Below are 57,671 nucleotides of genomic sequence, written 5' to 3'. Positions count from 1 at the left end.
GTCGCGATCCAAACTATAACTTTGCCAATAATATCATTGAGAGTATGGGTGAAATTCCCGAAATAACGAAACAAGGGCTAGAATCGCTACCGATAGTTGCTAGACTTCGAGAATACATAAGTCTTGATGAAAGATACATTCCGAATACTAGCGAGCCAATAATTCCAGACTTAGAAACTACTCTGGTTAGAAACTGGAAACCTACTTTTATTTACAAAGGAAAACATCTTCCGTACAATCGCATTGGGTATAATAATACTGGCGAGCGAGCTATTGAAATTCCAATTGCTTTGATTTTTTTGGCAACTTTAGAAAAGAAAGATAATATTCTGGAAGTTGGCAATACCCTCTCTCACTATGAAAACTCATTAAGCGAATATATTGGCATTAGACCAAGGCGCATAGTCGATAAATTTGAAGTTGCTCTAGGTGTAGACAATGTAGATTTTATGGAGATTCCCTCTGAGGAAAAGTACGATGTTATAGTTTCAATTTCTACTATCGAACACATAGGACAAGGAATTGAACCGTCTTCACAAGCCTATGGCGAGCAGATTCAAATTCGCGACAGGGAAGCGCCCCTGAAAGCGATTGCCAAAATTTATGACTTGTTGTCAGTAGGAGGCAAAGCATTAATCACGGTTCCTTTTGGAAAGCTCCTTGATTGTGGATGGTTCATTCAATTTAATCAAGAGTATTTAGATATATTGGTAACTAAATATCAAATTCCTGAAAAAGCTATTTCTCACAGTTTTATGAGAATTTTAGATATGGATATGGCAACTAGCAATCCAAGGGAAATCTGGGTAGAGGAAAAAGCAGAAAGTTTAGTAAATATTGAATATAACTATCCTTATCCTTGTGCAAATGCCATAGCTATAATAGAACTTACTAAGCTGGAAGAACAGTTTTATATTAACCCAGATATTATGGCAACTCCGATAAATTACTACCAACCTGTTGACACTCAGAGAATTAATTATGCAGAATTGCGGGAAGATAGGTTTGTACTGGTGTTATCAAAACTGAGAAACATTAACTTAATAGTTTTTCCTGATAGTAATCAGGAAGAGTTGCTATATTCGGAACTTGATAAAATTGCTAGAATTGTTTTAAAACATCCAGATAAAAGTCTGATAAATTTAATAATATGTAGCACTATTTATGAAGAAGAAGCAAATTACATTCTAGCTGATGTGACTATGAATATTTTGATGCAGGAAAACTTAGATGTTAGCAAAAATCCCGAATTTTCGATAATTGAAATGCCAAGTAAATTGCAATGGGAAGCTTTGCGACCTCGAATCCTAGCTCGCATCTGTTTGGAGAATGAAAATCAAAGAGCGATCGCAGATTATTGTGGATCAGCAAATCTTCCTACATTTACGCTAGACAGTTTTAATTTCAGAAAAGCTGTTGAGTCAGATGCAGGTAGGTGGGAGTTTAAGTAGTAAGTTTCCTAATACATTTGGTGACAGAGTTTTAGCGTTGCAGTAATTTAATTAACGGAGAAGAGTAATTATGATATGCAAGATTTGTCAATCAGAGTCGCCCAAGTTTGCTAGTGCGAGAATCTTAGAAAAATATGATGTTGATTATTTTCAATGTGCAAATTGCGGTTTTGTTCAAACTGAAGATCCCTTCTGGTTAGAAGAAGCCTATTCTGAACCAATAGCTAATAGCGACGTAGGTTTAGTATACAGAAATACACATTTGTCAAACGTAACTGAAAATTTAATTTACAATCTTTTTAATCACAATGCTAAGTTCGTAGATTATGGAGCAGGATATGGTTTGTTTGTACGGACAATGAGAGACAAGGGGTTCAATTTTTATTGGCATGATAAGTATTGTGAGAATATTTTTGCTAAGGGGTTTTTAGCAGAAAAACCAGAAAATAAAGTTTATGAGGTAGTTACTGCTTTTGAAGTCTTTGAACATTTGGTAAATCCTTTAACAGAAATTGAAAGAATATTAGATTTTTCTAGAAATATTTTGTTTAGCACTGAACTACTGCCAGACACCAACCCAAAACCTAATGAATGGTGGTATTATGCCCTTCAAGAAGGACAGCACATCTCTCTCTATACAACTAAAGCTCTATCTATAATCGCTGAAAAATTTAAGCTTAACCTCTACTCTAATGGTTCGTCATTGCATCTGCTAACACAAAAGCAGATATCGCCACTTATATTTGAAAGAGTGCTGCGTTATCCAACTCAAGATATCAAGAAAGAATCATTACTGGAACGAGATTATTTAAAAGCAATTGGTAAGCTAGATGATAGCGATAATATTTACATCAGGAGTGATGAAGGAGGTGAGACACTCAGCAATATATCTGTTATAAAAGAATTGAAAATAGTCATTGATGGTGTATTTTTTCAACTATATAAAACGGGAATAGCCCGTGTCTGGCGATCGTTGCTGCAAGAATGGGCAGAGGATAGTTTTTCTAAGTATATTGTTGTTTTAGATAGAGCTGGAACCGCCCCAAAAATTCCTGGCATCAAATATCGTACCATCTCGCCCTATGACTACGACACCACTGATGCAGACCGCGAAATGCTCCAGCAACTGTGCGACGAAGAGGGAGCTGATTTGTTTATCTCTACTTACTACACAACTCCTTTTTCAACGCCTTCTGTGTTTATGGCCTATGATATGATTCCAGAAGTTTTGGGCGCCAACTTTGATGAACCTATGTGGCAAGAAAAACATCGTGGAATTCAGCACGCATCTGCCTACATTTCAATTTCCCAAAATACAGCTTTTGATTTAGTCAAGTTCTTTCCGCAAATTCCTTCTAATTTGGTAACGGTAGCTCATTGCGGAGTTGCTAATAATTTCTCCCCCGCTAGTCTAGAGGAAGTTAATTGTTTTAAAACCAAGTACGGTATATCTAAACCTTACTTTCTTTTGGTCGGTGCAGGAAGCGGCTATAAAAATGCAAATTTGTTCTTCCAAGCTTTTGCTAAACTTTACAGCCGACAAGGCTTTGAAATTGTCTGTACGGGTAGCGGCATATTATTAAGCCCAGAATTTAGAGCTTTTACATGGGGTAGTACAGTGCATATGCTGCAACTCAGTGATGAAGAGTTGAGACTAGCTTATTCAGGTGCGATCGCACTGGTTTATCCGTCGAAGTATGAAGGTTTTGGGATGCCCGTGTTAGAAGCGATCGCCAGTGCCTGCCCTGTCATTACTTGCCCTAATTCCTCTATTCCTGAAGTTGCAGGAGCCGCAGCTTTATACGTGAATGATGATGATGTTGATGGGCTAGCAGATGCACTTTGCGAGGTGCAAAAACCAAAAGTTCGCGACTCGTTGATTTCTGCGGGGCTGGAACAAGCGAAAAATTTTTCATGGTCAAAGATGGCGAAAACAGTTAGTTCAGCCTTGATTGAAGCTACTCTATTTCATTTAAATTTGAAAGATATTAATTTAATTATTTTTCCCGATTGGTCGAAATTAGAAGAGTTTTTGGGTTTAGAGTTGGTAGAAGTGGTTAGGGCGATCGCAACTCACCCAGACAAAAGTAAAATGACTTTACTGGTAGACACCACCAACATTTCTGACGGAGATGCAGATTTAGCTTTATCTAGTATTGCCATGAATCTGCTTATGGCAGAAGATTTAGATGTTTCCGATGGACCAGAAATTGTACCGATCGGACATTTGAACGATATTCAGTGGCAAGCGCTCGTGCCTTTCCTTCATGCTATAATTGTCTTGGAGAATGAGAATAAAGAGGCGATCGCTCAAATTGCAGTACCAAATATTCCATCATTTCAACTCAACAGTTTTTGCAACAAAAATCTTGTTCCATTAGAATCAGGAGGATGGGAGCTAAAATAGTGTAACTTTTTCTTCCATCGCAAAGAGAGGCGAACCCTCGCCAAGTAAATAATCTAAAATTAAGGATGAAATTTGTATGGACGTTCAAAAATTTATCAACCATCTTCCTAATTATTATAATAACTGGAATCTCCCATCTGTACAGCCGAAATCTCTGCGCTTTAGGGAGATCCTTGAACAAGTAGAGGGAATGACAACCCCCAATATTATGCAATTGCTCAACTTTGCAGTAGACTGCATGGAACCAGAGGAAGTCTATTGTGAGATTGGTTGCTTGCGGGGTGCTAGTTTAATCGGTGCTCTCCTTAATCATCCAGATTGTATGGCTTATGCCATAGATAATTTCTCTGAATTTGACGATTCAGGTCAAAACTTAGAAAGATTGACCAATAGTTTATCTGAATTTAATCTAGAGGAGCAAGTATTTTTTTGTAATCAAGACTTTGAGGAGTTTTTTGGGGAACTGCAAAAGATAGGACTGGATGAAAAAATTGGTGTTTATTTTTATGATGCTAGTTATGACTACCGTTCTCAAATATTAGGGTTACTTTTAGTAAAGCCTTTTCTGGCAGACAAAGCCCTAATTGTTTTAGGTAATGCTAACTCAGACCAAGTTCAGCAGGCTATCTTAGATTTTACATTAACTAATCCTCAATATCAACTTGTCCTTAATTTGCAAACATCAAAATTCTTTGAGGAGACGTTTTGGAATGGCATCTCTATTTTCAGTTGGGACAAAGATAGAATTCATAATGATCCAGATTTTAAATATAGTTCCAATACTCAATCTGTCATTGAAACTCTGAGAAAAACTCAGTTAGAGCAGCATAAAGAATCAGTCAGTGGTCTATTCACAGAAGCCGCATTATTAACTCATGGTCATAGATATGGGGAGGCGGAGAAAAAGTATAAATTAATATTGCTTTATGAAAGCAATAATGCTGCTGCTTGGATGAATTTGGGAATTATTTATTATCAGACTGAAAGATATCAAGCAGCAATTGATACCCTTGCCAAATCTTTGGAACTTGATCCCTCAAAATCTATGGTTTCTTATAGCTTGGGCTTAGCTTTAGAAAAAGCCTCTCATTATCAGCAAGCAATTGAGGCTTATCGACAGACGATTGATCTTAATCCCAAACATATTGACGCTTATAATAATCTTGGCAATATTTTGCTTAAAATAGGACAAATTCAAGAATCAGAGAATATCTATCGTCAAGCAATTCAAGAAAATTCAGATGATTTTGGCAGCTATCAAAATTTAGGCAACTTGCTTATGATTAATAGCAATTGGGATGAAGCGATTGAGTTTTATCTAAAAGCTTTGACTCTCAAGCCTCGCGATCCTGACATTCTTAATAATTTAGGATTAGCGTATGAAGCTAAAGGAGAAAAAGCCTTATCCTTGAGTTATTTTGGTTATTCTTGCTATCGACAAGGTAATTATGAAGAAACTGTACAATATTTTCAAGCTTTATTAGAGACTAATCAATATATAGAACCCAATAATTATCTTTTTCTGGCAAGTGCTTTAAATCAAATAAACCGGGTAAAAGAAAGTCTGAATATTATTCAAAAAGGCATTAGGCATTATCCTAATGAGACAGCATTTTACCGCCTAAGGATTAATATTTTGAATGAAAATGGTTATATTCAAGAAGCAATTGCAAGTGCACAAGAAGCATCAATTTGTAACCCAGATGACTTCTCTATTTACATTATAAACCAATTGATATTGCCATCATTTTATGAAAATTATGAACAAATAGTATTTTCACGTCAGCAATTCATTCAAGGACTGCAAAATGTCATCAATAGAATTAAGCTAGACAGTGCAGAAGATAGAAAAAGTGCCTTAGTCGCTACGAGCAGCCATGTAAATTTTTACCTATCTTATCAAGGTAAAAATGACCGAGAATTACAAGAAAAGTACGGCAAGTTTATTCATAAAATTATGGCATCTAACTATCCTGCATGGGTAAATCCTGTACAGATGCCGCGGATTGCAAACAATGGCAAAATTCGGATTGGCTATATTTCTGATGCAATTGGTAATACCAGTGCAGCTAAATGGATGTTAGGGTGGCTAAAAGATTGCGACAGAGACAAATTTGAAATTTTCTGTTACCATACAGCTTCCTACGTAGGTAAAGATTCTACCACTCAACAAATTAGGTTATCAAGTGATGTTTTTTATTACATACCTGACAACTTAGAAGCGACTTGTCAGCAAATATTTAAAGACCAATTGCATATCCTAGTATTTTTAGCCATTGGGCTGTGGGCCCCTACAACCCAATTGGCATCCCTGCGTTTGGCTCCAATTCAATGTACTGCCTGGGGGCATCCTGTGACCTCTGGACTACCAACCATTGATTACTTCTTATCGGGTGACTTGCTTGAACCAGACAATGCCCAAGAACACTATACTGAACAGTTAGTTCGGCTACCCAATTTGGGAATTTCCTATCCTAAACCCTTGATTCCAGAAGTAACTAAAACTCGTTCTGATTTTCGCCTTCGGAATAATGCTGTTATCTATCTATCTTGTCAATTAAGTGTGAAATATTTACCGCAGTACGATTATATTTTTGTCGAAATAGTTCGCCGAGTTCCTGAAGCTCAGCTTGTATTTGTATTTAGATCGAAGATATCTAATGAGGCCTCTAAAACTCTCGAAACAAAATTTCGCCAGCGGTTACAGAAAGCTTTTGCTGAAGTTAATTTGAATAGCGAGGATTACTGTGTATTTTTGCCCAGCCAAAACTGGGAAAGTTATACCAGTCTCCTGTTAAATTCAGATGTTTTTCTGGATACCTTAAGTTTTTCTGGGGGTCATACCACTTTTGATGCTGTTGCCTGTAATTTACCTATTGTGACTTCTCCGGGTGAATTCATGCGAGGTCGTCAGTCCTATGGAATCCTGAAAATGTTGGAGGTGACAGATACTATTGCCCAAAATGAAGCTGACTATATTGAAATTGCGGTTAAGTTGGGATTAGACCCGCAATGGCGACGGAATATTTCGCAGCAGATGAGTGAGCGTCACACTAATCTTTATGAAGACAAAACCTGTGTTAATGCTCTTGAGCAATTCTATAAACAAGTTGTGCAAGAAAGGTTAAAGCAACAAGAAACAGTAACCTCGGCATTGCCAAAAGCTCTATTCCAAAATAGCTCACTTAAGAAGATACTTCATGTTGGCTGTGGGCCTTATTATCCAAATAGTTTACCTGAAACCTTTCCTACCAATGAATGGCAAGAGGTGCGACTGGATATTGACCCGGCTGTTAGGCCGGATATCATTGGCTCAATTATAGATATGAGTGCTGTACCTAGCGAGTCAGTTGATGCCCTCTATTCATCCCACAATGTGGAGCACGTTTATTATCATCAAGTACCGCTTGTTTTAGCAGAATTTCACCGCGTTTTAAAGCCAGAAGGCTTTGCCATGATTCTTGTGCCAGATATCGAGATAGTAGCTGAGGCAGTAGCTAAGGGCAACTTAGAAGAATCTCCTTTGTATATTTCTCCTGCTGGCCCGATTGCTGCGATTGATATTTTTTATGGTCTTAGGAAAGCAATTTCTACTGGCAATTACTACATGGCTCACCATACAGCATTCACAGCCCAGAGCCTTGAGGGAAAAATGCAGCAAGCTGGTTTCCGCAATTTAGAGGTGCGGCGAGAAAACTTTAATATTATCGCCATAGGATATAAGTTGTAGCACCATTCTCAGGAGCAGTATCCAATAACACATAGGCAATTCCTAAATTTAAACTTCTATCTACTTCTTACAGTAAAGGAAAATTTTAGTATTTTTATTTAAGTTTCGATTAAAATTCCCAAATTCATACTCCTCAAACTTATTCCTTAGAAACCAAGATGAGTTACGTAAAAATATATCCTTTTGGTATGGGAAAAGCACAACGCATTGGACATCATTTTTATTTTGAACGCGCTCCAGATTTTGATGCTCATAAAAGCTTTCAACTTTTTGAAAGAAGAAATTATTTTTGTTCACATAGCTGTGAAAACATAAATTATTTCTATTTGATACATAATTAAGATATTTCTTGATTGACAAACTCCATTCATAGGAAAGATGAGGGTTTGAAACAATTAAAATTCGATCGTTTACCTTAGTCCTGGCTTCTATTGTTCGCAGTAAAGCATTGGTAGATTTCCCTTCCTTAGCAAAAGTATGAGCAGCATCCCAAGCTACAGTAAAGTTAAAACTTAAAGCAATCATAATTAATAATAAAATTAACTTAGCTGCAACTTGATAATTTTTATTCAGATAATTGTAGAGACTTATTATTAAAAAAGAATAACCTAAAATTCCGGGCAATATGTATCGTTGAACAATTCCCGACTTAGCATAAAGCAATACTTGAGGTACTGCAACTAAGCAAAGTAAAATAATATGAAAATATAAAACGTTTAAAATCTGAGGTAAGGATTGAGAATAAGGGGGTTTAATCATTAACCTAATTCCTATGAAGCAGGCTAATATTATCCACCAATAACCAGCCTGGCTTAAATTTTGAGTAGCACTGATGGTTCTGGAAATACTAAATCCCTCCACACCAGCATATCCAATCTCAGGATTTAGCCCAATATAAAATTTTACTAATAAAAGCTCAACGGTAAAAAATAAGCCTAAAATAAATATAGATAAACTATTTTTCTTAAGAGATTCATGCCATGCCAAAGTTTTGAGATGATAAGACAGCCATACTTTTATCAAAGCTATAGCTGGAATCACAAGGATAAAACTTTCTTTGGACAAAGACATTATTAAAACTAAAAAAACAAATAAAATTTCATATAAACTTTTATATTTACTAGATATCTCACTCATTGCGGCAAATACTAAAGCCGCCGCTAGCAAGAATGTACCTATTGTTTCTGCAGGCCCAAGTTGCCACCATATTGCTGATTGTGCCCCTAACGTTGTTAAAAATGAAAATAGTAGTGCCTCACTTATGGAAAATCTTATCATTTGACCAAATATAAATAGAAAAAAAGTAGTCAAAACCCCTAACATTCCCGTATAAAATGACCACCACCCAAAGTTAACTCCTAGTAATCTTGTTGCCAGAATTCTATGAACATAATAAAAAGGTCGGAACCTTCCAGTTAGCAAATCATTGTGAATCCATTGACTACTTACTTGAAAAATACCCAGTTTTTGAACAGTTAAATTATAGTTAATATGAGTAATTTCATGGTCATCAGTAAAGTGGTATCCCGAAAACAACGAACCACTTGCGCTCAAAATGAAAAACCAAAATATTAATATAAACAGGAATACACTTAGATAACTATATTTTCGGAAAAAGCTAATAGAATCAGATATTTTCACGCTCAATTACCTTGCTCAACTAACTCTTCTCCAGATATATCTGCCACATTTGCTCATAAGCATTCTCCATCTCACGGGCAAACTGCTTGCCATTCCAAAGAGGAGAAGTTAGCCTAGACTGGCGCAGTTTCCAGCTAACTTGTTGTCGCAAAACCGCATCTTTACCCAGCCTAACCCCCCAGTCCACATATTGATCGTCACTCCAAGCAATCCCCTCCATTACTCCCACATTCATCATCATTGTGTAACTATTTCGTGCAGAAAATTGTTCACCTACTCGCGTCACAAGAGGGATACACATCCAGAGAGTTTCGAGAGTAGTTGTAGCACCGTTATAAGGATAAGTATCCAGCACAACATCAGCAATTCCTAAATTAGCTCGGTGAATCGCTTCTGTAGGATCTTGCGGCAAAAATCGCAATCTATCGATCTTCACACTCTCTTCTTCCGCTAACTGATTAAAGAAACTTTTAAGCGATTCTTCCCCAGCCCCACCCTTAATTAAGAAGTAACTATTAGGAACTTCAGCCACAATTTTCATCTGTAGTCGCGCCGTATCTGGATGCCTTTTGTAGCCTACTTGAGAACTCATATATACAACAGCATCACTGGGAATACTCAAATCCTCGCGTCGCAGAGTGGGTACATCCATCTCAAAACCATCCACACCTATATAAGTATGGGGTAAGCGCCAAATTTTTTCGCTGTAATAGTCCTGGGCCGACTCGGGTAAAACATAAGGATCGGCAATGAAGTAATCAATAGCAGGTAATCCTGAAGCATCCCAACCTAGCCAAGTAACTTGAATAGGTGCAGGTTTAAGTCCCAACACCTCGCAATTCAAATCTAAGGTTGTACTATCTAAATCAATTAAAATATCAACCTCATCTTGAGATATTTGATCTGCCATTTCAAAGGGATAGAAACTGCCTTGAAAAGCCCGATCGGCCTGCTGACTATACCAGTCTTCTAACGAGTCATATATCGGCTTTTTTCTATAAGCCATAAAATAGGCATTGATTTGAAAACGATCGCGATCGTGATACTGAAACAACCATCGCGCTAACCAGCCCACAGAGTGCATTCCGAAGCAATGAGATAGATAGCCTATTTTCAACTTTTTGGATGCAACACCGCTGCTTTTATTAACTAAATGGCGCTTTCGGTAGCGCTCTACCTGTTCCTTACCATAAACTTCAATATTAGCTTGGCATAGCGCTGCAACTTGATTTTGAATTTGTCTATTATTTCTGGCCTGATCCTGCAAGTAGGGAAAAAAGAAGGTGCTAGTAAACAGACTGACAACGGTGTAGGAACTCAAGGATCTGGGCTGTTGAGCTATCAGCATTTCTAGCTGGGATTTATGCTGCTCAATCAGCAAACATACCTCTTCCCAATAGCCAACAGCCCCCATTAACCCGCGCAAAACTTTATGATTAGCACAAACTTTATCGTATAGTTCCTCGGCCAAAGAGTAGCACAACTTTGCTACTTCTATACCTTGAGCATATTGTCGAGCGTTTTGGTAAAAACTAGCCAAATGATGCAAAAAACTCAACCGATGACTAGGTTCCAGACTTTCAGGATCTAAACGACGACAGATTTCAAGAAAACGAGCTGCTAAAGGTGGCGACGAGTTAGCAATATTTATAGACGTTATGACTATCAAATGAACAAAGACTTCCAACTCGCGGATATGAGCTACAGAGGCCGATGCAAATGCTAGGGATGATGGGTGAAAAGGAGCATAATCTAAAACACTCTTCAACACTTGCATCAATAGGTCCAAATCTAATGGTATTAATAGCTGCCGCTCTAACAGTTCTATCACGCCTAAAGCACTTAATTCATCTCCCCTATAATTCTCAAGCAGGATAGACAAACCAATCAAATGCAACAGGTTATTAATGTCATCTGGCGTAATTTCCCTAATGTGTTGGCGGATTGTCCAAGCCATTGCATAGTTTTCGAGAGTTACTTGCCGATCCGCTTCTTTTTGCAGCACCAGCAACAATTCGGCTGTCCAAATTTCAACCTGTTCTGGCTCCCCCTCCGCCATGCCTAGTAGCCAAGTCGTCTGAGCTTCTGCCTCTTGCCCCTGCAACAGCAACATCAATCCCAAATGCCAGTAATGAGACTTGATGTCCGGCTCCGCTTCAATTGCCTGCTCATACAAATTCTGTGCTTGAGGGTAATTGCCTCCTAGCAGGAATTTCTCAGCTTGTTGTTGCCAATCGATAGGCTTAGTCAATGGATATTTAGGCGTCATAATTACTATAATTCATCCCACAGTTTAAATCTGTGGGATGAACTCGTGGGCAAATGTGAAATTTTCAACCGAGAAAGGCAAAAGACACTTTTCTGATACCTTGTTTACTTGCTTACTGGGTCGCTATCAGTAGCATTACACACTAGGTTATTAGCAGCCACGCTCACAGCAGCAAGAGCAGTTGTTTGAGTAACTTTAGTTACGCACAATACTGCCACAGTGCTTGTTTCACTCGTAGTAGCATTTTGAGTCAAACCTACAGTTCCCGTATAAGCTCTCAGTGCTTTGACGATAGGTATGGCTTGATGACCCATTTCGTTAGCATTGCTCTGAGTTCCGCTGATTTCGTATTTGAAGTTAGTAGTTTGAGTTTTGATGCCAATTCCTAAACCATCAACAGTAGTTGCAAAGCCTCCTGCTTCCCCGAATTTAGCTTGCTGAGCGCGGTTCATAGAACCCGTGTACTGCTTAGCTTCTGATTCCTTAGCTTTATTAGCTTGGTTCAAGAAGGAAGGCAAAGCAATAGCAGACAAAATACCGATAATGATGATAACAACCAACAGTTCAATTAGCGTGAAACCCTTATCCTGTCTTTTTTTGTTGAGGTGTTGCAGGAATCTGGCTTTAAATTCAGTCTTCATGGTTTGTTTCTCCTAGAGGCGTGTGATGCTTGATTTCTAACTCGTACACTTAACTTACCCACTTTCCCAGGCTTTCATATCAACATCGGTATTTTTTTTTTACAAATCAAGCCGCTCGCTCCAAAAGCACATACAGAAAGGCTTCCAGCCTAGTCAAGAGTTCCTTGACTTGCTCAAAGGCCCTCGCCTCACTTACAGACTCTAGGGTGACGGGATGCAGGGGTGTGACTTTCAGCCACCGAGCCACTAGAGACCGCATAGGCTGCGCTCCCTCCCAAAGTGGTAGCAGACAAGCAGCCATGTTACTCTCTATCACGACAGGCCTTAGAGTGGGCAAAGACACATAACGACTAATGTCAAAAGGTTTGTGAGTCGTGATGCAGTTGAGTAGGTCTTCTTTAGACTGGGGATTTTTCAACTGAGGGTGAAGATGTACCTTAGCCTCCTGCCAGTCAGAGAGAGTCCATTCAGGAACTGGCAAAAATTGCTGCTCCTGGTTGGGATGACCGCACCAAAAGTCAATCAAACGATGAATGGGATGTAATAATTCAAACAAGTGCAGTCGATCTTCCACAGAAATTTCTGGCAAGCTCATTTCCATAAACGCGGGTAAGTTATTTGCATCTTTGAATAAATCAGTCACTTCCCAATGCCGCCAATTCACCATGCTAATTAATTCCAAATTAGTGGCTCTCAAGGTGGCAAAAGCTTCGGGAATGGTATAGCCTTTATCACCTTGTAATAAATAATTCATCAGCACCCATTCTTCATTCTGGTAGTATTCCGGTTTCCCAGTTCTTGCTTTCAATATTACTGTATCATCCAAGGCATTCATGATTTCTCCCAGTAATTGAATCTCAAATTCTTCAGGGTTACCGTCCATTAAACCCATCATTTTGAAAACGGTCTGAGCTTGATACATCAACGCTCTCTGTCGTGAACTGTGGAGGTTAGTACGGATAATTCCACGAGGCTTCAAAACAGACTTCATCGCTTGCAAACCCCCCACCGGGTCAGGCATGAGATAAAGAACTTCATCATTATTTATATAGTCAAATTCGATGTTTAAACTAGATACTTGTTCTATTGGCAGTGCGTAAAACTCTACATTTTCAAAACCATAGTATTGTAAGCGCTGCCGAGCTACTTTAACCGATTCTTCTGAAAGATCGATGCCAACTATTTTAGCTCCTGGATTAGCTTCTGCTAAAACTAATGACTTGTATCCACTCCCGCAGCCGGCATCCAAAATAACTTTACCTTCAGTATTTAAAACTCTTTGATTCCTTAAATAGTAAGCTGTTCCAATATTGTGAAAAAATAAAGCTTGATAGTCATTTTTCGGAGATTGTTCTAGTGGTCTTCTCGGATAGCAAACGGTATCGAATTGCTGGCGAATTTTCTCTCTTGTATCTAATTCTTGATTTTCCCTTATAGAGTTATCTCGCTTCTTAATTGAGGGTAGTAGATATTTATTTTCCAGTTCTGTAGCAACTTCTGCCATCTCCTCGGACAAGGGATACATATGATTGTACTGAAGGATTTGCTTCCCGATCAAGCCCAAACGCTGATGAAAATTTGGGGGATTAGATGGGTCAAGCAGTGGAGTTTTGTATGGCTCAACGTCACTTCGCTGAAATTCAAAAGCCAAGCTTATGCGTGGATGAGGCGCTCTTTCGCTGCTGCGGCCTCCCCAGTGCAATACCGCGTGATTCCAGCACAAAACAGAACCCGCAGTTGCGGGCAATGCACGAATATCTTGAAAGTTGATACTTTCCTTTTTTTCACCTTTTTGGACCTTACCGCCATAATTAGGATCGAAAGGAGCTGGGAGGATGTACATACATCCATTGAGAGGAATGGCATCGCTCAGGGGTATCCAGATTGTTACACATTTCGGCATTCCGTCTGCTAAAAGAGTGTCCTTCAAGTTGTCGCGATGTGGCTGCCATCCTTTTTCAGTATTGGTTGTGTTGATGTACCAACCCCAAAAAGCGGGCAACTGTCGATACTCCTCGCCGAGGATAACTGATAATATCTGAGACAATCGACAAAATGTCTGCCAAAACTCATCGTAAATGAACGCGAATGGGACAGGCCAGCCTGACTCTCGCAGTTTTTCAATGCCAGCGGCCATGCGCGAAATCTCTGCTTCAGACAAAAATGAATCGATTTGAAAGTAGCCCTCTTTCTTGAGATTTAACAACAGTTTTTCCATATGTTCTTGCTCAAGTGAAAGAACACTTCCAGATAGTGAAGTAAAATCTTCACCTACACTTAGCTGGCGATTTAGCCTTTTCCAATAGTCGGGATTTTGAGCTTGCTCTAAAAAATTTTTGACGTTAATCATCGGTTTTGGCTGTGAGTCCCTGAGTTGACGACTTATAATTTATCAATTTTTCCGGCAAGATGCTTTGCCTGCTTAAACGATCGCCAGCAACAAGGTATGCTCTTGCTGAGTTACGTTAAGGAAGGAAATTTCTGTTATGCGAACCTACCTTTAAACAGAAGCTTACCCCAAATTTTAATAAATATTATCAACACCCTCCCCCACAAGCGATCGCACTTTTCCGCAAACCCCACGCGGCACAACGGCCAGGACTGGGCATAATAGTGAGGGTAAATCTTTCCAGCCCCCGCGCAAAAACATATTATACAACCAACTACCACGTCCATGAACACCAACATCAGCCCCATCCTCAAAGTATTTACCCTCTCCGCCACACTTTCCCTGGCCATCAAGTACGCAGGGCCTAGCTTATCCATACCCTCTACCGACCTCAACGCCCTAATCGCCGTCTTTACCCCCAGTATCATCTTAGCTGCTATCCTCGGCTGGCGATCGCGCCAACAGCCAAGATAGGGGATGGAGGGCGATCGCGCCCAAAGACGAGTTAAATTAAACCAGGGGCGATCGAACATTCACACCAAAACCCCTCCATGCCCAGAAATATAGATGAGACAGACAATCACATGGATCTAACCACCTTAAATCTGAAACCCTTAAATTTGCTGAGTTTTCCTGATTGGAGCCAACCCGAAGAATCTCTTTATTTAGAGTTAGAACTAATTATTAGGAGTCTGGTAAATCATCCCGATTGCGATTTTATCACTATTTTAATATATGTGAGCGAAACTTTAGAAAAATCCGAAATTGATGCCAATCTAATTTTATCAGCAATTGTCATGAATCTTTTCATGGAAGAAGATTGTCATACTAGCTGCGAACCGGAAATTATTTTATTGGAAAACTTCAATCGAAGTCAGTGGATAGATATTTGGCCACAGATTCAATATCGAATTAAGTTGAATGCAGAAAATTACCAAGCAATAGCCGAGTCTGGAACCGCACACATTCCAGTATTGGAACAGGCACAACTTAGCAATATCACCCTTGACTCCCAAGCATTAACTTTGAAAGAATTTAGTAACAAACTCTACTTCCAAGGAAAATATGAAGCTGCCCTTAAGCACTATCAAAGGTTATTAGAATCCCAGACAGGAGATGTAGAAATATATTTTAACTTAAGCGAGTGTTTAATAAAACTCAACATCATCGAAGAAGCGATCGGGATTCTTGAATCAGGCATCCACCATTACCCAACAGCAGGACAACTGCACTTTCAAATCATAAAAATTTTCCAGCAAAACGGACGCACTCAAAAAGCTATATCAAGTGCAGAAAGAGCAACGAAAATACTGCCCCATGAATATGTTTTTCAACTCTTCAAACACTTAACATTGCCGATTGTTTATAACACATCAGATGAAATCCTATTTTACAGGGAAAGATTTATCCAAGGATTAGAAAATTTAATTCAGCAAACCTCCCTAAAAACTCCCGAAGACAAAATTAATGCTTTGCGGGGTTTTAGTAGTTTTACTAATTTTTACCTAGCATATCAGGCTCACAATGTTGTGGAATCGCAATCAAAGTATGCTAATTTACTCCATCAAGTTATGACAGCAAACTATCCACAGTGGGTGCAACCGCAATCAATGCCTCCACTGCTGGAAAATGGCAAAATTAGAGTCGGTTATATTTCTAGTTATTTGCATTCTTACAGCGGCACTTTATGGTTAACTGGCTGGCTGCGTTATTGCAACCACCAACAATTTGAAATTTACTGTTACTACACGGGTAACGAGCCCGATCCAATTACAGAACAATTTCGCCAATACAGCGATCGATTTCACCACATTCCTCACAACCTAGAAGCCGTATGTCAACAAATTATTGATGACAAATTGCATATCCTGGTCTTCCCAGAAATCGGCATGGATGCACCAACTATACAAATAGCAGCTTTGCGCCTTGCCCCCGTGCAATGTTCGGCGTGGGGACATCCTGTCACCTCTGGTTTACCGACGATTGATTATTTTATTTCCAGCGAATTGATGGAACCGGAAAATGCACAGTTGCACTACTCAGAAACCTTAATTAAGTTGCCTAATATTGGCGTTGCCTACCCAAAACCGATTGTTGGTCAATTAACCCAAACTCGCTCAGATTTTCAACTGCGAGAAGACGCCGTTATTTATTTGTGCTGCCAAGCTCCTTTCAAATACTTACCACAATATGATTTTATTTTAGCAGAAATTGCCCGTAGAGTTCCGCAAGCTCAGTTTATATTTCCTCGCGGCGAACTGCTGCGGGAACGGCTAAAGTTTGCTTTTGCTGCTGTTAATCTCGATAGCGAAGATTACTGTCTATTCCGAACCCTTCCAACTCGACAAGATTACATAGCAATTAACTTTATTTCCGATGTTTTCTTAGATACTTTTACTTGGTCGGGGGGGAATACGTCTTTGGAGGCGATCGCTTGCAATTTACCCATAGTAACTTGTCCAGGAGAATTTATGCGGGGACTTCATGCTTATAGCTTTCTCAAAATGCTGGGAGTAACAGACACAATCGCCAAAAATGAAGAAGAATATATTGAAATTGCTGTCAAGTTGGGTATAGATTCCAAGTGGCGCCTAGACATTGCACAACGCATGAGTCAGCGACAAGGTGATCTGTTTGACGATAAAGTTTGCGTGACAGCTCTAGAGAATTTTTATCAAGAAGTTGTTCGAGAAAGACTTGAAGGTAACAAGAATTCTATAGGTTAGGGCGATCGCGCCAACAGCAGCAGTAGAGACACAATCAAAAAGTGCGATCGCTACTTGGTCTAAAGACTCTGTTTTTGACAAAATCTTAATTCCCCGTACAGCTTATCAAAACCAAACTTGAGGCACTCACCATGATTCAAATCATACCCGAATTAGTAACATTCGATGAATTCATTGACTGGTATCCTGAAAATTCAGAACACCGCTACGAACTGCACAATGGAGAAATTGTTGAGATACAAAAAGCAACAGGTAAACATTCTAAAGTAGCCGGTTTTACCGCACTGAAAGTCGGAATAGAGATTGAGCGTCTCAATTTGCCCTACTTCATCCCCAAAGAATGCGTCATCAAACCCATGCGCGAGGAATCGGGATATGAGCCAGATATAATTGTACTTAACGAACAAACCATTGCCAACGAGCCACGATGGGAAAAATCATCAGTTATCACAATGGGTTCATCAGTCGCCCTAATCGTCGAGGTAACTAGCACTAATTGGGGTGATGATTATGCCCTAAAGCTTGAGGCATATGAGTCAATGGGTATTCAAGAATATTGGATTATAGACTATCTAGGATTGGGCGGCAGACGGTTTATTGGCAACCCCAAACAACCCACTTTTTCGATTTACCAACTAATTGACGGGGAATACCAAGTCAAACTGTTCAGAAGCGGCGAGGGTATTGAGTCCCCAACTTTCCCGGAATTGAAGCTGACAGCGCAGCAGGTGTTCGCCAAAAGCAATTGAGGAGGCTGCTTATACTGATGTCCGAGTAGGGGTATCTGATTAAAGATGCGATCGCGCCCATCTGCTGTATCTTGTATAGAGGCGATTCATCGCTTCTGGGCTGCTGAACAATTAACAAGCAGCCATTCCCAATACCGTATTCCTCAATCTAAAATCTAAAATCTAAAATCTAAAATCTAATGAAGCTAGGACAGTGGATGGGCTTATTAGCCCTCATCGCATCTTGTTACATCCTGTGGCAAATCAGGCAGGCTTTACTGCTGCTGTTTGCCGCCGTCGTCTTAGCCACAGCCTTAAACAGACTAGCACGCTACTTGCAAAAATTCGGACTCAAAAGATCGATCGCTGTACTCTTATCAGTTAGCTTCCTAATCCTGGTATTCGTAGGCTTATTCCTGATAATTGTACCGCCCTTTACCCAACAGTTTCAACAACTTACCCAAAGAGCCCCTCAAGGAATCGAAAGATTAAATCAGTGGATAGATCAATTTGAGGGTCGCTTTTCAGGGCAATTTGGCCAGCGGCTACCCAATCTTGATGTTAACGACATCATGCAACAACTGCAACCTTTATTCAACCAACTCGTCGGCGGTGCAGGAGCTTTTGTCGGCAACACATTAGGCGTTATCCTAAGCTTCTTGCTCGTCATAGTTTTGACTTTGATGACATTAGCCGAACCTCTATCTTACCGCAAAGCATTCATCCAACTATTTCCCTCTTTTTATCGGCGACGAGTCGATGGAATCTTAGATGAATGCGAAATAGCTCTCGGTCGGTGGGTAATCGGCGCTTTAATTAGCATGAGTGTCATCACTTTTCTGAGTTTAATTGGTTTGTCAGTATTGCAGGTTCCCCTAGCTCTAGCTCACGCTGTTTTAGCGGGCTTGCTGAATCTAATACCCAATATCGGGCCGGGTTTGAGCGTCATTCCCCCAATGACGATCGCACTTTTAGACTCTCCGTTAAAATCCGGTTTTGTGCTGATCCTTTACTTTCTAATTCAACAATTTGAAAGCAACCTCCTCACCCCCTACGTCATGGCACAGCAAGTATCACTGCTGCCAGCAGTAACATTAATAGCTCAAGTATTCTTCGCCACCTTCTTTGGATTTTTAGGCTTATTGCTAGCTCTCCCCCTCACCGTTGTAGCTCAAGTTTGGATTAGGGAAGCCCTCATTAAAGATATTCTAAACCAGTGGAGTGCCAGTCCTAAAACCTTAGCGGCAATCGATTCTGCTATACATGAAAAGCATGAATATATAGGAGTCGCCGACAGCCTGCAAGAAAAATATTTACCCGAACCGAAACCAGACATCCCCGATCGCGCTGAAAATGAGGCTCCTGAAAATCAATAATTAAGGTTCATAATGACTTCCGTTCTGATTTATTCCCACTTATAGGACAGAAGGATTCACTATAAACTTAGTTAGGAAATTTGTGGTACGAACTCCCCCAATAAATGTCTTCAAGCCTCGAATTTTATACCGTCTCTATGGTAGCTATAAAAATATGTTGAACACTCAAATTCAAGTGCCAAAATATGGGTAACACACCCCTATCACTCCCCGATACATACTGACTTGATACTCGCAGTTAACCAACTGGTAAACAGAAAAAGTAGGTTGTTTCGGATTCCCAATATAGCGTCTGCCGCCAACTCCCAAATAGTCCGCAATTCAGTATTGAGAAATGCCCAAAGCTTCGTAATCAACTAATTTGTAGCCGTAATCATCCCGCCAATTGGTACTGACAACTTCGACAATTAGCGGGACAGAACTACCCATTGTAATGATAGATTCCTTTTTCCATCTCGGTTCGCTGTCAGTCCCTTGCCTGTCCAAAACGATCGCATCCGGTTCGTAACCAGATAGCTCGTTATCAGCTTGGACCACGCAATTGTTTGGGGACGAAGTAGGGAAGTCCTAGTCGTTGGATTTCAAATTTGAGATCGGCGACTGGGAAGCCAGCTAATTCTGAAGGTTCTCCGGTTGCTTTAGGCATCTCAACAATAGTTCCATTGTGCAGTTCGTAACGGTTTTCATAATTTTCAGGATACCAGTCAATAAATTCATCGAAGGTGACTGGTTTTAATATCGCTTGAGTCAGGGCGATCGCTCTTTATTTTATTTATAATATAATCCGGATATCTGTTATAGCATTTTGCGGTGTTATCAAACCGAGGTCGATAGCCAAAACAGCATTCGCTCGATCGACATTCCATCAATCCAAAGTCAATCCCAAATCAAAATCAATCCAAAATCAATCAATTCAAAATCTAAAATCTAAAATCCAAAATCTAAAATATATGAGATCGATCGACGAAATCAACGATAAAATCAGCCAGGGCAAAGCCACAGTCTGGACAATCGAAGAACTCAAAACTAGAGTTCAAGAAACCAGCATTACCCAAGCAGCCAAAGAAGTCGATGTGATTACCACCGGCACCTTCGAGCCGATGGAATCCTCCGGTGCAATCATCAACCTCGGCCATACCGACCCGCCGATCAAAATCCGCCAGTGCTGGCTAGACGGCGTTTTAGCCTACTCCGGCTTCGGGGCAGTAGACCTGTACCTGGGAGCCACCCAAGTAGCCGAAGACGGCGAAGAATCCCGCGAACGGGGTGGCGGACACGTCATCGAAGACTTAATAGCCGGCAAACCCGTGCAGTTGCGAGCCTTGGGGCAAGTAACAGACTGCTACCCCCGCGCCTCCTTTGAAACCACGATTACCCGCGATACAATCAACCAGTTTTATTTATTCAATCCCCGCAACGCATATCAAAACTTTATTGTTGGAGTCAACGGGGGCGATCGCCCGCTGTTCACCTACCTCGGCCCCCTGCAACCAAACCTCGGCAACGCCGTCTACTCGAACCTTGGAGCCATGTCTCCCTTGCTAAACGACCCCGACCTCGAAATCATCGGCATCGGCACCCGCATCTTTCTAGGAGGCGCTCAGGGCTACATCACCTGGGAAGGAACCCAGCACTTCCCGCTGCAAAAACGCCAGCCGAACCGCACCCCCATCGGCCCGGCCGCCACCCTCGCACTCATCGGCGACGCCAAACAGATGAACTCCAAATGGGTGCGCGGCTGCTACTTCAAAAACTACGGCCCATCCCTGATGCTGGGAGTCGGCATCCCGTTTCCTGTCTTAAACGAAACAGTCGTCGCCCACTGTGCAGTCTCAGACAAAAAAATAGTAGCGCCGGTGGTAGATTTCTCTATCCCCCGGCGCGTTCGTCCCACCTTCGGTTTAGTCAGCTATGCTCAATTAAAGACTGGCCGCATCCTCATCGAGGGCAAACCAGTACGGGCCGCCCCCCTTGCGAGTATGTTTCTCTCCCGGCAAGTAGCATTGGAATTGAAGCAGCAAATTGAAGCGGGTCAATTTACCCTCACGGCGTCAGTTGCTCCCCTACCCACCGACAGAGTATTTCTCCCGCAAGATTTGTGGGGGGCCCAAGTGAGGCTGGAATAGACAGTCGCTAGAGTAAAGTGACGGATTATAACTTTAATGAACCACAAGAGGATATTCAAAGACGATCTTCGACACAGATAGCTCTGTTTACCTTGGCGGTGTCGATTTTTTACCACTTTGGAACTTTGACTGTGGGAGGGCAAGGAATTGGCATATTTCATCACATCATTCTCCATGATGCAACACCAGACTTTATATTATTCCAAGTCAGTTCATATGTTGTACAAGTCAGTACGCTTGCCGATCTACTATCTTAAGTACGGGCGGATTCCTCTGTTCTCTTAATCATTCAACTTTGTGCAACACCCATAATAGAGCGCGAAAGCTAACACTCAAGAGTGAGCAATGACATTTTTATGTCATTTATGCGTCTAGGAATGACATCGGAATGACATCGAGCGGGTCCTCGTCCCCGCTGGCGAGCCACCTCAGAGAGAGGGAAATCAAAGCGATCGAAATTAGATCGCTTCTGAACCAATTTTCCCGCTTATTCTACAGTCGGAGAAACTGGCCGACAGCCAGACAATATTGAGTGCAAATTGACGACGTTTCCGATTACTGCGATCGCAGGTGCTGCAAATCCAACCGCCTCAACTTGCTCTACAATTGTACCCAAAGTCCCGATCAGTTCTTCTTGTTCCGGCCGCGTTCCCCAGCGCACTAACGCTATTGGCGTTTCTGCACTCAATTGGGCTGCTGTTAACTGACCGATAATGTAAGGCAAATTGTGGATTCCCATGTATACTACAATTGTTTCCGAGCCGCGGGCGATCGCCTGCCAATTTACCTCCGGTCGATATTTTCCCGCTGATTCGTGACCGGTGACAAAGGTGACAGAGGAACTGTACGATCGATGTGTTAAAGGAATTCCCGCATAGGCAGGGGCCGCAATTCCAGAAGTGACACCGGGGACTACTTCTACTGACACTCCTGCTTTTACCAACTCTTCCATTTCTTCGCCGCCGCGACCGAAGATAAACGGATCGCCGCCTTTGAGACGAACTACGATCGCATTATCTCCAGCTTTTTCTATCATTAACTGAGTTGTTTCATCTTGCATTAACGAGTGACGGCCTTTACGTTTTCCCGCATCAATTCGTTCTGCTTGGGGGTTGATTGCTGCCAAAATTTGAGGGCTGACTAAAGCGTCGTAAATCACGACATCTGCACACTCTAACAAAGCTTTTCCCTTCAAGGTCATCAAACCCGGATCTCCGGGCCCCGCACCTACTAAATACACTTTTCCTAAAGACATTTTTCTTTCTTCCTTTACCTCTTCTGTGCCTCTGCGGTTCATTTTTGAATTAAATCCTTAATTAAGTCTGCTAATTCTACACTTGGGCCTAGAGGATTTGCGAGATGAAGTTCCGCCGCAGGAAATTGCTGCTTTAGCTGTGCGACATTTTTGGCGATCGCATCTGTAATTCCTCCATTAAATAAGAAGTATGGCACAATCCCTATTTGCTGCTGTCCACCACGAACCAAACTGTCAATTTGCTCTTCCAAACTCGGCTTTACCGACCAATAAGCTGTCAGCGCACCGAGTTGGCTGGCGATTTCCTCAACAATCGAGTTACCTCCGGGGCGACGGCTGCCGTGAGATAATAAAATCCATTTTGGCCATAGCAGATTGGGGAGAAAAGTCACCTCTTGCATCTGACTTTTTACCAATTTTGTTAAGCCTGCTTCCTGAGAACCTAAATGCGGGCGCAATTCAATTTTTAGCTTGTCACCAAAAGTTTTTTGGGCAATTTCCACCTCTGCCGGTATGTCTTCGGCGACGTGAACTCCCGGCAATAAAAATACAGGCAGGATTTGCAATTCTGTCAGTCCCAGCGACAGGGTACGATCGCCAAAACTGCAAATTTGTTCGTGCAGCGGTGCGGGGCCGAGTTCTAAGGTGGCGGTTGCTACTGCGGGGAATGAGTCAGCCAAATTTTGAGACACCAGTTGACCTAGGTTTTCCAAAGCTAGTTGGGGTCTGGGGTCGCGGCTGCCGTGAGAGACTAATAAATAGGTGGATGAGCGCAATTTCAATATGGATTTGATGTTAATGTTCGATCGGGATTTCAAATAATTGTAACACCCTAGGGCACGTGACTTGAAAAATACTCAACCCTCAACCGGAAGCTTCCGAGTCGCGCACCTCTAACAACTAAAGCAAAGTACCCAGCTTGAAAATTACTCAACACAGGGCTTAAATCTTCTAAGCCGCGCACCTTCTTTTGTAAGGTGCGCGGCTTAAAATTTACTTAATAATGGGCTTAAATCTTATAAGCCACACAATCTAAACAACTCTCAAATTAACCTTTGGGAGCGGGATCGGCAATGTATTGGAAAGTAGGTTCTGAGTTCCAAGGGCCGCGTTCATCCTTGCCATTTGTTGACAAGTTAAAGTAGAGATCCACAGTGGAATCTGGCGGAATATTACCGAACAGCGGATCGGTGAGTTTACCCAACGCTTCGAGAGCTTTCATGAACATTTCAGTGTGAGAAATTTCGCGAGTCAGTAGAAAGTGCAGCGTCTTTTTCGTTCCCATATCCGGTGCTAGTTTAATCAACTCTTCGTAGGTTTGGCGAGCTCCTGCTTCCGCACCGATATTAGCGCGTAAATCGCGCACTACATCGCCACCTTCGTTGACATAAGCACCCGTCCAAGCTTGACCTTGGCTATCCAGCAAGTGCGGACCTACACCGCGCACCGCAAACAAAGTGCTTTTATAAGCTTCTGTTTGGTCAACGTTTTTGGTGTGCATTTCGATGAGTTTGCCCACCATTTCTAAGTGGCTGAATTCTTCTATTGCAATATCTTGGAGCATATCCTTAATCCCTGCATCTTCACAGTGAAAGGACTGCACCCAGTATTGCAGAGCTGCTGTGAGCTCTCCGGTTGCTCCGCCAAACTGTTCTAGGAGCAATTGGGCAAAACGGGGGTTGGCTTCGTCTACTGTCACCGCAGCCATTAATTGTTTTTTGTGAAAAAACATGGATCGATACCTCTTTTAATTATGTTGTTACAGTCTCTGGATTGCAGACTTGTAGCTGTGTTCACCTTCAGCATCCATTGTGCGACAAGCGATCGCACCGAACCTCGGTCGCTAGTTACATCTAACGAGACAAATTTCTCTACTTTCAGGTAGAGTTTAAATATGAAATTTTACTTAGTGAGTCGGTTGAGCAAATTACAATTTAGGAGCAAGATTATTGTCGCACTCGGTTAATTTTGCTGACAGGGCATCGAGATGCCGCAGCCACTGAATGCCACCAACCCAACTGCGAGAGGGGAGGTGTCCGATTGGTGCTTGCTGACTAAATTTAATCTGCCCTAAAGTAGTAGCAGAATTGTAGGTTTGCCAGTTGACCCGATCGCAAAATCTGATATAGTCTCCCTTAACGCTTTCATAAATCTGCTTTTGGACGCTGAAGCCAAACCGACCTTGACTGTAGCGCAACCAAAGGCGATCGAGTGTTTGCAAATCTTCGCAGGGGATCTGGTAAATTTGGCTAATTTCTAGCTGAGTTCCCGCTGGCTGGGAAAGAGATTGACACATCAAGCCCCAAGTTTCGCGATCGGCTTCTTTCCATTTTTGGTTAGACAAAAAATTTCGCAGTTTGGTATAATCTACTCCCCGTGCAGAAATTAGGGCTTGATCGAGATTTGAAGTAACAGATAAGGAAAAAGTTTCTGCGGAATTGGCGACGTATTTTGTCGGTAAAATGGGAGAATCAGAAGTTTGTAGCGCGCTGATATCGCTTGAGTTGTCGCAATTACTGAGAGCAGGAGCGATCGGCGTTTTGGGCGAAAGAGAATTTTGATGGCGAATATCTAAAGCTGCTTGGATATCTTGCAAAACTTCCGTAGCAAAACTGTACCGCTGAGTGAGACGAGTTTGCAGCAATTTATCTAAAATTTCACCTAACTCCTCGCTAATACTCGTGGCTTTGGGGAGAAACTCGCGCCACCACCAGCGCTCGTGGTTGCAGTCGTACATATCCAAGGGAGGAACTTGCGTCATTAGGCGAATGCAAGTAACACCTAAACTGTAAAGGTCGCTAGCAGGAAATACTTTGCCGCGCATTTGTTCGGGAGCTACATAATCTTGACTGCCGATGAGCGTTGCTGGACGAAGCATAGCTGAATCAGTCAGCAGTTTGGCAATGCCGAAATCGATCAATACGAGTTTGTTGTCTGATTGGCGGCGGATAATATTTTCGGGTTTGATGTCGCGGTGAATGACGCGCTTGTCGTGGATAAATTGCAGCACGGGCAATAAGTCTTGCAGCACTTGCCAAATTTGATTTTCATCGTATACACTCTGGTCTAATTCTTGTTTAAGAGTCGCTCCCTCTATAAACTCTTGAACTAAATAAATATGACCTTCTTGTTCAAAGCAGGCTAATAATGTGGGGATTTGGGGGTGTTTTCCGAGTTCGTCTAAACGGACGCCTTCTTGCCGAAATAATTCAACGGCTTTGTTGACAATTTCGGGGTCGCGGTCGTAAAAATAAAATTGCTTGACTGCACAACGGGGTAGAGATGGGATGTCTTCATCAATGGCTAGGAAAGTTTTACCAAATCCGCCTCTACCTAAAAGTTCAATCGGGCGATATCGCTGTCTCAGCAACAGGTTAAAGCCGCAGTTTAAGCAAAATTTTGCGGTGTTGGAGTTTTGAGGATTTTGACATTCAGGGTTGACACAGTAGCTCATATTGATTTTAGATTTTATGTTGCGGACAAGACTTTTTTTTAAACGAACCGCGAAGACGCGAAGCTGCGCGAAGGAAGAAGGAAGAGAAGAAGGATGGTTGATAACTCATGCGGTGTGGGATAAGCTGTCCCGCTTCTTGCGTTGTATTTTTCGGGCGGGCGGGACACCCCACAAGCATTTCATCTGAGATGTTGCACCATTCTCAATCAGGCTTTTAGGGACGGGCTACAACAGCCCACCCTATAAGATTCATTCTTTGTGGAACAGGCATTTTGCCTGTTCTTGAAAATGGTGCAAGATGTGAGTTTTATCAAACAGGAGTGTAAAATTTAGATGCGCCTGGTCTGATAAGGCTATTTTAATGCGCTGGATCAAATCGGGACGCTGCCAAAGCTGCCGAACCCAGGTCGCATGACTGCTGGGAGCGAGATAATTGCCGATCGCACAGGCCGATCTCACAGAGCGAAAATTGTGCTAAACTCTTACTGTGCTTGGAATTTGAGGCACAATCGATCTGTCTGGTTCAGGGACGCTCAGAAATATTTCAAAATATTTTTGCCCTACCCCTAGACTTGTGCTGAGATCTGATGCTATAGTTAAAACTGATACGGCGAGCGTAGCCAAGTGGTTAAGGCAGTGGTTTGTGGTACCACCATTCGTGGGTTCAAGTCCCATCGTTCGCCCTTTTGATTCTCAAGTGTTTAATTCGATTGCCCGTCGCCTGTACGGCAATTTGCGATGGTCGTAGGGTGTGCAATGCACACCTTAATTTTTTTTGGGATGTCGCGGTTCTGTCGCCACAAGTTCCGATGTGCTAATCTTAAATCCAATCTAAAATCTAAAATCTAACATCTAACATCAAAATATGCCATCTTTAGTAACAGAAGATTGGGGATATAAATTTAGTGGCGATCGCACAATTAATAAGTTTATTCGGGATATAGAAGGAGAAGCGGCTTTAGGGAAATATTGCGATTGGGAATGCAAAGAACGTGCGGAAATTCTGATGTCGGAGATAGCTGGCAAATCCCACAATCTTTTCTACGTGCGTCGCCAAAAAGTAAATGAGAGATTTTCTGAAGAAGAAATCTGGGAATTGTTGCTTGCTACGGATGGAGATGATTTTGAATTACCCCAATTGTTGCAAAAAGCCGATCGCACTTTGCGGTTGTTAGCAACTGTACGCTGTGAAGACGGAATCGGCGGTTTAAAACTGCTGGATGCTGGTTTGGTGGCGATTCCCAGAGGAAGGAAAGATGGGTATGCTTTGCCGGTTCAGTTGCGACTTTTGGCTAACAGTAGATCGCCAATTCCTGTAAAGTCGATCGCCCGCGTCCAACAAATGCCATTTTGGGACGACAGACACATACCAACTACGGAACAACTAAAAGTTTGGCATACTTTTTTAAATGTGGAAAAACGCATCGCGGAAGCGCGTCAATTTTGCGTGCCTTTCCGAGGACACAATTACGGTTCCGGCTTCAAGATCGTCACTTTTGAAATTGAACGTAATTCCGCAACTCTTGACGGCTATGAGGAAAATCCCTTAGAATTGGGCGACTTTCGCGAAAGGCTAAAAAAGGCGCGAAATGAAGAAATTATTCTGTTTGATTCGCCGCCCGGAAGCAGAAGCAGCCGCGATGGCGAGACATTGGGTAGCATCGCGGAAATTGACTTTGAACATAGTAAATTACGTATTAAGTTAGATGTTGATTTAGGATCTCGCATGGCGGGCGGCAGATATCAAATGCCCAAACAAGGATTCTTGTATTTTGAGGCGGCGGGCGATATCAGTCAGATAGAACGCAAGAAAAAAGCTTTAAAAATGCTGACAGACGGGCGCGCTCAAAATCCCTATTTGAGTGAGTTTTTATTCGACTCTTCTCAGGCAAGAATGCCCGAAAAACTGATTAAATTGGAGCGGGAAAACTTATTAAATCGCAATGCTAATGAGGATCAACTTGCCGCCGTAGAAACGGTGCTTTCGGCGCGGGATTTAATTTTGATTCAAGGGCCGCCGGGAACTGGCAAAACGACTGTGATTGCGGAGATTTGCTATCAAATTGCCCGTCAGGGCGGGAAAACGCTCATTGCTTCCCAAGCAAATTTGGCTGTAGACAATGCTTTGAGTCGGTTAGTTCACAATCCGGCAATTCGGGCTTTGCGGAAGGGAAAAGCTCATAAGGTGCAGGAAGAAGGGCAGCCGTTTTTGGAGGAAAATGCGATCGGCACTTGGCTGCAAAATACGGCGACTGACTGCGAAGAAAAGCTCTCGCAGCGCCTGACTAATGTCAAATCTTTGCGGCAGTTGGTGGCAGAATCAGAGCGATTTACCGCCTACTGTGCCGCCGAGAGAGATTTTTTTAATGAACTGAAACACCTGCACGACAGTAAAGCAAGTATTGAGGAAAAGTACAGCCAGCAAGCAGCCGATTATGAACGGACTTTAACCGAAAAAAGCGAGATTGAATCTCTAGTTAGTGGGTTAGCAAATCTGCTGGATGCGCCGCAATTTAACTGGGAATCTCCAGAAATTGCCGAGTTTATGCCCCGACTAAAACCCTATTCAGAAGGCAATGTTTTAGTAGAAAACTTTATGGCAAATGTTCGGATTGCCGCTAGCAATGCTATTCAAATAGGCTTCGATCGCCCTGCTTGTGGCGGGTTTGGGATTGCGGTTTGGCTGCAGGAAACTGTAGCAGCGCAAATATCGGAATTTAAGACGGCATTCGATCGCGCTGATGATGTTTGTCACGCTATGTCGGCGGTTGCAGAGTCGTTGCGGGTGTCGCGGCAGATGTCTGAGGCTGTGAATCAACTCGAATTGGGCGATCGGCAAAATCAGACACACCGCCACAATCTCGAACAGAAAATCAAGAATTTGGAACTGCGAAAAGCGGAAATTGCAGCCGTTGTCGTCGCCGTTGCACAGTGGATCGAGACGGCGGATACGGGACTCTATGAAGTCGTGAAAACGTGCTGGGAAACGGGCGCAATGCTCGCGGATGATATGGTAGGATTGCCGCCAGGATTGCTGAAAATTGCCCGATCGCTCAAATTGCCGATCGTCCCGCCCAAATGCAAAATCAATTTGCCCGATTTAGATCGGTTGCAAAAGGCGATATCTCACGAAGAAAGCGCAGGTTTTAAGGACATACAAGGGCAGCAATTTCGGTTTAGCGAGTTTTTGCACCTAAATTTGAGTCAAACGCCGATCGTGCTCTCTGCGGGCGATCGTACACAGTGGCAGCAACTAGCCAAAGACTTCGCCAGCTATTCCCAAGTCAGCCAAAGTCAGCGCAAATTTATCATCGAAAAAGCTCGCACTTTCTTAGGCAGCATTCAACAATTTTATAGTGAATCATTGCACCCAAATCATATCCAGGCTACCTTCGATCGCTTAGTCAAAGAATTGCTGCACAGTATCCTCGCAAATGCCCGTCAGTGCGTGGTTCCCCTGAAAACCGAAACCGAACAGCAGCTTATAAAACAGCAACAGTTATTAGATAAAATCGGTCAAACATTAAACCAGCAGCAAATATCCGCCGCTAAACTTCAGGTAGAAACAGCGCAGCAAGAGGCTAACTTAAAAATTAGCGAAGTTACTAATTTGTTGCAAGCAATTGTCCAACAGTCAAACGCCCCGGAAAAGTTGCGGATTTTAGCCGAACAATATCTCGCCCAAAAATCCAATATTTGGGAGCAATCGCAGCAGTTTGTCAAGCAAGTTGATGCTTGGAAAGCCAGCCTGATTCAGCTTGAAAAATCCATTGCCGATCTAGACCCTTTTGGGGTTTTGGAGACCATCAAAAACACTCTTGACGAGCATTTATCTCCGCTGCAAACTGCGGCTGCAACTTTGCAGCAGCAACTCGCCGAACTTCAAACAGAATTGAGCGAAATTACCGCTCAACTGCAACAGCAGCAACCGACAGCAGCATTACTGGTTGAGAGAAATTGGTGGGAGTCAGCATGGCAAACTATCCCGACTCAATATCAGCCAGAAGTTCCGAATACAGGATTATTCACCGTAGCTTTTTTAAACAAAATTAAGCGTTTATTCAAAACTTGGCAGCGCAAGTTAGAACAAGAAGAAATAGCCCTAAATCTTTCTCAAACGTTTGTGACAGATTGGATTCAAAAACTTCGCAACCCATCCGAAAAAGACCGCAACGATTTAAAGCAAATTTATATTGACAATGCCAACGTTATCGGCATTACTTGCGTGCAAGCTGCCAGCTTCGATTTTACTAAAAACTTTCCCAGCTTTGATGCAGTCATCATTGACGAAGTTAGCAAATGCACTCCGCCCGAGTTATTAATCCCCGCTTTGAAAGGCAGAAAGTTAGTATTAGTGGGCGATCATCGGCAATTGCCGCCGATGTTTAATCAAAGTACGATCGACGATATTGCCGAAGACATCGGCTGTACCGGAGACGAACTTAGCTTCATCAAAGAATCGCTGTTCAAAGTTTTGTTTGAAAATGCCAGCGACAGCATCAAAAAAATGCTGACAACTCAGTATCGAATGCACCCACAAATCATGGGCGCAATCAATCAGTTTTACCAGCAAAAACTCAACTGTGGCATTCAGGAAGCTGACACCAAGCGCGCCCACAACCTGGCAGGTAGAATCATTCAAGAAAATAATCACATTCTCTGGGTGAAAACGCCCGTGGGACAAGGGTTTGAAGAGGAAAAACAGGGGACTTCGCGGTTGAATGTCAAGGAGATTGATGCGATCGAGCGTTTGTGCGAACAAATGGAGACAGCTTGGCAGCCAAAAGTTGCCGAGGGTGAACCACCGAAAGAAATCGGAATTATCACTTTTTATGCTGCTCAATTAAATGCAATTAAAGACAGAATCGAAGGCGAAAGATTCCCTGCTTTGAGTATCCGCACTGGTACGGTTGACATATTTCAAGGTATGGAAAGACCTGTAATTATTGTCAGCACCGTGTGCAATAATGTTAGGGGCGATATTGGATTTGCTAAGGAACCGGAACGGGTGAATGTGGCATTTTCCCGCGCTCAAGAATTGCTGGTAGTTGTCGGCTGCCACGATTTATTTACCCAACAAACAGGTACAGTGGGAAAAATGTATCAGGAAGTTTCAAAAACGGTGCGTCACTGCGGAGGTTTTGTAGATGTTTCTAGCGTCCTCAACTAAACCCATAGACTCGAATTTAAGTTCGCTAGCCGAACAAATTGAGCAACAAAATCCGGGTTTGTCAGTGTTGGCGGCGCGTCAATTCCGCTTCGCCATCCGGCAAACTCCGTTGGAGGTGGCGATTAGCGAACCGCGCCAGTTTAACGTGTTGGAAGAGTTCATTTTGCGGGCGGGCGTTGAGTTTGAACCTGCCCCCACTTTGAAGGAATTGGCGGATTTGCTAGGGTTGGATGAGATTTTTGTGAAGACTACGGCGGCGACTCTGGTTAGTTTGGAAAGCTTGGAGGTGGCTGAAAATGGAAAAATTGCGATCGCCCCGCAAGGTAGAGATTTTTTCGCTAAAGGTGCCGTTAGTCGATCGCAAATTCAATCAATTTACGCCATTTCCGATCCGCTGAATCAAACTCTTACCTTTAAATTCGATCCTTTAGCCGCAGAATCGGTCAACTTGCCAGATTTAGCAGATTTAGTATCCCTAGAACATAAAATTACAGACCTTGCGGATTTAAGTATAGCAGAAATCCACCCGTTAATTCAAGATTCCGGCTTAGGAATTCACGTCCCAGAAAACGGCAAAATTGTCTCTGCTTGCGATGTCGTCGGCGACGATTTAGATATTTGGCAAACAGTCTCGATTTTTGTGTTGCTAGATGCGATCGAAAATAAAACTACTATTCAAGCCAGACAGGAAAAGCAAATATTAGAAACAGCTTCAAACTTGCTAAACGAACTTGAATCGCAACAAAAACTTTCCGTGAACGACTTGTGTAAAGTAACCCTAGACTCCGCACAGCAAGAATCCGAGACCATCCCCGTCCAGAAAACTCCTAAAAAGCCCTCTAAGAATAAACGGAAGGAAACGATATGATGAGGACTAAAGTCCTGATTACGAACTGGTTTGTAGTAAGGACTTTAGTCCTGATTAACTGATATCTTGCACCATTCTCAATTACTTGTTTAGGAACGGGATCTCCGGCCTGTTCCACAATAAAATCCAGTTTTGTGGAACGGGCCGGAGATCCCGTTCTTGACAAGAGTACAACATATAACTATTAACCAAAAAATGAGGTAATTGTGCAATATACTCAGATTTCCCACTTCTGGAAGAAGTCAGGGCTCTAATTGGCTCTACTGAGCCTTAACGCATTTCAGCATCCACCAAGTAGCCGCCGCCCCGTAATTCCGCTGTGCAGAATCCTCGAAAGCAAACCGATCGCCAATCTCGTTAATAGCGGCAGCAACAGAACAATAAGAAGACCTTTGAGTAAAAATAGAAGCACCCCAATAATTCTGATTATCGGAAAAAGTTTTAGACGGTTCTTTAGCAACTAAATCCCGGTTCATTCCCCGGGCAGAGAAACCAAATTCCGCCGCTCAACGGAGCACCGCCATCAATTCAGCGCGAGTGACGGACTGCGTAGCTTTAAAATTTCCATCTCCATAACCGCTAACTATCTTGTTTTCCGGCGCAAATAGAACTTTTTAGGCACTCCAGCGGACAATATCAACATCGCTATAGGGACGGATAGAAACATTGCTAGGAAATGTGATATAGCATCTTCTATTCCTTTCCAGGATTCCAATACTAAAGATACCAATTGCTCTCTGGTAACAGCAAGTTGCCGTCGAAAGGTATTATGTTGAGAAAACCGGGCTACAAACCCAAAGCCCACAGCTTCTTTAATTTCGGAAGCGTAGATATCATCGGTAGCTATCTCCGAATTGTAGAAAAGCTAATATTGCCTACGGTATTGGTATTTCCTGCGGTATTGGCTGCGGTATTGGTATTTCCTGCGGTATTGGCTGCGGTGATGGCTGCGGTATGGGCTGCGGTGTTGGTATTGGTATTGGTATTGGCTGCGGTATTGGCTGCGGTGTTGCTTCGGTATTGCCTCCGGTATTGCCAATTTCTTCCGGCGCGGGTTGATTGGTAGTGAAATAAAAGTGACCTAATGTGCGGCCTTGGTAAGCTCTTTTACTCAAGCGCCAAGCAGGATCGAGACTGATTTTCATGAAGTCGTTTACATCGCCGTTTGTGCGCCCGATAATCACCGATTTACCTTGGTAATCTACCGGAGTTCCAATTAGTAGAACATTGCCATCAACAGTTTCCAAAGTTAGGGTGTATTTTAATGCTAAATCGGTGCCTGCCATGCGAATTGAAAAGCCGTTGCTGTCAGTGGCGCGGCCACAAATACCGGTGAAATCAAAACTAACTAATAATGGATCGACTTTCACGGGATTAGACCCACTTTCGCTCCAGCATTTTCGCTTGTCAGAGACTTGTTCTAGAATTAGCAATTGGTAGCCACCGGAAGGGCGGGGTTGGGCGATGACAATTACTCGGTCTTGGTTAATTTCGGTTTCGTCAAAAGTAAATGCTTTAGCCGAACCGATCGCGCCAAGTGTTAAAATTGCTGAACCTGCCAGTGCGGCCACTGTTCGTACAAGTGAATGTTTCATGATTTTTCCCTATTGGCTCCTGATTGTGATGAGACTTATCTAGAATATAAAAAAGTCGCCCTCTTCCAACAACAAGATAAAATTTTACCATCTCTTGTTCCGGTGGTACCAAGTGCGAGCGATCGGCGATTGTCACCTTGGTTCGTAGTAAAAACTCAATTCCGAGCGAATTTTAGGAGAACTTTCGTCCTCACTACAAAGTTATAACCGTTATTTTAGCGAGGAACTTGATAAGCTATTCGACCTCTAAATTGTATTTTCCGGGCAGGCGGGACGCCCACTCCACAAGAATTCAAGGGATATTTACAGTAAAATTTAGATGAGCCTGGACTTATTACTTGCGGTAAACATCGCACTATTGAGCAAAAAAACGGTGCGTTACACTTGGTTAACGCACCCTAAAACAAACATTCAAAAAGTGTCTTTGCCCTCTAGCGGAACATACTGCTAACAGAACTATCTTCGTGAATCCGCCAAATAGTTTCTCCGAGCAAATTGGCTACCGAAAGCACCGTCAACTGCTTAAAACGGTTCTCTTCCGGCACAGGAATTGTATTCGTAACAATTACCTCTTCCAGAACCCCGCTCGACAAACGCTCGATCGCCGGAGGCGAAAACACCGCATGAGTAGCACAAGCATAAACCTGCCTCGCACCCTCGCGGCGCAACAATCTCGCACCTTCAGAAATCGTGCCGGCAGTATCGATCATGTCGTCCACCAACACAGCAGTTTTGCCCCTGACATCACCGATAAGATTCATCACTTCTGCCACGTTGTGAGCTTGGCGGCGCTTGTCAATAATTGCCAGGGGAGCATCACCAAGCTTTTTGGCAAAAGCTCTCGCCCTAGCGACTCCGCCAACATCCGGCGAAACCACAACAATATCCGTCAATTGCTTGCTCGCCAGATAATCCAAAAGCACCGGCGAACCGTAAACGTGATCGAAAGGAATGTCAAAATAACCTTGAATCTGAGCTGAGTGCAAATCCATCGCCAAAATGCGACCGGCCCCAGCTTCCGTAATCAAATTAGCCACTAATTTTGCAGTAATCGACTCTCTTCCGGCCGTTTTGCGGTCAGCCCTAGCATATCCGTAATAGGGGATGACGGCAGTAATTTGTCTGGCCGAAGCGCGGCGACAAGCATCGATCATAATTAACAATTCCATGAGGCGATCGTTTACCGGACAGCAAGTTGGCTGAATCAAGTAAACATCGCAACCGCGAATTGATTCTTGAATTTGAACGTAGAGTTCCCCATCAGCAAACCGCTTGCGAACCATCGGCCCCAAATCGATCCCCAGATAGCGAGCCACCTCTTGGGCGAGAGGAACATTAGCAGAACCGGAGAACAGCCGCAGACGGTCATGAGCGGAAACCGGCGGCTCGGGAAGCGGAAGCGGTAAAGTAGCAGAACGGATCACAGCAGGCCTCTTGCAGGACGTTTATTCCATCGCTATCTTACCATCTGAAACTAGAAATATTCAGCCAATTTTTTAATAGATTTAACATTCGGGGCGACCACAAGTGTGAAGTCAACCGAATTGAATAGGACTTGCAGAAATATGTCCAACAAACCCGGTTTCTACCCCACATTCGGCATCCTTAACGGTCATAATCGGTTTTTACTTATTTTTATCGAGCCATAAAACTATGAATTATACTTTAATACCGTACATTAACGGACAAATTACTTTTTAAAGGCATAATTTATTACTGTAAAGATAGAGCATTCTGCGTAATTATGCTGTGTGACACCCCCAAGGTGTGGAATGTGGGTTCTAGCGAACTCTGTACTGGCAGAAGTACGATCGCACTTGTGCCCCTGCGTCTAAAAGTTCTGGCGTGAGTCAATTTGGAGCCGAGGCTGGAAGTCTAGTCGCCCAAAATTCAGTCGAAGGCCGAAGGCATCCGGGTTCAATGCGATAAAAATGCCGCCAACAGGCAATAAACTTGAAAAATACTGTAAAAAAAGTTAAGAATCGGAAGCATACTCCAGATTTTTGATATTGGGCAAAGCAAGGTAGAAATCGATGAGCTTAAGAGAACGCATTGACGCAGAAATCAAAGCAGCCATGAAGTCCAAGGACAAAGTTCGCTTGGAAACAGTTCGCGGCATCAAGAAATTTATTCTCGAAAAAGAAGTCAGCCTTCGTCCCTCCGGTCAAGAGACGCTGACAGAAGCTCAAGAAATGGAAATTTTGATGCAAATAGCCAAACAGCGCCGAGATTCGATAGAACAATACCGCAAAGGTGGTCGCGAAGATTTAGTGGCACAAGAGGAGGCGGAGTTGGCAATTGTTGAAGAGTATTTGCCGCCGCAGATGTCAGACGAAGAGGTGAGTCAAGTCGTTGACGAAGTGATTGCTTCGGTTGGCGCTACTTCGGCAAAAGATATGGGCAAGGTGATGGGCAAGGCAATGCAGCAGCTGAAAGGCAAAGCAGACGGTAACAGAATTCAAGACATGGTGAAAGCAAAGCTTAGTCAGTAGTCAGTAGTCAGCAGACATCTCCCATAAATAATCTCCAGCTTTATAGAGATGTATAGCCTAGACCGAGGGGCGACAATTTATTAGGGCTAAGGCCAAAAAACCCGGTTTCTACGAAAAATCGTGCATTTCTCCCTTGAGATATTGACGCAGAAACCGGGTTTTCGATCGGATTTGCGGGTTGCAACCCGTGTATTTTCCTGAAAAAACCAGGTTTCTGAGCATCCTTGCGTCCAAGAATGTCAAAAAAATGTAAAATACTAACTTTGGTCGGGACTGGGGACTACAGATAGTGAAGTATGCTCAAGAGCATTAAAGACATAGCATTACTAAGTCTGTGAGCGATCGTCTATTTTTTAACAGTTTCTACTTAAACTTATGCAGCCACCTATTGCTATTGGAACTCTCCTACAAAACCGCTACCGCTTGGTGAATATTTTAGGCCAAGGAGGATTTGGCCGGACTTATTTAGTAGAAGATTTGGGACGGTTTCAAGAACGCTGCGCTCTGAAGGAATTGATCCCTGTGCAAAGCGGGCCTTACGTTTTGGAAAAATCGAAGGAATTGTTTCAAAGAGAGGCGGCAATACTTTACCAAATTGGGCACCCACAAATTCCCCAGTTTCGGGCAATATTTGAAGAGAACCAGCGTTTGTTTTTAGTGCAGGATTACGTGGAAGGGATGACTTACCGCGAACTGTTGCTCGATCGAACTTCAAATGGTCGCAGCTTCACTGAAGCCGAAGTCTTGGTATTTATCCGGCAAATGCTGCCGGTACTCGCTCACATCCATGCCCGCGGCATCATCCACCGCGACATCTCCCCAGAAAATATCATCCTCCGTGAAAACGACAAGTTGCCGGTGCTGATTGACTTTGGAGTGGTGAAGGAACTCGCCACAAAAGTCCAGTCTCCCGAAGGAACAGCCCACGCGACAACTGTCGGCAAAATCGGCTACGCGCCGATGGAACAGTTGCACAGCGGGCGAGCAACAGCCAGCAGCGACCTCTACGCTTTAGCTGTAACGGCGATCGTCCTGCTGACAGGCAAAGAACCGCAGGAATTGCTCGATCAAACCACGCTGCAGTGGAATTGGCAGCAGCGAGTCCAGGTGAGCACGGGTTTGGCTTTGGTGCTGAATCGGATGTTGAGTCGGTCTCCGGGCGATCGATATCAATCTGTCAGCGAAGTCGCCCAAGCACTCGATACCCAAACTAATCCTAAGCCTAGCCAGCCAACTGTACCGCCCGCGCCGCCAGCAGTGGTGCCGACAAACCCTTCGCTAATAGCAACGGTGGCCGTGGGCAGGCCGCCAGAGCCCGCCGCCCAGAATTCCCCCCCGCCAAACCAGCCAGACCCGTTAAGTGAGCCTGCTGGCGACACTTTTTGGGACAATCCCATCGCTGCGATCGGACTGCTGGCGGGCTTAGTAATCTTGACGGGCTTCGGTTCCTGGGCTTTAGTCGGCTCATTTCTCAACAATTCGCGCCCCAAACCCACTCCGACACCGCCAGCACTTACAAGTCCGACGCCGACACTAACTCCGATACCAAACCCGCTACCCTTGCCAACCCCAACCCCACAACCTTTGCCAACCCCAACCCCGCAACCTTTGCCGGAAACGAGCCCAGAACCTTTACCGGAACCGAGCCCAGAACCTTTGCCGGAACCGAGCCCAGAACCTTTGCCGGAACCGAGCCCAGAACCTTTGCCGGAACCGAGCCCAGAAGCCAGCCCAGAAGCCAGCCCAGAAGCCAGCCCAGCGCCAACTCCGACACCAAAACCGACGCCCGCGCCCAAACCGACGCCCAAACCGACGCCCAAACCGACGCCCAAACCGACGCCCGCACCCAAACCAACGCCCGCGCCGTCGCCAACACCAGCACCAACACCCGCGCCAACACCCGCACCGTCACCGGAACCGGCGCCAACACCCGCACCGTCACCGGAACCGGCCCCAACACCCGCACCGTCACCGGAACCGGCCCCAACTCCTGCACCCTCGCCGGAACCGGAACCCGCGCCGTCACCGGAACCAGCACCAACACCCGCACCGTCGCCAGAACTCTAAACTTCTGGCAAAATTCCCCTAGACTGAGGTTGAGGCCAATTATTTGTTAGCTTTTTGCCAATGAACTCGCTGCTAATTGCTGGAACTGATACCGACGCGGGCAAAACTGTTTTGACCAGCGCTCTGGCTGCTTATTGGCAAATGTATTTTCCCGATCGCAGTTTGGGAATTATGAAGCTGTTGCAAACGGGAACGGGCGATCGCGAACTCTACACCCGTTTGTTTTCCCTCGACCAATCCCCCGAAGAACTCAATCCTCTGCACTTTGATGCGCCTCTAGCACCGCCGATCGCCGCCGAACGGGAGGGGAGACGTATCGAACTCGAAAAGGTTTGGACGGCGTGGCAAAGCCTCTCGGAGCGCAAGGATTTTGTGTTGGTGGAAGCTTTGGGAGGACTCGGTTCGCCTGTAACGTGGGAACTGACGGTGGCCGATATTGCCAGGGATTGGCGGCTGAGGGGGGTTTTGGTAGTACCTGTGAAGTTGGGGGCGATCGGGCAAGCTGTGGCGAATGTTGCTCTCGCCAGACACACTGGTTTTAAGCTGAGAGGAATTGTGCTCAATTGCGTTAAAGCTTATTCGGAACAAGAAATTGCCGATCTAGCGCCCGTTGATTTGATCCAGTCGCTGACTCAAATACCTGTGTTGGGTATTTTGCCGCATTTAGATGACCCGACTGACCTTGCTAAATTAGCTAAAATTGCTTCAGATTTAGATTTAGAGCGGTTACTGCCAGGGGTTAATTTAGTTGCTCAGACTTCTAAATAACCCTATTCTAAACACCTCTCTTTCTCATTCTGCTCTTCCTCTGCGTACTCTGCGCCCTCTGCGGTTCATTAAAAAAAAATCTCCTGCACAACTGGGATAGGATTTAAGAAGATTTTATTTTAACCGCAGAGACCGCAGAGAGCGTAGAGAAAGAGAAGACAGAGTTTCACAACTTATTCTGGGCTGCTATAATTAGTGATTACCATTTATTAAGTGATTAAATCTAAAACCTAATCAAAAAAAGGAGAATAAAACATGGTTTCTACTTTACCGAATTTAACGTCTGTCGATTTATCTCAATTGCGGCTGGAAATTAGAAATTTGCAGCCTCAGCTAGTCGAATGGCGCCGCCTTTTGCACCAAAAGCCGGAGTTGAGTTTTGATGAAAATTTAACGGCGCAGTTTGTCTCGCAAAAGTTGCAGGAATGGGGCATAGATCATGAAACTAATATTGCTAAAACTGGTATTGTCGCCATTATAGACAGCGGCAAACCGGGGCGGGTTTTGGCAATTCGCGCGGATATGGATGCTTTGCCTATTCAAGAGGAAAATGAGGTGGATTATCGATCGCAGCATGATGGAATTATGCACGCTTGCGGTCACGACGGCCACACTGCGATCGCCCTCGGTACTATTTGTTATCTCGCAAAGCACAAACACAGCTTTTCGGGTAAAGTAAAATTTATCTTTCAGCCCGCCGAAGAAGGGCCAGGAGGCGCAAAACCGATGGTTGAAGCGGGAGTTTTGAAGAATCCTGATGTTGATGCGATCGTGGGCTTGCATTTGTGGAACAATCTACCTTTGGGTACTGTAGGCGTCCGCAGCGGCGCTTTGATGGCGGCTGTAGAAGTTTTTGAGTGCACGATTTTTGGCAAAGGTGGACACGGCGCAATGCCACATCAAACTGTGGACTCGATCGTAGTTACAGCCCAAATTGTCAGCGCGTTGCAGGCAATTGTCGCGCGGAACATTGACCCGATCGACTCAGCGGTAGTAACTGTTGGCAAATTCCACGCAGGCCACACCCACAACGTGATTGCAGACACCGCTCAAATCGGTGGCACGGTGCGCTATTTCAATCCAGCATATCAAGGTTATTTTGCCAAGCGAATCGAGCAAGTAATTGCCGGAATTTGTCAGAGTCACGGGGCAAATTACCAATTAGATTATTGTTCGCTTTATCCGCCAGTTATTAATGATTCGAGAATAGCTGAATTGGTCCGCGGCGTGGCAGAATCAGTTGTCGAAACTCCTGCAGGAATCGTTCCCGAATGCCAAACAATGGGCGGCGAGGATATGTCGTTCTTTTTGCAAGAAGTTCCCGGTTGCTATTTCTTTTTGGGTTCAGCAAATCCCGATAAAAACTTAGCTTACCCGCACCATCACCCGCGTTTTGATTTTGATGAAACTGCGCTAGGGATGGGTGTAGAAATGTTTGTGCGGTGTGTGGAAAATTTTTGCGGTTAGCTTTATATGTAGGGTGCGCAGTGCGCACCTTACCGCTATCTAATTATCGAGTTTGAAAGATATTCTGCACCATTTTCTTATCTACACTCGCCGCCGCCTTATCCAATTCTGCAATCTCGCCCGAGTCTAACTCCCACCCCAAAGCACCGATATTTTTCCTCGCCTGTGCCGCAGATTTAGCCCCAGGAATCGGAATAGTTTTTTTGCAGATGCACCAGTTGATAGCTACCTGCGAAACAGTCTTGTTTCTGAATGCCGCTATTTCTCGCAAACACTCCAAAAGCGATCGCATTCCCGGAAGTAGCTGCTTGCACGCCAAACCTCGGATACCTTTAGGAAGAGAGCCGTTTTCGGAGTATTTACCCGTCAGCAACCCCAAGGCTAGAGGACTGTAAGCAATCAATTTTATCCCCAATTCATCGCAAACATCTTTCAATCCGAGTTCTGTCACCGGATAGGTAGAAAGTAGCGAATATTGCACTTGTAAAGTAACAATAGGAATTTGGCGATCGCTAAATTTCCCATGCACCCATTTCAGCCGTTTCGGCCCGTAATTAGACAAGCCCACTCCCTTGACCAATCCTTGCTCGTAAAGGTCAGCCAAACCGTCTAAAAGCGCCCCCTCTTGCCAAGGAGCGTAATTGGCTGTAGACCAGTGCATTTGTACCAAATCTACATTTTTTCCGAGGCGCGCAGCAGAGGCTTTGCAAGCCGATATCATTGATTGTCGCGTCAGTCTCCAAGGATAAGCAGCCAGTTTTGTCGCAATACAAATACTGTCTTTATTTTTATCTTGATATTGTTGATAAAACTGCCCCAAAAGCTGCTCGCTGCGTCCGTTTAATTTCCCTGTTCCGTAAGAGTCGCCGGTATCGAATAAAGTGACGCCGTTACTAACACAAAGATTGAAAACGGCTTGCAATTCCTCGTCCATACTTTCATTGTAGCCCCAGAGAAATCTGTTGCCCCAGGCCCAAGTGCCACAGCCCATTTGTGGAAGTAAAAGTTTTTGGTTAGTTTGCATTTTTATTTATGATTAATGATTGATCTCGCGGTAAGGTGCGCATTGCGCACCCTACTTTTTAATTATTTTACGTGGTTGGTAATGGCGAAGGTTGGCTGTTTTTAGTAGGTTGCTCTGGCTTAGCTTTCGGGTCGGGTTTGGGTGGCGCAGGCGGAGGGAAAGTCGCCGCGCGTCTGGGTATTTGTAGCGCTGTTCGGAATGCAGAAGACGGGAAGAAAGCACTAAATTGAGAAAGTCGATGGGCGAGGGGTTCTGGTGCATATTCCCACAAGCTTTCGTAGTAGAAGAAAGCGACGCCTAAGCCGTATCCTTGGACTGCTTGCACCTGAGATTTAATTTGGTGAATCGGCACTGGGTTATTCCTCAAACCTGTCATAATCCCAACTCCGGTGGGAATTTTTTGCTGTGCTTCTTGCATTTCTGGACGGTTAATCTTGTCCACAAATGATTCTAGATTGGGACGGTACACTTGCACGATTAGCTCGTCGGCAATATCCAAACGCACCCAAGCCAGCCAATCTTGCAGGTGATGTTTGTAAGCAAAATCGTAATAATTGGGAGAAATCGAGAAAATTGCATTGGGTTTGACTGCTTTGACGGCTTGATTTAGCTGCGACATAAAAGCCGTAATTTTATTGGCTCGCCACTGCACCCATGCTGGATTTTGAAAATCTTTGGGCGGAGCTTTTTTTGTTTCTTTGGTATACAAAGCAATTGTGTAGTCATCGTAGCCAAATTCTGCCGGCAAACTCATGTGGTCGTCAAATTGAATGCCGTCGGCGTTGTATTGAGTGGTGATTTCTAGTACGAGTTCGGTAATGAATTGCTGGACTTCTGGATGAAAGGGATTGAGCCAAACTACTTCCCCGCCCGCGTCGTTTGATGTTTGGCTGCCGTCCTGTTTTTGGGTCAGCCACTCGGGATGATTTAAGGCTAATTCTGATGTGGGGGGAGCCATGAAACCAAACTCAAACCAAGGAATCACTAACAGGCCTTGGCGGTGAGCTTTATCAATTAAATCGGCGAGCATATCTTGTCCGTCTAACCCTCTGTAAACAAAGGGTTGAATGTCTCTTTGCTGCGCTACATAGCTGGGATACATTGCATAGCCTGAATTCCAGACTACGGGATAAATTGTGTTGAAATTTAACCGCTTTAATTGGCTGACAGCATCTCCTAGTTTGCGACGATCTCTGAGGATGTCTTTGTCGTTTGTCGTCATCCAAACGCCGCGAATTTCCTGGCGGGGTTGCTGGGCGATCGCAGGAATGAAGTTGTTCGCCAGCAATACTATAATGAATGAGAGGGCAAACAGAAGCGGGAAAAGAGTTTTTATCGATCGCTGCCAACTGCGCGGAATGATGCGTAATGTCATAGTTTTGAATGGTGAGTTAGCTATTGAAACACACCCCGGCATAATTTGGTGATAAAATTTGCTCGCTCTACAGTCTACAGCCATTGGCGCTGAATGTGGAATCGGTTAAGTGCAATAGGTGGATTGATGTTATGCGATCGCAACTGAGCGAAGTATAATCTATGAGACACAGAGTAGATGAGAGCATTATGTCAAAGTGCTGGGAAATCATTCATTACGCACTGCAAGCTCTCCTTACCGGACAGTGTGGCCCAAGGAGTGCGAGTGCTGTACAATATCGCTGCTGGAATATTTCGATCGAACATCTGTAATTGTGAAACATTTAGTGTTAATTGGTGGCGGTCACAGTCATGCTATTGTATTAAAAATGTTCGGCATCAAACCGCTGCCTGGAGTGCGTTTGACTCTGATTAGCGATGTCCTGCACGCGCCTTATTCGGGAATGCTGCCGGGGCACGTTGCCGGGTTTTACGGTTATGATGAATGTCACATCGATTTGCGATCGCTCGCTGAATTTGCTGGATGTCAAATATTGGTCGATCGGGCGATCGCGATCGACTTTAACAAAAACTTAGTTATTTGTCAAACTCACCCTTCGGTTAATTTTGATTTGCTTTCTGTGGATATCGGCAGCACTCCCGCGACTTTATCTGTACCGGGTGCGGCAGAATATGCAATTGCAGCTAAACCCGTACCGGAGTTTTTAGCTAGCTGGAATCAGTTGATACAATCTAGGCAAAATCATCCCGATAAACCGCTGCGGATTGCAATTGTCGGTGGCGGTGCAGGTGGGGTAGAATTAGCATTAAATATGCAATCTCGATTGGGGAAGGAAGAGGGGTTCGGCAACGGATTCTGTAACGGATTTAACGGATGGATATTAAGGTACACCGAAAGACATAAAAGAGAAAAGGGAAGGGGGAAGAAAGAAGAATTAGAAATTCATTTGTTTCACAGCCGCGCTGAATTGATGCAGGGACACAATCAGCGGGTGCGTCGCCGCCTTAAAGAAATTCTGATTAATCGTGGCGTTAAAGTGCATTTGCAGGAAAAAGTCTGTGCAGTAAAAAAGATTGAGAGAGAAACCAACCCTCAATTCCCTACCAATTACCAAATTTCCTGTAAATCAGGTTTAGAATTAGAGTGCGATCGCATTTTTTGGGTAACACAAGCATCGGCAGCCCATTGGATCGGAGAATCCGGTTTAGCAGCCGATTCAAACGGCTTTATCCAAGTCAACGATTGCCTGCAATCAGTCTCTCACCCCAACGTATTTGCGGCTGGAGATATCGCAGCGATGGTTAATTATCCCCGTCCCAAAGCAGGCGTGTTTGCCGTGCGTCAGGGCAAACCGCTGTTTGAAAATTTGCAGCAGTTTTTATTGGAAAAACCCCTGAAACCCTTTGCACCGCAGGAAAAATATTTAGGGTTAATTGGTACTGGGAATAAAAGGGCGATCGCATCTCGCGGATCTTTCATGTGGGAATCGGCGCTGCTGTGGTATTGGAAAGATTGGATCGATCGCCAATTTATGCAAAAATTTAGCAATCTGCCCAAAACCCGCAATACCAAATAACAATACATTCAGATATTCTCCTCTCCTCCTCTGCGTCCTCTGCGGTAAACAAAAAAAGTCTTATTCAAAAACCCTTTAAGCTTGCTATAGTAATATCAGAAGTAAACAAAACTAACTATGTTCCGAAAAATTGGATTTTGGCTGCTTTGGATTGCATTTACCACCTACGCCTTTGTATTTGCACCACCCGACAGCCCAGAAACCATCACACTAATTACCAATCTTTCCACAGGCAAAATAGCAGACATCAACCCTTTAATTGTAGCGTTGTTCAACATCATGGGAGTATGGCCGCTCATCTACTGTTGCCTCTTATTTGCTGACGGCAGGGGCCAGAAAATACCTGCATGGCTATTTGCCACTTTATCCTTTGGCGTCGGCGCCTTTGCCTTGCTGCCTTATTTAGCCCTGCGCGAACCTAATCCAGAATTTAGCGGTCATAAAAATATCTTTTTAAAGATATTAGACTCCCGTTTTACTGGAATTTTCTTAACATTAGCTGCTGTTGGTTTAGTTGTCTTTGGCTTGACAAAAGGCAATTGGTCGGATTTTATTGCACAGTGGCAAACCAACCGTTTTATCCACGTAATGAGTTTAGACTTTTGTATGCTTTGCCTACTATTTCCTGCCTTATTAGGAGACGATATGGCCCGCCGAGGAATGCAGAATTATACAGCATTTTGGGCGGTAACATTAGTGCCGCTGTTCGGGCCGCTGGCTTATCTGTGTACGCGCCAACCCCTGCAGGAAACTCATACTGAAACTGTTACAAATTAGACAGCCATGCAGCGAATCCTCAGTTTAATATAGGAATCAATCACAAGTAATCAGACAAGAAACAGGCAAGACGCTTGTTTCACAATAAGTAAGTTTTATTGTGGACCATGGCTCTGAGCAATGCCCATGAAAAACTGATTACAAATCGTCCCAAATCTGTGTATTAATTTAATTAATTATCTCCTAATCGCTAACAAATGAAAAAGTTTCCTATCGTTGGCATCACAACATACAACCGCTGTCCAGCAGGCGAATACCGCTTAAATGGAACTTATATTGATGCAGTTCAGGCGGCTGGTGGCATTCCGATTTTACTGCCGCCCAATCAATTAGATCCGGCTAGTATTTTGGATGCAGTAGATGGTTTGATTTTTTCCGGGGGCGGAGATATCAACCCAGAACTTTATGGCGGTTATGTCGATCGCACAGTTTACTCGGTTAATGCAGAACGCGACAATTTTGAATTAAGCTTAGCAAAGCTAGCGTTGAAGGCTGACATACCTGTGTTGGGGATTTGCCGGGGAATGCAAATCCTGAACGTAGCCAGCGGCGGCAGTTTGGTGATTCACGTACCGGATGCTTACGGAGATGAGGTTAATCACGGATCGGGAATTCCCCCGCGTGCGATCGAGCATACCATTGAAATTGAGCCAAACAGTCTGCTAGCAAAAATTATGGGAAAAACTTCAACAACAGTTGTTTCCTGGCATCATCAAGCTGTGCGGAAGGTAACATCCGATTGGCAAATAGTAGCCAATGCACCTGACACTTTGGTAGAAGCAATGGAACACTGCTCTCACCCTTGGATGATAGCAATTCAATGGCACCCGGAAATGTCGCCAAACTGTTCGTTTAACTCTCGAATTTTTCAGGCTTTCGTAGAAGCAGCAGCTTCAAGATTTATGAATTCTACCAAGTCAGCATCACAGGCAATTCCTACATTTTTATAGTCACTTATTCTTGATAGTCTGTATCTATTTCAATATCCAGGGTATCTTCATCTATTCTGACATACAGAACATTCGGGCGACAGCAAACCTGACAATCTTCGATATAAGATTGCTCCATACCACCGCTAATATCAACAAACGTTGTACTCGGTTCGCCGCAGAAAGCACAGTAATATTCAGCCGTTGTTTGCATCTTTTTCGCACTCTCTTTTTGTGACTTCGTGGCGGTAGCGAAACATATCTGTTAACCGCATTTCCACCCACCAACCTAACAACAAATCGACAATCGGGCCGCCCGGTATTGAAAATGCGATCGCATCTGTCAATCTAGTTTTGCCATTTTCTGAGGTAAACTCGTGTCGGTGAACCCAACGTGCCATTGGGCCCTCAGTTTGTTCATCAACAAACAAGCGATATTGTTCGCACCGAGTGTGAGTCGCCACCCATTTTACAGGAATCGGCCCCAATAACAGGCGAAATTCTGATACAGCACCCACATCGAGTCCCCCTTCGCGGCGAATGATTTTCACCGGTTGCCAAGGCGGAGTCAAAAGTTGCAGAATGTCCGGCCTTTCGTGAAAGTTCCAGACTGCTTCAACGGTGGCATTAATCAGCGACGAATATTTAAAATTGGGCATTGTATCGTTTGGCTAGACAGTTAAGTGCGATCGCGTTTCAGCATTTGCAGTATTATCCTCTGTATCAGTACAAACAGCAACCGTTAGTTTTAATCTTTTGCATCCCGCTATTTCCTAAGTCGTCAACTGCAAATCCTTCGTCCTAAAATGACTCATCGCCTCAGCCAAATGCTTCTTCAAAGTCGCCTCCGGTAGCGGCCCTTTTAAATGACTCCAAGGCAAAACCTGATCCAATTCCCACTCTTGAAAAACATAAAAATCCATCTCAGGCAACTGTCCCCGCAACTCCTTAAATGCCCGTCGATAACTGCCCAAAGTATCGCCGTAATGCCGAACTAATTCCAACAGCCGAGACAACCGCCGATCGCCCCTAGAGAGCAACCCCTGAATCACAGACCAGTTATAGCTTTCAGGTCTAAATTCTAAACCTAACTTCCGCAATTCTTTATCTAAAAACTTCAGCCTCTTCTCTGCATCTTTATTGACTCCAAACCACTGAAAAGGAGTGTGAGATTTCGGGACAAAAGTGCTGCATCCCAGAGTTAACCGCAAACCGGGAACAGCTTTTCTAATCGCCCGCATCATCGCCACCGTCTCCTCTAAATCCTCCATTTCTTCACCTGGAATTCCCGCCATCCCGTAAAGTTTAATTCCCTTTAATCCGCCAGCCTTAGCATTGATAGCAGCTTGAATAATTTCGTCATTTCTGAGTTTTTTGTTAACGATTTTGCGGAGGCGATCGCTCCCGCTTTCCACGGCAATCGTCACAGATTTGCTGTCTCTGTTTGTCAAAATTTCTGCTAGCTTAACTGTCACCGTATTCGTCCGTACCGAAGAAAGACTCAAGCGCACGCCGTCGTATTTCGGATGATTCAAATGAGCCAGCAACGCTTCAAATTCCGGGTGCTGAGTCACCGAAGCACCCAACAAACCCAAACGATTAGTCACAGCTAAACCGCGATCTATCGCCGGAATTAACGAATCCTCCAAACTCGCCGTTCTAAACGGCAAAGTCAGATAACTTGCCAAACAAAAACGGCACATTTCTGGACAACTACGAACCACTTCCACCATGTAAATATTTTCCCAAGCCGCTTTTTCCGTCACTACAGTGGAAGCAGATAAAGTATTGCCGCGATACGTCTGTTTTTCAACCATACTGGGAATTCCCAAATCAACAGGCTGAATCGATTTAATCCCCTCAGTCGCATCCAGATAAGTTACTTCGTACAAACTGGGGACGTAAACTCCCGGAACTTGGGCTAAATGCCGCAATTGAGTTTTTCTGTCGGCGGTACGGACTTCTTTACAAGCATCAATAAAATTGTCTATGAGATGTTCGCCATCTCCCAGCAAAATCACATCAAAAAAATCGGCAAAAGGTTCGGGATTAGCCGTAAAAACCGGGCCACCGCCGAATACTATCGGATGATTATCAGTTCGTTTTGACGCCCAAATCGGAATTTCTAGAGATTCCAATAAATTGAGAATATTTACATAGTCTAGTTCCCAAGAAAGCGAAAATCCCAGTAACTCTGGATGTCGGGGAAGTGGTTCGCGAATATCAGTAAATAAACGACCTACTTCAATATCCGATCGCACCGCCAAAGTTGCCCATACTATCTGATAGCCGAGACTGGTAATACCCACCGTGTACTCGTTGGGAAAAGCAAAAATAGTCGGGATAGCGTCAGCATCGGGCGTTGCTGGGGCAAATAGTAAGCGTTCTTGAGCAAATGGATTAGGAGTCATCCGATTTTAGATTTTAGATTTTAGATTAGGTAATTTATCCCACGGATAAATCCGGGAGTTTGTGACCAAATTGCTTTTGATGGAGATCGAGTTTAGCCTTAGCAATAAAAAATATAATTATAGCTCATAAATGACTCTAACTTTAAGTTGATACCTATACCTTCTGACAACAGACAACCGACAAATGACCGAAAACAATTGGTGGCGAGGCCCCTGGCTTCTTTAGTGGATAAGCAAAAAAAAGCTCCGCACCCGATAAACCTGAGAACGGTACAGCGGGTGCGCGGGTTAATCTAAAATCTAAAATCTAAGATCTAAAATTGATTGACTTCTTAAAAGTTACTCTGAAATAGAATCGCGATCGTCCTGAGTTCTCGGAGTAGTCGGAGTAGGCGGTGCACTGTGAAAAGTTGCAATCAACAAACAGATAATCCCAGCATTAATAAACACATCCGCCAGATTAAATACGGGGAACCGAATTATCCGAAAATCGATAAAATCTACAACATGACCCGAAACAAATCTATCTATGCCGTTCCCCAGTGCTCCCCCCAAAATCAAACCGTAGCCAGCTTGTTCCCAGCGGTTAATTCGCGGCCCGAACCAAGCCAGCACAATCAATCCGACACTAACGCCCAAAGACAGCCACCGCAACCAATTCGCCCCGCCATTGCTGAACAGACTAAAAGCCGCACCGGTATTAACAACATAAGTGAAGTGAAACACTCCGGGTAACAGCGGCTGCGTCTGCGGAGGAATCGTCAATTCAAAATTTTGCACCACCCAAAACTTAGTCAGGTGGTCTAAAACTAAACTGATAACAGCAGCAATCCAGAACAAGGGATTTCTTTTAAAACGCATGAATTAGGCAATTGAATAGGGGGCATCGCGCATGGGATAATTTACTCAAATTTCGCTGGTTTTTGTCAGCAGAATGCAGTGCAGCAAAGCAATCCCAGCCGCAGCGAGATGACTCTCCCGTTGGGCAATGATAGTATAACCTTATTTGACACAACAACCAATCCCCGATTACCGATTACCAATTCCCCATTCCCAATTCTCAATTCCCGAATTAATAAAACATCAAGCGGCGTAAAGTAAATGACAGCACTGCGATCGCACAAACTACCGCCAATTGTCCCGGCAGGGGATAAACCGAATATTTAAGAATCTCATCAAATAAAGGTGTTTTTTTTGCCGGAGGTAGCCAGTAAGTAAAAATTAGATAAATTAAGCCGATCGCGTGAACAGTGAACAAACCGCACAAACAGCTAAAAGCCATAGATTCCAGCCGCGAAGCTACCTTAAAAGCCACCCAGCCGCACACCCAAGCACCAGGCACAAAACCCAGCAAATACCCAAAACTCGCTTCTTTGAGATAACCGATGCCGCCGCCTTGAGAAAAAACTGGCCACAAAGTTAATCCTAATGCCAAATAAGCAATTTGCGAGAGAGCCGCAGCATTTTTCCCCCCCATGCAGCCTACTAGCAAAACGGCGCCAATTTGATAGGTAACACCTAAAGAGTACGCCTGAAGTCCTCGATCGTCCCACAACCCAATCGGAATTGTGACAGATGCAGGCAAAAAAGTGCCTCCTATCGTCAGCAGCAAACCAATAACAGCCCAGATTAATTCAATAGGAGCAGGCATTATCATCAAACGGCATTCGTCAGAAGGTATAAGGCAGAAGGCATTTGTCAGAGGCAAGCTTCAATGCCCGCAGCTTTTAAATTCTTAATACTAGCACTACTGTCAAAATAACCACCATTGTATGGTTTTCTGGTTCTCAAGCCTCGATCTTGTGATAATTTAATCGGGAATTTTTCGCGATCTGGCGATCGACTGCTTGTTCCCGTAGCTATTTTTCTGCCCGATATCTTATAAACTCACAATTGTCAAGCTCATTAATAACATTAATAATATTAATTAATATTAAATGACCATTAAGTGTAAAGATTCTTAACCTAACCTTTACTTTTGCGCGCTATGCTGATGCGGGACACCCATATAACGATCGCAGATTTTGTATACCTATGCTTTTTCGTCTCAACTTGATTAATCCAAACCGTTTGACTACTGCAATTTCCGCTACGGCGATCGCCCTCAGTTTAGCAGCTTGCGGCGGCGGCAGCACAACCACAGGCAGCAGCCCCAGCCCCGGCGACACCGCAGCATCTCCCGGCGCTTCCCCCGTTGCAGCCACCGGCACAGCGGAAAACACCAAACTCGCCCTAGCCTCAGACGTAGCCATCACCGCAGCCGGCGCCTCATTCCCCGCCCCCCTGTACCAGCGTTGGTTTCAAGACTTCAACAAAATCAACCCCAAAGTACAAATTAACTATCAATCAGTAGGCAGCGGCGCCGGAGTCGAACAATTTACCAAAGGCACAGTAGACTTTGGGGCCAGCGACACCGGCATGAAAGACGACGAAATCGCCAAAGTTCCAGCCGACAAAGGCGTAATCTTGCTGCCCATGACAGCAGGCAGCATCGTCATCGGCTACAACCTGCCAGACTTAACCGAACCATTGAAACTACCACGGGACGTTTACGCAGATATCTTCGCCGGTAAAATTACCAACTGGAACGATCCCAAAATTGCAGCCGCCAACCCGACCGCTAAATTGCCAGACCAAGCCATCACCATCGTCCACCGTTCCGACGGTAGCGGTACCACCGCCGTCTTCACCAAACACCTGAGTGCCATCAGCCCCGACTGGAAAACGGCAGTAGGCGACGGCAAAACAGTACAGTGGCCCGTAGGCGTAGGCGCAAAAGGCAACGAAGGCGTCACAGCCCAAATACTGCAAACCGCAGGCAGCATCGGCTACATAGAATACGGCTATGCCAAAAACAACAATGTCAAATTTGCATCTTTGGAAAACAAAGCAGGCAGCTTTGTCGCACCTACCGACGAATCAGCTTCTCAAGCTTTAGCAACTGTGCCGATGCCGGAAAACCTGCGAGCATTTATCGAAGACCCCGAAGGCGCTCAATCATATCCAATTGTCACCTACACTTGGATGCTGGTCCCCAAAACAGTTACTGACCCCAACAAAGCCAAAACCATCGAGGCAATGGTTGAATACGGCTTGAATGAAGGTCAAAAAGTTAGTTCCGAATTGGGCTACGTTCCTCTACCTCAAAACGTTAAAGAAAAAGTAGCCGCGGCCGCTGACGGCATCAGCGCAGACTACAAGATTGAGGTTGCCAAATAGTAACTGTTGACTGTTGACTGTTGTCCGTTGTCAGAGGGAAAAAAGCCCTTCGGCATTGCGCGTGCAGGTAAAAATCAGCAAGAATGAAGAGAGATATTTCTGTGGGGCGGGTTTTACCAGAAATATTTGTTAAAAAGTCAGGGGATTAATAAATCCGCCCCTCTTCTATGTAACAATCGGTGCATCTGTGTAGGGGTGGGTTTGACCAGAAATACTTGTTGAAAAGTCAGGGAATTAATAAACCCGCCCCTCTTTGATTTTATTTATGGTCTTTCTTTCTGCTTCGTTATAGCTTTTTCCGAAACAGGCTATTTTCGGCTACTATATATTTGGTTTTTTTTTCTATGATTTCAGATAATAACAGCGCTCGATCGCAGACCCGATCTCGCTCTCAAGCCGAAAAGTCCTTAGACCAAGGCTTTATCTGGCTGACGCGGATTTTGGGCATAGGAGTTGGTGTAATTTTGCTGGTAATCGCGCTCACCGTTGCTTATCGGGCTTTACCGGCGATTCAACAGTACGGTTTGGGCTTTCTGTTTGGCAGTAGCTGGAATCCGGTTAAAGAAGAGTACGGTGCGCTGCCGATGATTTACGGGACGATCGTCAGTTCGGCGATCGCGCTCTTAATTGCAGTACCATTAGGAGTAGGGACTGCCATTTTCTTGAGCGAGGACTTTCTGCCGCTGCCAGTGCGTACAGCTTTGGTTTTTTTAGTAGAACTTTTAGCCGCCATTCCCAGCGTAGTCTACGGTTTGTGGGGAATTGCCGTATTGATTCCCATGATTACCACTCTCGGCAAGTTTCTCAACGGCACTTTCGGATGGCTGCCGATTTTTAGCACCCCGCCAGTGGGCCCGGGAATGTTACCAGCCGGAGTAATTTTGGGAATCATGACTTTGCCCATTATTACTGCTATCTCCCGCGACTCTTTGGCAAGTCTCCCCCCCGACTTGCGGCAAGCATCTCTAGGTTTAGGAGCTACTCGCTGGACAACAATTTTTAGAGTGCTCGTACCGGCGGCTTTTTCCGGCATTGTCGGCGGAATTATGCTTGGGCTCGGTCGCGCTATGGGAGAAACAATGGCTGCAACTCTGTTAATTGGCAATTCCAATCAGTTAAGTCTTTCTGTGCTAGCTCCGGCAAATACTATTGCTTCTCTGATGGCAAATCAGTTTGCAGAAGCCTCCGGGTTGCAAATAGCAGCTCTGATGTACACTGGGCTAATTCTGTTTATTATGACACTGATTGTTAATATTTTGGCAGAGTGGATTGTTTCTCAAGTAAGAGCGAAATACAACTAGAAGTTTGCCGCCATTTCCTACATAGTTTTAGTTTATGTCAAATAGCGTCTCCGATGAGAATCCTTTGGTATCGAAAACAGGCAGTTTAAAGAAGGTTAAAAATAGCCCGCAAGCGCTGTTTAGTCTGGCGATGACTGTACTGGCTGGAGCTAGTCTGGCCATCACTCTGCTACCTTTGTTTGCAGTGCTTTCCTACGTCACAGTACAAGGTTTCAATCGCCTGAATTTAGACTTGTTTACCAAGCTGCCACCGCCACCCGGACTATCGGGAGGCGGTATTGCTAATGCAATTCTCGGTACATTGATGACGGTGGGAATTGCTTCTTTAATTGCTGTTCCTTTTGGTGTATTGGCAGCAGTTTATTTGTCGGAGTTCAGCAGCGGCCAAGTAGCTCGCTGGGTACGCTTTGCTACCAATGTCCTCAGTGGCGTTCCTTCGATTATTGCCGGGGTATTTGCCTACGGTTTGTTCGTGGTAAATATGGGAGGTTTTTCGGCAATTGCAGGGGGTGCGGCGCTGGCTGTGCTGATGTTGCCCACGATTGTGCGGACTACTGACGAAGCTCTACAAATCGTCCCGCAAGATATTAGATGGGCGTCGGTTGGGGTGGGTGCTTCTAATTATCAGACGGTGTTGCAGGTGGTTTTGCCTGCGGCAATTCCGGCTATTTTAACGGGTGTGACACTGGCAATTGCTCGCGCTGCTGGAGAAACTGCTCCTTTGATTTTTACGGCGCTCAATTCGCCTTTTTGGCCGGCAGGATTTGATAAGCCAACTCCGAGTCTTTCGGTTTTGGTGTACAACTTTGCAACGGTTCCTTTTAAGGCACAGAAAGAATTGGCCTGGGCGGCATCTTTGATTTTGGTGATTATGGTTTTGCTGACGAGTATTCTTTCTCGCTGGGCTACTCGCCAAAAAGTTTATTGAAGGAAGAAGACCCTGAGACTTGGGGAATTGATAAAAAGAAGGAACAAGGAAGATTTTACCTATCTCCAACTCGATCGCTCTCATCTTCTCCTTATTTTGTAAAATTCGATTGGATACTTACCTGTATGATGATGGATTTAGACAAGCAAACGGAAACAGTTTTACGGACAGAAAATATCAATATTTTTTACGGCGCTTTCCACGCGGTTAAAAATGTTTCAATGGAGATTCCTAAAAATCGCATTACTGCCTTGATTGGGCCGTCTGGCTGCGGCAAAAGTACAATTCTGCGATGTTTTAACAGGCTCAACGATTTAGTTAGCGGTTTTCGTTTAGAGGGTAGGATTGATTACCACGGTCAAAATCTTTACGATCCTGATATTGATGCTGTGGCGGTGCGCCGCAAGATTGGGATGGTGTTTCAAAAGCCGAATCCTTTCCCGAAGTCGATTTATGACAATATTGCTTACGGTGCGAGGGTGAACAATTATAAGGGGGATATGGATGAGCTGGTGGAAAAATCGCTCAGCCAAGCTTATTTGTGGGATGAGGTGAAGGATAAGTTGAAGCAAAGCGGTTTTTCTCTTTCGGGCGGCCAGCAGCAGCGTTTGTGTATTGCTAGGGCGATCGCGATTAATCCTGATGTAGTGTTAATGGATGAACCTTGCGCTTCTCTTGACCCGATTTCTACGATTAAGATTGAGGAGTTGATGCGGGAACTCAAGGAAAAGTATACGATTGTGATCGTTACTCACAATATGCAGCAGGCTTCTCGGGTTTCTGACCTGACTGCTTTTTTCAATGCTAAACTTTCTGACGATGGGAAGCGGTTTGGCTATCTTGTGGAATGTGATAAGACTGAGGTAATTTTCCAAAGTCCAAAGGAAGAGTCTACTTTAGATTATGTGAGCGGCCGTTTTGGTTGATTCCCCGATAAGTTGAAACAATCGGGCTACACAAACTCTCGTCCCTCTCTAAGGGATGAAAAGAATTTAATTTGCTGAGTATGGTAACGACAAAAAAAACTGCGTAAAAGTTTTGTCAATTTAGAATCCCGCTTTCTTGGAGAAAGCGGGATTCTGGATTTTATGATTAAAAACTCGATCGTACTTTTTGCAAATACAAGCCACTGATTTTTGTGAAGAAATGCTCGAAGAGTTCACATATTCTTCATCCAATGCTTTAACAGGTTTTCTTTTACCATGTTTTGGCGCATAACTTCGAGCAAGTATTCCTGAGCTTGGTCTTGGCTTAACCTTTTTACTTCTTCGCGCAGCACTTGAAGTTTGAACTGCTGTTCCATGCTGAGGCTGGTTGTAGGCATATCCATAAATCGCTCCTCCAGTTTGCTGAGATTGATGCGAAATTGATCGGAATGACGTTTCGCAGGATTTGTTGTGTCTCCTACATTGTAAACTATCATAACATTCACTTGACAATATGTCCAAAGTAGACATTTTGAGACTAATTTGTGTAGCAAAAGTACATCTAAGTGGGGGGAGCTCTATCATAAAAAGGCGTCAACACCGGGAAGCATAAGCCAAAGGAGCTAGTTCGTATGGATGCAATGGAGTTTTTTCAAAGCAGTGCTGGGGAGTGGCGTTCTCAGCGCAGCACTCACCACCTCGCTTTCCGCCAAGCGGAGATTGGGGATTCAAATATTCAGGTAACAGCCCTAGCTGCCGATGACGCTAGAGTCGCGGAGATTTGCAAGATGCACGAAGTCGATCCGAGCCGGGCGGCTGGGGGGGCTTTTGTGACATGGCACGGCTCGATGGCGTGGGATAAGGATGATGAGAATCATAAAGGGTCTACGGTGTTCGCGATCGTCCCCGATCCTGAAAATCCCCGGCAGGGCTTGATGTTGCGCGAACGAGGCTATGCGGAAATTGTGCCTGTGGCTGGCCGTTTTGAGATGGATGATGAGGATGGGCTGCTGCTGATTACGGAATACGAGACGATGAGTTCGATCGAGCGTTTTTGGTTTGCTAATCCGAACGTGCGGATGCGGACGAGTACCGTAAAGCGCTTTGGCGGTTTCAGCACATCGACTTTTTGTACCGAAATTCGGGTGCAACCAGACTCGGATGCAACATCAGAAGCAGCAGCAGATCAAGTACCCGCCAGCGAGTTTTATTCGGCTCTGGGCTGGTAATTTAGTCATTAGTAATTAGTCATCGGTCATAACTTTGGCTTCGTTTCCAGACTCAGCCTGGGAATCAGGGTCTCAGGCTCTGCCTCCGGTTAGATTAGACGAGGCAGAGCCTCTCAAGTGGCCTTCCCAGCCAGAGACTGGAAGGGTGATTGCTAATTACTGACTACTGACTTCCCCAAAGTCAACAAATGTTACAGATTGTTGCAAAAATTCAGGAAAATCAGATTTAGATTGCGGGAATCCCCTAATCTGTATGTTGGTTAGTTGTATCCGTTATGCTGGCAGCTCACGGTGTCAACTATTTCTGAAATTTGAGATAACGGAGATTTTAACGTGGCGCTACCTTTGATAAACTACGCCCCCAAAAGCCAAAACCAGCGCGTAGCTGGTTTTGAAACAGGGAGCGACGAGCAGCCCAGAATTTTCACAACTGAAAATGTGCTCTCGTCTGGAGACATGGAAAATTTGATTTGGGCTGGATATCGCCAGATTTACAGCGAACACCAAATCCTCAAGAGCAACCGCCAAAAGTCTTTGGAGTCGCAACTCAAGTTCGGCCAAATTACGGTGCGAGACTTTATTCGCGGTTTGGCGACTTCTTCTCCTTTCCTAGAGCGGAATTACCAAACTAACAGCAACTATCGGTTTGTGGAAATGTGCGTGCAGCGCATTTTGGGCCGGGATGTGTACAGCGAGCGCGAAAAGATTGCTTGGTCGATCGTGGTAGCAAATAAGGGGCCTCAAGGCTTTATTGACGAGTTGGTCAATAGCGAAGAGTACCTGGATAAGTTCGGCTACGATACCGTACCTTACCAGCAGCGCCGAATTTTGCCTCAGCGAGTTGGAGGAGACACTCCTTTCAACTTGAAAACGCCCCGCTACGGTGAGTACCACCGTTCGCAGCTTGGCTTCCCGCAAATCATCTGGCAAACAAGTGTCCGCCGTTTTGTTCCTCAAGAACAGCAGGCTAAGGCTGGCGATCCGTCGAACTATTTGGGTATGGCGCGCAATATGCCGCTGCCTGCTACTGCGCCGCAGCGCGTGCCTCTAGCTAATATCAATATCGAGACGATGGTTCCCCGTCGCCGGTAATTGATGCTGCCCTGATGCGATTATTTGTGTCGGGCGATCGACTGAATCGATCGGCTTTTAGGCTGAGAGAGTTTTGAGTCTTGAGTTTTGAGGTTTGAGTTTTTAACTAAACTTGGAATCCAAAACTCAGGGCTCATACTTTTTGGGCAAAGAAGGAAGTTCGGCAACGAGCAATCTACAGGATTTCATATCATGTCCGGTCGATTAACCATGATTAAGCTTTTGCCTCCGGCCACCAATAGAAATGAGTCAAACCACTGATTA

Annotated in this window: 44 protein-coding genes, 1 tRNA gene and 1 pseudogene (1 of these 46 running past the window's edge); 25 read left to right on the top strand and 21 right to left on the bottom strand. The window is 44.2% G+C overall.

Annotated features, from left to right (window positions below; translation table 11 throughout):
• From QUA53_RS18850 to QUA53_RS18840, 3 genes are all read left to right on the top strand, one after another.
• On the top strand, positions 1 to 1,451 hold the 3' portion of the coding sequence (locus tag QUA53_RS18850; RefSeq protein WP_333099099.1) for an FkbM family methyltransferase. 844 nt of this gene lie to the left of the window's left edge; the window shows 1,451 of its 2,295 coding nt (coding positions 845-2,295); its start codon lies off the left edge, out of view; its stop codon occupies positions 1,449 to 1,451.
• 70 nt (positions 1,452 to 1,521) lie between these two features.
• Positions 1,522 to 3,858 (top strand): methyltransferase domain-containing protein, encoded by a 2,337-nt coding sequence (locus QUA53_RS18845; protein ID WP_333099100.1) that lies wholly within the window; start codon positions 1,522 to 1,524, stop codon positions 3,856 to 3,858.
• 76 nt (positions 3,859 to 3,934) lie between these two features.
• On the top strand, positions 3,935 to 7,588 hold the full coding sequence (locus tag QUA53_RS18840; protein WP_333099102.1) for an O-linked N-acetylglucosamine transferase family protein: 3,654 nt from the start codon (positions 3,935 to 3,937) through the stop codon (positions 7,586 to 7,588).
• A gap of 60 nt (positions 7,589 to 7,648) precedes the next feature.
• Here QUA53_RS18840 and QUA53_RS18835 read toward each other — a convergent pair whose 3' ends face one another.
• The 4 genes from QUA53_RS18835 to QUA53_RS18820 form a co-directional block, all read right to left on the bottom strand.
• Positions 7,649 to 9,229, bottom strand: a complete 1,581-nt coding sequence (locus QUA53_RS18835) for a hypothetical protein (RefSeq protein WP_333099103.1) — start codon at positions 9,227 to 9,229, stop codon at positions 7,649 to 7,651.
• Positions 9,230 to 9,248: 19 nt separating this feature from the next.
• Positions 9,249 to 11,480: an O-linked N-acetylglucosamine transferase family protein gene (locus QUA53_RS18830; RefSeq protein WP_333099104.1), complete on the bottom strand. Its 2,232-nt coding sequence runs from the start codon at positions 11,478 to 11,480 to the stop codon at positions 9,249 to 9,251.
• Between the two features lie 122 nt (positions 11,481 to 11,602).
• The gene (locus QUA53_RS18825) at positions 11,603 to 12,139 is read right to left on the bottom strand and encodes a type IV pilin-like G/H family protein (RefSeq protein WP_333099105.1); all 537 of its coding nucleotides are present in this window, start codon (positions 12,137 to 12,139) and stop codon (positions 11,603 to 11,605) included.
• Positions 12,140 to 12,245: 106 nt separating this feature from the next.
• Positions 12,246 to 13,574 carry a class I SAM-dependent methyltransferase gene (locus QUA53_RS18820; RefSeq protein ID WP_333099142.1) on the bottom strand — a complete coding sequence of 443 codons (1,329 nt, stop codon included), beginning with the start codon at positions 13,572 to 13,574 and terminating at the stop codon, positions 12,246 to 12,248.
• 1,239 nt (positions 13,575 to 14,813) lie between these two features.
• Between QUA53_RS18820 and QUA53_RS18815 the strand changes: the two genes are divergently transcribed.
• The 4 genes from QUA53_RS18815 (at position 14,814) to QUA53_RS18800 (ending at position 19,358) form a co-directional block, all read left to right on the top strand.
• Positions 14,814 to 15,002 carry a hypothetical protein gene (locus QUA53_RS18815; RefSeq protein WP_333099106.1) on the top strand — a complete coding sequence of 63 codons (189 nt, stop codon included), beginning with the start codon at positions 14,814 to 14,816 and terminating at the stop codon, positions 15,000 to 15,002.
• 77 nt (positions 15,003 to 15,079) lie between these two features.
• A complete protein-coding gene (locus QUA53_RS18810; RefSeq protein WP_333249007.1) occupies positions 15,080 to 17,254 on the top strand; it encodes an O-linked N-acetylglucosamine transferase family protein in 2,175 nt (724 codons plus the stop codon).
• A 131-nt stretch (positions 17,255 to 17,385) separates the two neighbouring features.
• Entirely contained in the window at positions 17,386 to 18,003 is a 618-nt protein-coding gene (locus QUA53_RS18805) for a Uma2 family endonuclease (RefSeq protein ID WP_333099109.1), read from the top strand.
• 179 nt (positions 18,004 to 18,182) lie between these two features.
• A complete protein-coding gene (locus tag QUA53_RS18800) occupies positions 18,183 to 19,358 on the top strand; it encodes an AI-2E family transporter (RefSeq protein ID WP_333099110.1) in 1,176 nt (391 codons plus the stop codon).
• Between the two features lie 321 nt (positions 19,359 to 19,679).
• Here QUA53_RS18800 and QUA53_RS18795 read toward each other — a convergent pair whose 3' ends face one another.
• On the bottom strand, positions 19,680 to 19,895 hold the full coding sequence (locus QUA53_RS18795) for a Uma2 family endonuclease (RefSeq protein WP_333099112.1): 216 nt from the start codon (positions 19,893 to 19,895) through the stop codon (positions 19,680 to 19,682).
• 413 nt (positions 19,896 to 20,308) lie between these two features.
• Here QUA53_RS18795 and QUA53_RS18790 point away from each other — a divergent pair, with 413 nt between their 5' ends.
• Positions 20,309 to 21,484 carry a homocysteine biosynthesis protein gene (locus QUA53_RS18790; protein WP_333099113.1) on the top strand — a complete coding sequence of 392 codons (1,176 nt, stop codon included), beginning with the start codon at positions 20,309 to 20,311 and terminating at the stop codon, positions 21,482 to 21,484.
• Between the two features lie 189 nt (positions 21,485 to 21,673).
• A pseudogene (locus tag QUA53_RS18785) lies at positions 21,674 to 21,769 on the top strand (IS1 family transposase); the annotation flags it as partial.
• A 202-nt stretch (positions 21,770 to 21,971) separates the two neighbouring features.
• On the opposite strand, the gene cobA reads toward QUA53_RS18785, so the two are convergent.
• The 4 genes from cobA to QUA53_RS18765 all read right to left on the bottom strand — a co-directional run bounded on the left by cobA (position 21,972) and on the right by QUA53_RS18765 (position 26,193).
• Positions 21,972 to 22,781, bottom strand: coding sequence for a uroporphyrinogen-III C-methyltransferase (gene cobA, locus QUA53_RS18780; RefSeq protein WP_333099114.1), 810 nt, complete (start codon positions 22,779 to 22,781; stop codon positions 21,972 to 21,974).
• Positions 22,778 to 23,521, bottom strand: a complete 744-nt coding sequence (locus QUA53_RS18775; RefSeq protein ID WP_333099115.1) for a sirohydrochlorin chelatase — start codon at positions 23,519 to 23,521, stop codon at positions 22,778 to 22,780. Before QUA53_RS18775 ends, cobA begins: the two co-directional genes overlap by 4 nt.
• 266 nt (positions 23,522 to 23,787) lie before the next feature.
• Positions 23,788 to 24,471, bottom strand: coding sequence for a manganese catalase family protein (locus QUA53_RS18770; protein ID WP_333036883.1), 684 nt, complete (start codon positions 24,469 to 24,471; stop codon positions 23,788 to 23,790).
• Positions 24,472 to 24,666: 195 nt separating this feature from the next.
• Positions 24,667 to 26,193, bottom strand: coding sequence for a serine/threonine-protein kinase (locus QUA53_RS18765; RefSeq protein WP_333099116.1), 1,527 nt, complete (start codon positions 26,191 to 26,193; stop codon positions 24,667 to 24,669).
• A gap of 610 nt (positions 26,194 to 26,803) precedes the next feature.
• On the opposite strand from QUA53_RS18765, the gene QUA53_RS18760 reads away from it, so the two are divergent.
• From QUA53_RS18760 to QUA53_RS18750, 3 genes are all read left to right on the top strand, one after another.
• Positions 26,804 to 26,876, top strand: a tRNA-His gene (locus tag QUA53_RS18760).
• Between the two features lie 182 nt (positions 26,877 to 27,058).
• On the top strand, positions 27,059 to 31,363 hold the full coding sequence (locus tag QUA53_RS18755) for an AAA domain-containing protein (protein WP_333099119.1): 4,305 nt from the start codon (positions 27,059 to 27,061) through the stop codon (positions 31,361 to 31,363).
• A complete protein-coding gene (locus QUA53_RS18750; protein WP_333099120.1) occupies positions 31,341 to 32,231 on the top strand; it encodes a hypothetical protein in 891 nt (296 codons plus the stop codon). The genes QUA53_RS18755 and QUA53_RS18750 overlap by 23 nt, the downstream gene beginning before the upstream one ends.
• 260 nt (positions 32,232 to 32,491) lie before the next feature.
• Here the strand turns inward: QUA53_RS18750 and QUA53_RS18745 are convergent, their stop codons facing one another.
• From QUA53_RS18745 to QUA53_RS18730, 4 genes are all read right to left on the bottom strand, one after another.
• On the bottom strand, positions 32,492 to 32,707 hold the full coding sequence (locus QUA53_RS18745; RefSeq protein WP_333099121.1) for a hypothetical protein: 216 nt from the start codon (positions 32,705 to 32,707) through the stop codon (positions 32,492 to 32,494).
• Positions 32,708 to 32,737: 30 nt separating this feature from the next.
• On the bottom strand, positions 32,738 to 32,818 hold the full coding sequence (locus QUA53_RS18740; protein ID WP_333099143.1) for an S-layer homology domain-containing protein: 81 nt from the start codon (positions 32,816 to 32,818) through the stop codon (positions 32,738 to 32,740).
• A gap of 288 nt (positions 32,819 to 33,106) precedes the next feature.
• A complete protein-coding gene (locus tag QUA53_RS18735) occupies positions 33,107 to 33,826 on the bottom strand; it encodes a DUF3747 domain-containing protein (RefSeq protein WP_333099122.1) in 720 nt (239 codons plus the stop codon).
• A gap of 431 nt (positions 33,827 to 34,257) precedes the next feature.
• Positions 34,258 to 35,250, bottom strand: a complete 993-nt coding sequence (locus tag QUA53_RS18730; RefSeq protein ID WP_006635514.1) for a ribose-phosphate pyrophosphokinase — start codon at positions 35,248 to 35,250, stop codon at positions 34,258 to 34,260.
• Between the two features lie 609 nt (positions 35,251 to 35,859).
• Between QUA53_RS18730 and QUA53_RS18725 the strand changes: the two genes are divergently transcribed.
• From QUA53_RS18725 to QUA53_RS18710, 4 genes are all read left to right on the top strand, one after another.
• On the top strand, positions 35,860 to 36,318 hold the full coding sequence (locus tag QUA53_RS18725) for a GatB/YqeY domain-containing protein (RefSeq protein ID WP_333036877.1): 459 nt from the start codon (positions 35,860 to 35,862) through the stop codon (positions 36,316 to 36,318).
• Between the two features lie 375 nt (positions 36,319 to 36,693).
• Positions 36,694 to 38,385, top strand: coding sequence for a serine/threonine-protein kinase (locus tag QUA53_RS18720; RefSeq protein ID WP_333099124.1), 1,692 nt, complete (start codon positions 36,694 to 36,696; stop codon positions 38,383 to 38,385).
• A gap of 60 nt (positions 38,386 to 38,445) precedes the next feature.
• Positions 38,446 to 39,153: a dethiobiotin synthase gene (bioD, locus tag QUA53_RS18715; protein ID WP_333099125.1), complete on the top strand. Its 708-nt coding sequence runs from the start codon at positions 38,446 to 38,448 to the stop codon at positions 39,151 to 39,153.
• 255 nt (positions 39,154 to 39,408) lie between these two features.
• On the top strand, positions 39,409 to 40,620 hold the full coding sequence (locus tag QUA53_RS18710) for a M20 family metallopeptidase (protein WP_333099126.1): 1,212 nt from the start codon (positions 39,409 to 39,411) through the stop codon (positions 40,618 to 40,620).
• A gap of 43 nt (positions 40,621 to 40,663) precedes the next feature.
• Here the strand turns inward: QUA53_RS18710 and QUA53_RS18705 are convergent, their stop codons facing one another.
• Both QUA53_RS18705 and QUA53_RS18700 read right to left on the bottom strand, forming a co-directional pair.
• Positions 40,664 to 41,644, bottom strand: coding sequence for an aldo/keto reductase (locus tag QUA53_RS18705; RefSeq protein ID WP_333099127.1), 981 nt, complete (start codon positions 41,642 to 41,644; stop codon positions 40,664 to 40,666).
• 67 nt (positions 41,645 to 41,711) lie between these two features.
• Positions 41,712 to 43,103 (bottom strand): glycoside hydrolase family 10 protein, encoded by a 1,392-nt coding sequence (locus QUA53_RS18700; protein ID WP_333099128.1) that lies wholly within the window; start codon positions 43,101 to 43,103, stop codon positions 41,712 to 41,714.
• Positions 43,104 to 43,386: 283 nt separating this feature from the next.
• On the opposite strand from QUA53_RS18700, the gene QUA53_RS18695 reads away from it, so the two are divergent.
• The 3 genes from QUA53_RS18695 to QUA53_RS18685 all read left to right on the top strand — a co-directional run bounded on the left by QUA53_RS18695 (position 43,387) and on the right by QUA53_RS18685 (position 46,322).
• Complete coding sequence (locus QUA53_RS18695; protein WP_445304965.1) at positions 43,387 to 44,595, top strand: FAD-dependent oxidoreductase; 1,209 nt, start codon at positions 43,387 to 43,389, stop codon at positions 44,593 to 44,595.
• Positions 44,596 to 44,712: 117 nt separating this feature from the next.
• Positions 44,713 to 45,372: a DUF2834 domain-containing protein gene (locus QUA53_RS18690; protein ID WP_333099130.1), complete on the top strand. Its 660-nt coding sequence runs from the start codon at positions 44,713 to 44,715 to the stop codon at positions 45,370 to 45,372.
• A gap of 197 nt (positions 45,373 to 45,569) precedes the next feature.
• Positions 45,570 to 46,322 (top strand): gamma-glutamyl-gamma-aminobutyrate hydrolase family protein, encoded by a 753-nt coding sequence (locus QUA53_RS18685; RefSeq protein ID WP_333099131.1) that lies wholly within the window; start codon positions 45,570 to 45,572, stop codon positions 46,320 to 46,322.
• A gap of 4 nt (positions 46,323 to 46,326) precedes the next feature.
• Here QUA53_RS18685 and QUA53_RS18680 read toward each other — a convergent pair whose 3' ends face one another.
• From QUA53_RS18680 to QUA53_RS18660, 5 genes are all read right to left on the bottom strand, one after another.
• Positions 46,327 to 46,515, bottom strand: a complete 189-nt coding sequence (locus QUA53_RS18680) for a CPXCG motif-containing cysteine-rich protein (protein ID WP_006635525.1) — start codon at positions 46,513 to 46,515, stop codon at positions 46,327 to 46,329.
• Positions 46,499 to 46,960: an SRPBCC family protein gene (locus QUA53_RS18675; protein WP_333099132.1), complete on the bottom strand. Its 462-nt coding sequence runs from the start codon at positions 46,958 to 46,960 to the stop codon at positions 46,499 to 46,501. Before QUA53_RS18675 ends, QUA53_RS18680 begins: the two co-directional genes overlap by 17 nt.
• A gap of 114 nt (positions 46,961 to 47,074) precedes the next feature.
• Positions 47,075 to 48,712 (bottom strand): radical SAM protein, encoded by a 1,638-nt coding sequence (locus QUA53_RS18670; protein ID WP_333099133.1) that lies wholly within the window; start codon positions 48,710 to 48,712, stop codon positions 47,075 to 47,077.
• Between the two features lie 339 nt (positions 48,713 to 49,051).
• Positions 49,052 to 49,573 (bottom strand): signal peptidase II, encoded by a 522-nt coding sequence (lspA, locus tag QUA53_RS18665; RefSeq protein ID WP_333099134.1) that lies wholly within the window; start codon positions 49,571 to 49,573, stop codon positions 49,052 to 49,054.
• A 211-nt stretch (positions 49,574 to 49,784) separates the two neighbouring features.
• Positions 49,785 to 50,363: a biotin transporter BioY gene (locus QUA53_RS18660; protein ID WP_006635529.1), complete on the bottom strand. Its 579-nt coding sequence runs from the start codon at positions 50,361 to 50,363 to the stop codon at positions 49,785 to 49,787.
• A 383-nt stretch (positions 50,364 to 50,746) separates the two neighbouring features.
• Here QUA53_RS18660 and pstS point away from each other — a divergent pair, with 383 nt between their 5' ends.
• The 4 genes from pstS (at position 50,747) to pstB (ending at position 55,086) form a co-directional block, all read left to right on the top strand.
• Positions 50,747 to 51,931 (top strand): phosphate ABC transporter substrate-binding protein PstS, encoded by a 1,185-nt coding sequence (gene pstS / locus QUA53_RS18655; RefSeq protein WP_333099135.1) that lies wholly within the window; start codon positions 50,747 to 50,749, stop codon positions 51,929 to 51,931.
• Positions 51,932 to 52,275: 344 nt separating this feature from the next.
• Positions 52,276 to 53,232 carry a phosphate ABC transporter permease subunit PstC gene (gene pstC, locus QUA53_RS18650; protein ID WP_333099136.1) on the top strand — a complete coding sequence of 319 codons (957 nt, stop codon included), beginning with the start codon at positions 52,276 to 52,278 and terminating at the stop codon, positions 53,230 to 53,232.
• 34 nt (positions 53,233 to 53,266) lie between these two features.
• On the top strand, positions 53,267 to 54,160 hold the full coding sequence (gene pstA, locus QUA53_RS18645; RefSeq protein WP_333099138.1) for a phosphate ABC transporter permease PstA: 894 nt from the start codon (positions 53,267 to 53,269) through the stop codon (positions 54,158 to 54,160).
• 125 nt (positions 54,161 to 54,285) lie between these two features.
• Complete coding sequence (gene pstB, locus QUA53_RS18640) at positions 54,286 to 55,086, top strand: phosphate ABC transporter ATP-binding protein PstB (RefSeq protein ID WP_333036858.1); 801 nt, start codon at positions 54,286 to 54,288, stop codon at positions 55,084 to 55,086.
• Between the two features lie 233 nt (positions 55,087 to 55,319).
• Here the strand turns inward: pstB and QUA53_RS29285 are convergent, their stop codons facing one another.
• Positions 55,320 to 55,583: an NblA/ycf18 family protein gene (locus QUA53_RS29285; protein ID WP_445242851.1), complete on the bottom strand. Its 264-nt coding sequence runs from the start codon at positions 55,581 to 55,583 to the stop codon at positions 55,320 to 55,322.
• Positions 55,584 to 55,718: 135 nt separating this feature from the next.
• Here QUA53_RS29285 and QUA53_RS18630 point away from each other — a divergent pair, with 135 nt between their 5' ends.
• Both QUA53_RS18630 and QUA53_RS18625 read left to right on the top strand, forming a co-directional pair.
• Positions 55,719 to 56,315 carry a phycobiliprotein lyase gene (locus QUA53_RS18630; RefSeq protein ID WP_333066521.1) on the top strand — a complete coding sequence of 199 codons (597 nt, stop codon included), beginning with the start codon at positions 55,719 to 55,721 and terminating at the stop codon, positions 56,313 to 56,315.
• A 333-nt stretch (positions 56,316 to 56,648) separates the two neighbouring features.
• The gene (locus tag QUA53_RS18625) at positions 56,649 to 57,407 is read left to right on the top strand and encodes a phycobilisome rod-core linker polypeptide (RefSeq protein ID WP_333099139.1); all 759 of its coding nucleotides are present in this window, start codon (positions 56,649 to 56,651) and stop codon (positions 57,405 to 57,407) included.
• Positions 57,408 to 57,671: the final 264 nt, after the last annotated feature.

The sequence above is a fragment of the Microcoleus sp. Pol12B3 genome, from assembly GCF_036701355.1.
In the GTDB taxonomy this organism is placed as follows: Bacteria; Cyanobacteriota; Cyanobacteriia; order Cyanobacteriales; family Microcoleaceae; genus Microcoleus.
Note: the sequence above shows the minus strand (reverse complement) of the source record. Positions and strands in the feature narration are given on the sequence as shown.

Bases quoted from the DNA above. Each gene is read 5' to 3' on its own strand.
- QUA53_RS18825 (WP_333099105.1), bottom strand. From the start codon at position 12,139: ATGAAGACTGAATTTAAAGCCAGATTCCTGCAACACCTCAACAAAAAA.
- QUA53_RS18720 (WP_333099124.1), top strand. From the start codon at position 36,694: ATGCAGCCACCTATTGCTATTGGAACTCTCCTACAAAACCGCTACCGC.
- QUA53_RS18840 (WP_333099102.1), top strand. From the start codon at position 3,935: ATGGACGTTCAAAAATTTATCAACCATCTTCCTAATTATTATAATAAC.
- pstB (WP_333036858.1), top strand. From the start codon at position 54,286: ATGATGATGGATTTAGACAAGCAAACGGAAACAGTTTTACGGACAGAA.
- QUA53_RS18805 (WP_333099109.1), top strand. From the start codon at position 17,386: ATGATTCAAATCATACCCGAATTAGTAACATTCGATGAATTCATTGAC.
- QUA53_RS18750 (WP_333099120.1), top strand. From the start codon at position 31,341: ATGTTTCTAGCGTCCTCAACTAAACCCATAGACTCGAATTTAAGTTCG.
- QUA53_RS18630 (WP_333066521.1), top strand. From the start codon at position 55,719: ATGGATGCAATGGAGTTTTTTCAAAGCAGTGCTGGGGAGTGGCGTTCT.
- QUA53_RS18735 (WP_333099122.1), bottom strand. From the start codon at position 33,826: ATGAAACATTCACTTGTACGAACAGTGGCCGCACTGGCAGGTTCAGCA.
- QUA53_RS18695 (WP_445304965.1), top strand. From the start codon at position 43,387: ATGTTCGGCATCAAACCGCTGCCTGGAGTGCGTTTGACTCTGATTAGC.
- cobA (WP_333099114.1), bottom strand. From the start codon at position 22,781: ATGAACCGCAGAGGCACAGAAGAGGTAAAGGAAGAAAGAAAAATGTCT.
- pstC (WP_333099136.1), top strand. From the start codon at position 52,276: ATGATTTCAGATAATAACAGCGCTCGATCGCAGACCCGATCTCGCTCT.
- QUA53_RS18815 (WP_333099106.1), top strand. From the start codon at position 14,814: ATGAACACCAACATCAGCCCCATCCTCAAAGTATTTACCCTCTCCGCC.
- QUA53_RS18690 (WP_333099130.1), top strand. From the start codon at position 44,713: ATGTTCCGAAAAATTGGATTTTGGCTGCTTTGGATTGCATTTACCACC.
- lspA (WP_333099134.1), bottom strand. From the start codon at position 49,573: ATGCGTTTTAAAAGAAATCCCTTGTTCTGGATTGCTGCTGTTATCAGT.
- QUA53_RS18710 (WP_333099126.1), top strand. From the start codon at position 39,409: ATGGTTTCTACTTTACCGAATTTAACGTCTGTCGATTTATCTCAATTG.
- QUA53_RS29285 (WP_445242851.1), bottom strand. From the start codon at position 55,583: ATGATAGTTTACAATGTAGGAGACACAACAAATCCTGCGAAACGTCAT.
- QUA53_RS18770 (WP_333036883.1), bottom strand. From the start codon at position 24,471: ATGTTTTTTCACAAAAAACAATTAATGGCTGCGGTGACAGTAGACGAA.
- QUA53_RS18810 (WP_333249007.1), top strand. From the start codon at position 15,080: ATGCCCAGAAATATAGATGAGACAGACAATCACATGGATCTAACCACC.
- QUA53_RS18675 (WP_333099132.1), bottom strand. From the start codon at position 46,960: ATGCCCAATTTTAAATATTCGTCGCTGATTAATGCCACCGTTGAAGCA.
- QUA53_RS18660 (WP_006635529.1), bottom strand. From the start codon at position 50,363: ATGCCTGCTCCTATTGAATTAATCTGGGCTGTTATTGGTTTGCTGCTG.
- QUA53_RS18680 (WP_006635525.1), bottom strand. From the start codon at position 46,515: ATGCAAACAACGGCTGAATATTACTGTGCTTTCTGCGGCGAACCGAGT.
- pstA (WP_333099138.1), top strand. From the start codon at position 53,267: ATGTCAAATAGCGTCTCCGATGAGAATCCTTTGGTATCGAAAACAGGC.
- QUA53_RS18670 (WP_333099133.1), bottom strand. From the start codon at position 48,712: ATGACTCCTAATCCATTTGCTCAAGAACGCTTACTATTTGCCCCAGCA.
- QUA53_RS18705 (WP_333099127.1), bottom strand. From the start codon at position 41,644: ATGCAAACTAACCAAAAACTTTTACTTCCACAAATGGGCTGTGGCACT.
- pstS (WP_333099135.1), top strand. From the start codon at position 50,747: ATGCTTTTTCGTCTCAACTTGATTAATCCAAACCGTTTGACTACTGCA.
- QUA53_RS18790 (WP_333099113.1), top strand. From the start codon at position 20,309: ATGAGATCGATCGACGAAATCAACGATAAAATCAGCCAGGGCAAAGCC.
- QUA53_RS18725 (WP_333036877.1), top strand. From the start codon at position 35,860: ATGAGCTTAAGAGAACGCATTGACGCAGAAATCAAAGCAGCCATGAAG.
- QUA53_RS18800 (WP_333099110.1), top strand. From the start codon at position 18,183: ATGAAGCTAGGACAGTGGATGGGCTTATTAGCCCTCATCGCATCTTGT.
- QUA53_RS18745 (WP_333099121.1), bottom strand. From the start codon at position 32,707: ATGAACCGGGATTTAGTTGCTAAAGAACCGTCTAAAACTTTTTCCGAT.
- bioD (WP_333099125.1), top strand. From the start codon at position 38,446: ATGAACTCGCTGCTAATTGCTGGAACTGATACCGACGCGGGCAAAACT.
- QUA53_RS18765 (WP_333099116.1), bottom strand. From the start codon at position 26,193: ATGAGCTACTGTGTCAACCCTGAATGTCAAAATCCTCAAAACTCCAAC.
- QUA53_RS18700 (WP_333099128.1), bottom strand. From the start codon at position 43,103: ATGGCTGTAGACTGTAGAGCGAGCAAATTTTATCACCAAATTATGCCG.
- QUA53_RS18685 (WP_333099131.1), top strand. From the start codon at position 45,570: ATGAAAAAGTTTCCTATCGTTGGCATCACAACATACAACCGCTGTCCA.
- QUA53_RS18845 (WP_333099100.1), top strand. From the start codon at position 1,522: ATGATATGCAAGATTTGTCAATCAGAGTCGCCCAAGTTTGCTAGTGCG.
- QUA53_RS18755 (WP_333099119.1), top strand. From the start codon at position 27,059: ATGCCATCTTTAGTAACAGAAGATTGGGGATATAAATTTAGTGGCGAT.